Origin of the sequence: Stutzerimonas stutzeri (assembly GCF_000935215.1) — a bacterium.
GTDB lineage: Bacteria > Pseudomonadota > Gammaproteobacteria > Pseudomonadales > Pseudomonadaceae > Stutzerimonas.
In genome coordinates this window covers 1-54,544 of record NZ_JXXD01000315.1, presented here as the reverse complement: position 1 = coordinate 54,544, position 54,544 = coordinate 1, and the positions used below count along the sequence as shown (strand labels likewise).

The window sequence follows — 54,544 nt, the reverse complement described above, 5'->3', positions numbered from 1 at the left end:
CCAGCCTCGGCGTGGGCTCCGATGGCTACATTCGCAAGATGCTCACCCAGGCCCTCGGCGAGGACAAGGCCGGCGGCCTGATCGACCGTATCCTGCTGGGCGGCAACACCAGCGGTCTGGACAGCCTGAAATGGATGGAGCCGCGCGCCGTGGCGGATGTGATCCGCTACGAGCACCCGCAGATTCAGGCCATCGTGGTGGCCTATCTCGACCCTGATCAGGCCGGCGAGGTGCTCTCGCATTTCGACCACAAGGTACGCCTGGACATCGTCCTGCGCGTGTCCTCGCTCAATACCGTCCAGCCGGCCGCGCTGAAGGAACTGAACCTGATCCTGGAGAAGCAGTTCTCCGGGAACACCAACACCAGCCGCGCCAGCCTGGGCGGCGTGAAGCGTGCGGCCGACATCATGAACTATCTGGACAGCTCCGTCGAAGGCCAGCTGATGGATGCGATCCGCGACGTGGACGAGGACCTGTCCAGCCAGATCGAGGACCTGATGTTCGTCTTCGACAACCTGGCCGACGTCGACGACCGTGGCATCCAGGTGCTGCTGCGTGAGGTATCCTCCGACGTGCTGGTGATGGCGCTCAAGGGCGCCGACGACGGCATCAAGGAAAAGGTCTTCAAGAATATGTCCAAGCGCGCCGGCGAGCTGCTGCGTGACGACCTGGAGGCGAAGGGCCCGGTGCGTGTCAGCGATGTCGAGAATGCGCAGAAGGAAATCCTTACCATTGCTCGCCGCATGGCCGAGGCCGGTGAAATCGTCCTGGGTTCCAAGGGCGGCGAAGAGATGATCTAACCAGGTACGAATTCCACCCATGGCCAAGGACAACCCCAGCGACGTCATACGTGCGAAAGACGTCAGCCTGTTCGATCGATGGTCGCTGCCCAGCTTCGACCCGCAGGGCGAAGAAGACGAATTGCCTGCGGCAGAGGTCGTGGAAGAACCCGCCGAAGAGCTGGCGCGAAGCGAGGACGTCCCGGTCGAGGAAGTCAAACCGCTGACTCTCGACGAACTCGAAGCGATCCGCCAGCAGGCATACAACGAAGGTTTCGCCACTGGCGAGAAAGATGGTTTCCATGCCGGCCAGCTCAAGGCGCGGCAGGAGGCCGAGGCCGCGTTGGCGCCGCGGCTGGAAAACCTTGAGCAGCTGATGGGTCAGTTGCTCGAGCCGATTGCCGATCAGGATCGCAATCTCGAGCACGCCATGGCGACCCTGGTCAGTCACATGGCGCGCGAAGTGATCCAGCGTGATCTGCTGATCGATTCCAGCCAGATCCGTCAGGTGCTGCGTGAGGCGCTGAAGTTGCTGCCAATGGGCGCCAGCAATGTGCGAATCCACGTCAATCCGCAGGACTTCGAGCTGATCAAGGCGCTGCGCGAGCGCCACGAGGAAAGCTGGCGAATTCTCGAGGACAGCAGCCTACTGCCTGGTGGCTGTCATATCGAAACCGAGCACAGCCGCATCGATGCGAGCATCGAGACGCGCCTCACCCAGGCCATCAAGCAACTGTTCGAACAGCAGCGCGAGAATGCCACCCGTCCCCCTGCCGCCGATCTGACCATCGATCTGGACATGCCCGATGCGCCTTGAGCGAACCAGTTTCGCCAAGCGTTTCGAAGCCTATGGCGAAGCGATCAAACTGCCCAGCCAGCCCATGCTCGAAGGGCGCCTGTTGCGCATGGTCGGTCTGACGCTGGAGGCTGAAGGGCTGCGCGCAGCCGTTGGCAGTCGCTGCCTGGTGATCAACGACGACAGTTATCACCCCACTGAGGTCGAGGCCGAGGTGATGGGCTTTTCCAGCGGCAAGCTGTATCTGATGCCTGTCGGCAGCCTTGCCGGCATCGCGCCGGGCGCGCGGGTCGTGCCGCTGGTCAATACCGGACGGCTGCCCATGGGCATGTCCATGCTCGGCCGCGTGCTGGATGGCGCAGGGCGTGCACTGGACGGCAAGGGCGGCATGAGAGCGGAGGATTGGGTGCCGATGGACGGCCCCGTTATCAACCCGCTCAAGCGCCACCCCATCAGCGAACCGCTGGATGTCGGCATCCGCAGTATCAATGGCTTGCTGACCGTCGGTCGCGGTCAGCGCCTAGGCCTATTTGCCGGCACCGGTGTCGGCAAGTCGGTGCTGCTGGGCATGATGACCCGCTTCACCGAGGCCGACATCATCGTCGTCGGCCTGATCGGCGAGCGGGGGCGAGAGGTCAAGGAATTCATCGAGAACATCCTCGGCGAGGAAAGCATCAAGCGCTCCGTGGTGGTGGCATCGCCGGCTGACGAAGCGCCGCTGATGCGCCTACGCGCCGCGCAGTACTGCACGCGTATTGCGGAGTACTTCCGCGATCAGGGCAAGAACGTGCTGCTGCTGATGGACTCGCTGACGCGCTATGCCCAGGCCCAGCGCGAGATCGCCCTGGCCATCGGCGAGCCGCCAGCGACCAAGGGCTATCCGCCGTCGGTGTTCGCCAAGCTGCCGAGTCTGGTCGAGCGCGCCGGTAATGCCGAGCAGGGCGGCGGCTCGATCACGGCGTTCTACACCGTGCTCTCCGAAGGTGACGACCAGCAGGACCCGATCGCCGATGCCGCTCGCGGTGTACTCGACGGCCACATCGTGCTGTCGCGCCGTCTGGCCGAAGAAGGCCACTATCCGGCTATCGACATCGAAGCCTCCATCAGCCGGGTCATGCCGCAAGTGGTGAGCGCCGAGCATGTGCGCGCGTCGCAGCGTTTCAAGCAGCTCTGGTCGCGCTACCAGCAGAGCCGCGACCTGATCAGTGTCGGCGCCTATGTGCCAGGTGGCGATCCGGAAACGGATATGGCCATCGCGCGCCAGGCCGAGATGGTCAGTTACCTGCGTCAGGGCCTCGATGAGAGCGAGGACCTGACGCGCAGCGCGGCGCAGCTCGCAGCGGTGTTCAATCCACGGCAGGGCGGCTAACCGATGGCGGCTAGTCGGGCGGCGCGCCTGGCGCCGGTCATCGAGATGGCCGAAAAGGCCGAGCAGGAAGCCGCACGGTTGCTGGGCCAGGGCCAGACTCAGCTGAATCAGGCCGAGGCCAAGCTCGGTGAGCTGGAGCAGTACTTCAGCGACTACCAGCAGCAATGGATGCAGCAGGGCAGTCAGGGCGTCTCAGGGCAGTGGCTGATGAATTACCAGCGCTTCCTGTCGCAGCTGGAGTCGGCCATCGGGCAGCAGCAGCGCAGCGTCAACTGGTACCGCGACAACCTGAAGAAGCTGCGCCAGCAGTGGCACCAGCGCCATGCGCGTGTCGAAGGCCTGAGCAAGCTGGTCGAAAGCTATCAGAAGGAGGCGCGGATCGCGGCGGACAAGCGTGAGCAGAAGTTGCTCGACGAGTACGCCCAGCGGCTTTCCGGGAGAACGCGTGAGCAGTGATCCAGCCACGGTCTCAGGCCGGATTCGTGCTTGCCGTACCGCTGCTTGGATGATAAATCTTGACCGCGTTTCAGCGCGGCGACCGCCAACAGATCGTTTCAGCTGCCATCTGGTTCTTCCGAGGATAAGTCTCAGAACCGGATGGCCGCCTTTCAGCCGGTACACGGCTGTTCATTTCGCTTATCGCGACGGCTGCTCGCAAGCCGCTTTCAAGACGTACCGGATCAGGAGTGCCACATGACCATTACCTCGCAGCCTTCGACGGATGGCCAGGAGTTGACCATATCCATCAGCGGACGCTTCGACTTCAATGCGCATCAGGCCTTCCGTGATGCTTACCAGCGTCAGGACGTGAATCCGCAGCGTTATGTGGTCAATCTGCAAGGCACCACTTACATGGATAGTTCGGCGCTGGGCATGCTGCTCTTGTTGCGCGATCACGCCGGTGGCGACGAGGCGGACATCCGCCTGCTCAACTGCAATGGCGACGTGCGCAAGATCCTGTCGGTATCGAATTTCGAACAATTGTTCGTGATCGCCTGACATGCCCATGCGGCTGTCGATCCTGATCGCCGAGGACAGCCCGGTCGATCGGATGCTGCTTTCCACCATCGTTGCCAAGCAGGGCCACCGGGTGCTGACGGCAGCCGATGGGCAGGAGGCGGTCGAGCTGTTTCAGGAGGAGCGACCGCAGCTGGTGCTGATGGACGCGCTGATGCCGGTAATGGATGGCTTCGAGGCGGCGCGGCGCATCAAGCAACTGGCCGGCGATGAGCTGGTCCCGATCATCTTTCTCACCTCGCTGACCGAGCACGAAGCGCTGGTCAGCTGCCTCGAGGCTGGCGGCGACGACTTCATCGCCAAGCCTTACAACCCGATCATTCTCGAAGCCAAGATTCAGGCCATGCATCGCCTGCGCCGCCTGCAGGCGACCGTGCTCGAGCAGCGCGACCTGATCGCCAGGCGCAATCAGCAGCTGCTCGACGAACATCGGGCCGCCAAGGCGATCTTCGACAAAGTCGCACATGCTGGTTGCCTGAGCGCGCCGACCATCCGCTTCCGCCAGTCGCCGCAGGCGCTGTTCAACGGCGACCTGCTGCTGGCGGCGCAGGCTCCGGCGGGGCAGATGTTTGTCCTGCTCGGCGATTTCACCGGCCACGGCCTGCCCGCCGCGATCGGGGCCATGCCGCTGGCGGAAACCTTTTACGGGATGGCGGCGAAGGGGTATTCGAGCACCGACATCCTTCGCGAGATGAATGCCAAGCTCAAACAGATCCTCCCGGTGGAAATGTTCTGCTGCGCGACGCTGCTCGATATCGATCCCAAGCAGGGCAGTCTGCGGGTGTGGAATGGCGGGTTGCCGGATGGCTACCTGATCGGCGCGGATGGTCGGCGCACGGCGCTGGTGTCCCGTCACCTGCCGCTCGGCGTCGTCTCCCCGGCGGCGCTGGACAACAAGTTCGAGCATTACCCCTTGGCCCCCGGCGACCGGCTGTTGCTGCTGTCCGACGGCGTGGTCGAGAGCCGCAATGCCAATGACGAGCTGTTCGGCGAACAGCGCCTGCTAGCCACTCTGGACGCCAACGACGATCCTGCACGGCTGTTCGGCGAGATCGAGCAGGCGCTGCTGGATTTCCACGGCCAGCAGCACGACGACCTGAGCCTGGTCGAGGTCGTGGTCAGCCCGGAGGTGATCACGATGCCGTCGATTGCCCCGGCCACCGCGCACCGCTCACGGCCGATGGACTGGTCGATTCGGCTCGAGCTGCGTGCCGACAGCCTGCGCAGCGGCAATCCATTGCCTTCGTTGCTGCAGATCCTGCTGCAGGTCAATCAGTTGCGCTCGCGTGTCGGTGAGATCTACACCGTGTTGGGCGAGCTCTATTCCAATGCCCTGGAGCATGGCGTGCTCGGCCTCGATTCGAGCCTCAAGTGTGATGCCGACGGTTTCAAGCATTACTACGACTTACGCCAGCAACGTCTGCAGGCGTTGGTCGACGGCCATGTGCACCTGCAGCTGAACATCAAGACCGCCCCGCAGGGTGGTTGGCTGCGCATCGGCATCAGCGACAGCGGTTCGGGCTTCGATGTGTCACGCGCGTTGCAGGCGCAGTTTGGCAGCGATCGCTTCAGCGGTCGCGGTTTGCATCTGGTGCGCCAGTTGAGCGACCGATTCGACTGGCAGTCGGATGGACGCGGGCTGAGCGTGGAGTTCATCTGGCAGGCTGAGGCATAATCGTCCGCTTTCATTCAGGGGTGTACCGGTGTCCAACACTCATCTCGACAGCGCCGTGCTGACCACGCTGCAGGACGTGATGGAGAGTGAGTATCCGGCGCTGCTGGATACCTTTCTTGCCGACTCCGAGGAGCGCGTTCGGCTGCTCCGCCAGGCCTGTCTCGCCGACCAGTCTGAAACCTTGCGGCGTGCTGCGCACAGCTTCAAAGGCAGCTGCAGCAACATGGGCGCGACGCTGCTGGCCGACCTCTGCCAGGAGCTCGAGAGTGCCGCTCGGGAGGAGAACCTCGCCCAGGCCCCGGCGCTCATCGAATCCATCGAGCGAGAGTTCGCCATCATCGGCATCCTGTTCCGCGCCGAGCGCCAGCGCCACGGCTGAGTGGCCAAATCTCTGACGCGCAAGCGCTTCTGAGAGCTGAGCCGCGGCCCGTCGGGCCATCATTTCTGGCAATGTCAGCGCGTATCCCCGGTGTTTTTCCGGCAAACATGCTGCTGGCCCGGAACTTGCTCTGCTTCCGCTACGATCCATCCGTAGCGGAATGACCTCATGGCTGTTTCCCCCGACCTGTTGCTTAGATCCCCTTCCGTCGACGCACGTCCCAAAGCTGCGGCCAAAGCGCCGGAGATGCCGCGTGAAGGGCGAGACAGCGGCAGTTCCAGCTTCTCCGATGTCTACGCCAAGGAGCGTCAGACGAAACCAACCGAGCGCTCGGTGCGCAACGAGGCCAGCCGCGACAAGCCGGTCGAGGACAAGCGCGAGCAGGAAACGGCGGAGGCGACCACCGACGAGAAGCCGGCGGTTGCCGAAAGCGGCAATACCTTGCCTCCCGAAACGCCGGCTGAGGAAATTCCGGAGGCGGAGCTCGATCCAATGCTGCTGCTTGGTCTTGGCACGCAGTTTGTGGCGGAGTCTGAAGCCCAGCCTGAAACCGAGGTCGATGCTGTCTCACTGCTTCCGGGGCTGCCGACGGCCGCTGCCGGCATCGCCGGCGATGAGGCCGTCGATGCGGACGAAGCAACACTGGCCGGCATGCGTACGCTGACCGAAACCCCGGCAGCTATGCAGAAGACGGCCCAGCAGCAATTGCAGAACCCGCTGACCGATGCGCAGGCGAAGGTCTCGGCTGACGATGGCTTTGCCAGCGCGTTGCTGGCGAGTCAGGACGCGGGTGAGGGCGAAGAGCTCGATGTGGAATTGCTGACCAAGGACCTGCTGGAAAGCGTGGAGGCGCCAAAGGAGAGTCGTGCCAGCGCCAGCGAACTGGCTGCGGGACGCCTCAACCCCTTGAGCCAGGCCATCGCTCAGCAGGTGCAGCAATCGCAGCGTCCGCAACTGGTGCCGGGTCAACCGGTACAGATGCAGCAGTCCGGCTGGAGCGAGGCGGTCGTCGACCGCGTGATGTGGCTGTCCAGCCAGAATCTCAAGTCGGCGGAAATCCAACTCGATCCGGCTGAACTCGGTCGTATGGAAGTGCGTATCGACCTGACCAAGGATCAGGCGCAGGTGACCTTCCTCAGCCCGCATGCGGGGGTGCGCGACGCGCTGGAAGGGCAGATGCAGCGACTACGGGAAATGTTCACCCAGCAGGGCATGAACCTGATGGACGTGAACGTATCCGATCAGTCGCTGGCGCGTGGCTGGCAAGGCGGAGCCGATGGTGGCTCCTCGCGGGGTGGAGCGTCGGGTGAGGGCGATCTGGCAGGCGATGAGCTGGAGCTCGGCGTGACGGAAATCGCCTCCAGTCGTACCGCCGGTGACCGCGGACTCGTCGACTACTACGCCTGAGCCATCCGCTTTGAGGGATAATGCGGCGCCGCCGTTCAGGTGCGCGCCGGTTTTCTGCCGCCCGTCGCTGCAATCGCTTTCGCGCCGCCTATCCAGGCGTTATCTCCATCCTTTTCCTGATACCTTGTGAGCGCTCTGCCTGGAGCCCGAGGCGCTGCGCCGTACCGGCGTGCATTGACGTTGGCACAGCTGTTGCTCCTAACTTCTGAAATCAGAATCGAACGCTGTTGATGACGGATATTTGGCATGGCTAAGAAACAGGCTCCACCGACAGTGCCGCCAACCGGGCCGGAAGCGGAACCGGCAGGCAAGGGAAAGCTGAAACTCATCCTGGTGATAGTGGTCGCCATGTTGGTGGCCGTAGGGCTTTCCATCGGCGGTACGCTTTACTTCATGAACAAGGGCGGCGACCTCGGTGACGAAAAGGCCGAAGAGGCCGCGACCACTGCCTCCGGCAAGCAGCCGGCGATCTATGAAGTCCTGATGCCGGCCTTCGTGGTCAATTTCAGCAACAAGGGGCGCCAGCGTTACATGCAGGTCAGCATTGCATTGATGTCGCGTGATCAGGCTGCGCTGGATGCACTGAAAGTGCATATGCCGTTGTTGCGCAACCGACTGGTCATGCTGTTTTCCAGTCAGGACTTCGAGGCGTTGAAAACGCCCGTGGGCAAGGAAATGCTGCGTCAGCAGGCGACTGCCAGCGTGCAGGAACTGGCGCAGAAGGAAATTGGCAAGCTTGCCGTCGAGCAAGTGCTTTTCACCAACTTCGTATTGCAATAGAAGGCTGCCGCAGATGGCTGTTCAAGACCTGCTCTCGCAAGACGAGATCGATGCGCTCCTGCACGGGGTCGACGACGGTCTGGTGGATACCGAAAGCGATTCCGAGCCGGGATCCATCAAGAGCTATGACCTGACCAGTCAGGACCGCATCGTTCGCGGGCGCATGCCCACCCTGGAAATGATCAACGAGCGTTTCGCCCGTTACACCCGCATCAGCATGTTCAACCTGCTGCGCCGCTCGGCCGATGTATCGGTGGGTGGCGTGCAGGTGATGAAGTTTGGCGAGTACGTGCATTCGCTGTACGTACCCACCAGCCTCAATCTGGTGAAGATGAAGCCGCTGCGTGGCACCGCGCTGTTCATTCTCGACGCCAAGCTGGTGTTCAAGCTGGTGGACAACTTCTTCGGCGGCGACGGTCGCCACGCCAAGATCGAGGGGCGCGAGTTCACCCCGACCGAGTTGCGAGTCGTACGCATGGTGCTTGATCAGGCCTTCACCGATCTCAAGGAAGCCTGGCACGCGGTGCTGGACGTCAACTTCGAGTACGTCAATTCGGAAGTGAATCCGGCCCTGGCCAACATCGTCAGCCCCAGCGAAGTGGTGGTGGTTTCCACCTTCCACATCGAACTGGACAGCGGCGGCGGCGACCTGCACGTGACCATGCCCTATTCGATGATCGAGCCGATCCGCGAGATGTTGGATGCCGGCTTCCAGTCGGACGTCAGTGACCAGGATGAGCGTTGGGTCAAGGCGCTGCGCGAAGACATTCTCGACGTCAACGTTCCGCTCGGCGCGACTGTCGTCAGGCGGCAACTGAAATTGCGCGACATTCTGAACATGCAGCCGGGCGACGTGATCCCGGTGGAAATGCCAGAAGACATGATCATGCGTGCCAATGGCATGCCGTCCTTCAAGGTCAAGCTGGGTGCCCACAAAGGCAACCTGGCATTGCAGGTGCTGGAGCCCGTGGTCCGCCCACGCTGAGCCAGCCCTTTACTCAATTCGAGCCGATCGAGGATTAGCGATGGCAGACGAACACGACAACACCTCCCCCGAGGAACAGGCGCTGGCCGATGAATGGGCTGCAGCGCTGGCCGAAGCCGGCGACGCCAGCCAGGACGACATCGATGCGCTGCTGAATCAGGGCCCGGAAGCAGCCGCCCCGGCCGCTCCGCGCGCACCGCTGGAGGATTTCGCCAGCGCGCCCAAGTCCAATGGCGTGCAGCTGGGGCTGGACGGCCCGAACCTGGATGTGATCCTCGACATCCCGGTTTCCATCTCGATGGAGGTCGGCAGTACCGAAATCAGCATCCGCAACCTGCTGCAGCTCAACCAGGGCTCGGTGGTGGAGCTTGATCGTCTGGCCGGCGAACCGCTGGACGTGTTGGTCAACGGCACCCTCATCGCCCATGGCGAGGTAGTGGTGGTCAACGAGAAGTTTGGCATCCGGCTGACCGATGTGATCAGCCCGACCGAACGTATCAAGAAGCTGCGCTGACATGCGCGCGCTCGCATTCCTGACGGCGTTCGTCGCGCTGCCAGCCTTCGCCGCAGAGCCGGCAGCCAGCATGAGCAGCGCCGGCATGGGCGCGCAGCTGAGCAAGCTGATGCTCGGCCTGTTGCTGGTGATCGGACTGATCTTCCTGCTCGCATGGCTGCTGCGTCGGGTTCAGCAGTTGAACCCGCGCGGCACCCAGGTGATCAAGCTGATCTCCACCCAGGCGCTGGGGCCGCGCGAGCGGCTGGTGCTGGTCCAGGTCGGCGGCGAGCAGATCCTGATCGGCCTCAGTGGCGGCCGCATCACGCCACTGCACGTGATGCAGGAGCCGGTGCACCTGCCGGACGCCGAGCCGGCCAACCCTGAATTCGCCCAGCGTCTGATGGAGCTGCTCGGCAAGGACCACAAGGATAAGCCTTGATGTTGCGCATTCTGCTGGTGGTCACGCTGATGTTGCTCGGCCCGCTCGCCATGGCGCAGGAGCCTTCCGGCATCCTGGCCCAGGGAAACAACCCGCTCTCGATTCCGGCGATCACTCTGACCACCGACGCGGAAGGACAGCAGGAATACTCGGTCAGCCTGCAGATTCTGCTGATCATGACGGCGCTGAGCTTCATTCCGGCGTTCGTCATGCTGATGACCAGCTTCACCCGCATCATCATCGTGTTTTCCATCCTGCGTCAGGCGCTTGGCCTGCAGCAGACACCGTCGAACCAGATCCTCATCGGTCTGACCCTGTTCCTCACGCTATTCATCATGGCGCCGGTGTTCGAGCGGATTAACCAGGAAGCGCTTCAGCCTTATCTCAGCGAGCAGATCCCGGCGCAGGAAGCGATCGCCCGGGCCGAGGTGCCGCTCAAGGGCTTCATGCTGGCGCAGACCCGCGAGAGCGATCTGGAGCTGTTCGTCAGGCTGTCACGACGCACCGATATCGCATCGCCGGAAGCTGCACCGATGACCATCCTGGTGCCGGCATTCGTCACCTCCGAGCTGAAGACGGCGTTCCAGATCGGCTTCATGATCTTCATTCCCTTCCTGATCATCGACATGGTGGTGGCCAGCGTGCTCATGGCGATGGGCATGATGATGCTGTCGCCGCTGATCATCTCGTTGCCGTTCAAGATCATGCTGTTCGTGCTGGTGGACGGCTGGGGTCTGATCATCGGCACGCTGGCCGGTAGCTTCGGCACGCTTTAGGAACCACGCATATGACTCCAGAAGTAGCGGTGGACCTGTTTCGCGAAGGGTTGTGGATGACGGCGATGATCGTCGGCGTGCTGGTGGTGCCAAGCCTGCTGGTCGGCCTGGTGGTGGCGATGTTCCAGGCCGCGACGCAGATCAACGAGCAAACCCTGAGCTTCCTGCCGCGCCTGCTGGTGATGCTGCTGACGCTGATCTGGGCTGGGCCATGGCTGGTGCGCGAGCTGATGGAGTACACCCAGAACCTCGTCCAGAACATTCCGTTGCTGATCGGGTAAGCGCGTGCTTGAGCTGAGCAATGCGCAGATCGGCGGCTGGGTAGGGCAGTTCCTGCTGCCGCTGTTCCGTATCGCCGCCTTGCTGATGAGTATGCCGCTGATTGGTACGCAGCTGGTGCCGATGAGGGTGCGGCTTTACCTGTCGCTGGCCATCGCCCTGGTACTGGTGCCGACGTTGCCGCCCATGCCGGTGGTCGAGTCGCTCAGCCTGGCCTCGTTGCTGCTGATCGCCGAGCAGCTGGTGATCGGTGTGATGCTGGGGTTCGTCCTGCAGCTTTTCTTCCACGTATTCATCGTGTCCGGCCAGTTGCTGGCCATGCAGATGGGCCTGGGTTTCGCGTCGATGGTCGATCCTGCCAACGGCATCTCGGTGCCGGTGCTCGGTCAGTTCTTCAACATGCTGGTGATCCTGTTGTTCCTCTCGGTAAACGGCCATCTGGTGGTGCTGGAGATTCTTGCCGAGAGCTTCGTGACGCTGCCGGTAGGTGGTGGTCTGTCGACCAATCATTACTGGGAGGTGGCGGGCAAGCTGGGTTGGGTCTTGGGCGCCGGGTTGCTGCTGGTGCTGCCTGCGATCACCGCACTGCTGGTGGTGAACCTGGCGTTCGGCCTGATGACGCGGGCCGCGCCGCAATTGAACATCTTCTCCATTGGCTTTCCGTTGACCCTGGTGCTGGGCCTGATCATCGTCTGGATCGGCATGGCGGACATCTTTGCGCAGTACCAGGTTTTTGTCAGCGAGGCGCTGGCCATGCTGCGTGAACTGGCGGGAGCGCGCTGATGAGAGTGGCAGGGTCGGAGGTCGCGCATGGCTGAGAGCGAAAGCGGCGCGGACAAAAGTGAGGAACCCACAGAGAAACGCCTGCGCGAATCTCGCGAAAAAGGGCAGTTGGCCCGTTCCCGCGAGCTCAGCACGGTCGCAGTGACCCTGGGCGGTATCGGCGGGCTGCTGGCGTCTGGCGCAGGTCTGGCGCAGAGCCTGATGGCGATGATGCAGGGTACCTTCGAGCTGAGCCGGGAAACGCTGCTCGACGAAGGCTCCATGGTACGACTGCTGATGGGCAGCGGCATGATTGCGCTGGAGGCGATCATGCCGCTGCTGATCGCCTTGCTGATCGCATCGATCGTCGGCCCGGTATCGCTGGGTGGCTGGTTGTTCTCGGCCAAGGCGATGGCGCCGAAGATGAGCCGGATGAATCCGGCTGCCGGGCTCAAGCGGATGTTCTCCACCAAGGCGCTGGTCGAGCTGCTCAAGGCGCTGGGCAAGTTTCTCGTGGTACTCGGCGTGGCGTTGCTGGTGCTTTCGGCCTATCAGGACGATCTGCTGTCCATCGCCAAGCAGCCGTTGGACCTGGCCATCATGCACAGTGCCGAGGTGGTTGGCTGGTGCGCCCTTTGGATGGCCTGCGGCTTGATCCTGATCGCGGCGGTGGATGTGCCGTTCCAGCTCTGGGACAACAAGCAGAAGCTGATGATGACCAAGCAGGAGGTCAAGGACGAGTACAAGGATTCCGAGGGCAAGCCGGAGGTCAAGTCACGCATCCGCCAGCTGCAGCGTGAGGCGGCGCAGCGGCGCATGATGCAGGCTGTGCCCGAGGCAGACGTGGTGATCACCAACCCGACGCACTTCGCCGTCGCCCTGAAATACGACGGCGACAAGGGCGGTGCGCCCCGGCTGGTGGCCAAGGGCGGCGACTTCGTCGCGCTGAAGATTCGCGAAATCGCCCAGGAGCACAAGGTGACGGTGCTGGAGTCACCGGCGCTGGCGCGGGCCGTGTACTACTCGACCGAACTGGATCAGGAGATTCCCGCCGGCCTTTACCTGGCAGTGGCGCAGGTACTGGCGTACGTCTATCAGCTGCGCCAGTACCGCGCGGGCAAGGGGCGGCGGCCGGACCCCTTGAATGATGTGCCCATCCCGCCGAATCTGCGCCGCGACGACTGAAGCGCATCACGCGGCGATTGCCGGCTCGCCGCATGTCCCTGCGTTATTCGATGACGCCGCAGGCGACCCGCGCACCGCCACCGCCGAGGGGTTGCGGATGGTCGGAATGATTGTCTCCGCCCTGGTGAACCATCAGCGCCAAGCCTTTGATATCGCCCAAGCTCTTCAGGCGCGGCGCCAGCACTGGCTGACTGGCTTTGCCCTCGCTGTCGACGTACAGCGCCGGCAGGTCGCCCATATGGCCGTCACCCCATGGCTCGCCATGCTTGCCGCTGTTCTTCGGGTCCCAGTGACCGCCCGCTGCGCCAGCCGGGGTCTGCTTGCCATCGATCTCGGCCGGCTCGCAACTGCCCTTGGCGTGAACGTGAAAGCCGTGGGCGCCAGGCTGCAGGCCAGATAGCTCGGGGCGGAACACCAGCCCGTATTCGCTGTTTTCGATCTTGACGCTGCCGACCGATTCGCCGACGCCCTGTGCCGTCACGGCGTTCACCTTGACGTTCAATGTATCAGCCTGAACGGCGACCGCAGTGCAGCCGGCCAGCGCGGCGATGATCCACTGTTTCATCTGGAAGCTCCTTTGTACAAACGGCGACGGGCTGTCGCCGGTTGCTAGTGTGACTGCCAGTTGTCGGTGGCGTTCGCTGGCGCGGCGGCTCGCAGGTCTGGCTAGGGACAGACCGTGCGGCGGGCTCTGCGACGGGCCGCAGAAGTTGGACCCCTTCTTGCTATAACCCGGGCAGGACGCTTGTCGCGTCAAGAATTCGTTCTGTATCCCCGGGGGCTACGTTGGATCGCACGCAACTCATCAATATTCGCAATGGCCTGACGGGTGCGGGGCGCGGCAACCTCGGCGTGCCGCTGCTGCTGCTCGTGATGATGGGCATGATGATGCTGTCGGTGCCGCCGTTCCTGCTGGATCTGCTGTTCACCTTCAACATTGCGTTGTCGATCGTCGTGCTGCTGGTCAGCGTCTATGCGTTGCGCCCGCTGGATTTCGCGGTGTTCCCGACGATTCTGCTGGTCGCCACGCTGATGCGTCTGGCGTTGAACGTGGCGTCGACGCGGGTGGTGTTGATCAACGGCCATGAAGGCGGCTCCGCTGCCGGCCATGTGATCGAGGCCTTCGGTAATGTGGTGATCGGCGGCAACTACGTCGTCGGTATCGTGGTGTTCGCGATCCTGATGATCATCAACTTCGTCGTGGTGACCAAGGGTGCCGGCCGCATCTCGGAAGTGAGTGCGCGCTTCACCCTTGATGCCATGCCCGGCAAGCAGATGGCGATCGACGCCGACCTCAACGCCGGCCTGATCGACCAGGAAGAAGCCAAGAAGCGTCGTAGTGAAGTGTCATCGGAAGCTGATTTTTACGGTTCCATGGATGGTGCGTCGAAGTTCGTCCGTGGTGACGCCATCGCCGGTCTGCTGATTCTCTTCATCAACCTGATCGGCGGCGTCGGTATCGGCATGGCGCAGCACGGTATGAGCTTCAGCGATGCCGGCCAGGTCTATGCACTGCTGACCATCGGTGATGGCCTGGTTGCGCAGATTCCTTCGCTGCTGCTGTCTACCGCGGCGGCCATCATGGTCACCCGTGTTACCAGTTCCGAGGACATGGGGCAGCAGGTGCAGCGGCAGATGTTCGCCTCGCCCAAGGCGCTGGCCGTTTCCGCGGCAATCATGATTGCCATGGGTCTGGTTCCCGGCATGCCGCACATGTCCTTCCTCGGCCTTGGCGCCGCGGCTGCAGGTGGTGCGTACTGGATCTGGCATCGGCAGAAGCAGGTCGTGAAGAAGGCCGAGCAGGAAGTACAGAAGCAGCAGGATCTGCTCCCGGCCCAGCGTGCGGCGGAAACCAAGGAGCTGGGCTGGGACGATGTGACGCCGGTGGACATGGTGGGGCTGGAAGTTGGCTACCGGCTGATTCCGCTGGTGGATCGCAACCAGGGGGGGCAACTGCTGGCGCGTATCAAGGGGGTGCGCAAGAAGCTCTCGCAGGACCTGGGTTTCCTGATGCCCTCGGTTCACATCCGCGACAACCTGGATCTGCTGCCCAACGCCTATCGCTTGACGCTGATGGGTGTGAGCCTGGCCGAGGCTGAGGTCTATCCGGATCGCGAGCTGGCGATCAATCCGGGCCAGGTGTTCGGACCGCTGAACGGCATTACCGCCAGAGACCCGGCGTTTGGGCTGGAGGCGGTCTGGATCGAGGCGAGTCAGCGCGATCAGGCGCAGTCGCTGGGTTACACCGTGGTGGATGCCAGTACTGTGGTCGCTACCCACCTCAATCAGGTATTGCACAAGCATGCACATGAGCTGCTTGGCCATGAGGAAGTCCAGCAACTGTTGCAGCTGCTGGCCAAGAGCTCGCCCAAGCTGGCCGAGGAGCTGGTGCCCGGGATGGTTTCGCTGTCAACGCTGCTCAAGGTGCTGCAAGCCTTGCTGCAGGAGCAGGTGCCGGTGCGCGACATCCGTACCATCGCCGAGGCCATCGCCAATGCCGCCGCCAAGAGTCAAGATCCCGCCGCAATGGTGGCCGCGGTGCGCGTCGCACTGTCTCGCGCAATCGTGCAAAACGTTGTGGGACTAGAGCCGGAGCTGCCTGTGATCACCCTGGAGCCTCGGTTGGAACAGATTTTGCTCAATAGCCTGCAGAAGGCTGGGCAAGGCTCCGAAGACGGCATTCTGCTGGAGCCGGGAATGGCCGAGAAGTTGCAAAGGTCCCTGGTAGAAGCAGCACAGCGTCAAGAAATGCTCGGCAAACCGGCGGTGTTGCTGGTAGCCGGCCCGGTACGGGCGATGCTTTCGAGATTCGCGCGTCTGGCGGTGCCGAACATTCATGTTTTGGCCTACCAGGAAATACCGGACAACAAGCAGGTCACCATCGTCTCGACGGTGGGTCAGAATTAACCGAGGGTGCAGGCCATGCAGGTCAAACGTTTCTTCGCCGCCGATATGCGCATCGCCATGAAAATGGTCCGCGACGAGCTGGGCGCCGATGCCGTGATCATCGGCAATCGCCGGGTGGCCGGTGGCGTCGAGCTGACTGCTGTGCTCGATTACCCTATGCAGTCCGCACCGGCGGCCAACAAGCCCAATCCGGCGCTGGAAGCCGAATTACGCAAGACGCAGTCGCGCCTGGCCAATGCACATGCCGAGCTGAGCACTGCCCCGCGGGCGAAAATGCAGGATCGTCAACTGGTTGACGAGAAGCCCGCCGCAGCCGCCAGCAAGGTGCAGTCGGAGGCGGTCGCCGAGCCTTCCCCTGCGGCCGATTTCCGTGCCATCGAAGCGATGTACTCGGAATTGCACGGTCTGCGCGAGCTGATCGAAGTGCAGCTCGGCTCGATCGCCTGGGGCCAGGAGCAGAGCCGTCGTCCGCAGCAGGCCGGCCTCTGGCGCCGCCTGCAGCGTCTTGGCCTGCCGGCCGAGTTGTCGCGTAGCCTGCTGGAAAAGGTCGCCGGTATCAACGAGCCGCGTCAGGCCTGGCGCATGGTGCTGGCGTATCTGGCGCAGGCAATCAAGGTCACCAAGAACGAGCCGCTGGAAGAGGGCGGTGTGATTGCTCTGGTCGGCCCAGCAGGCGTCGGCAAGACCACTACGCTGGCCAAGCTGGCTGCTCGCTACGTGCTGAAACACGGCGCGCAGAGCATTGCGCTGGCCAGCATGGACAATTATCGGATCGGTGCGCAGGAGCAGCTCAAGACACTGGGCCGGATCCTCGACGTGCCGGTGGTGCAGATCGATCCTAGCCAGCCGCTGAGCAAATCGCTGGCCTCGCTGGCGCGTAAGCGGATCATCCTGATCGACACCGCCGGCTTGCCGGCAAGCGATCCGACGCTGCGCATGCAGCTCGAAGCGCTGTCGGACAAGGGCGTCAAATCGAAGAATTACCTGGTGCTGGCGGCAACCAGCCAGAGCCAGGTGCTCAAGGCCGCATGGCACAACTATCGTCGTTGTGGGCTGGCCGGTTGTATCCTGACGAAGCTCGACGAGGCGGGCAGCCTTGGCGATGTGCTCGGTCTCACGATCAGCCAGCATTTGCCGATAGCCTACCTCGCCGATGGTCCCCGGATTCCTGACGACCTGCATCTGCCGCGCAGCCATCAGCTGGTCAGTCGGGCGGTGAGCCTGCAGTCCGGCGAGGAGCCGAGCGAAGAAACCATGGCCGACATGTTCGCCGGGTTGTACAACGGCTCGTCACGGCGGGCTGGATGATGCTGCGACAGCGGTACTCGAATGAATCAGATGCGTGCCATGCGGACGCATCGCCGGCCGCAAGGCCCCAGCAAGATATAGGCATGTGAACATGGGTATGCATCCCGTACAGGTGATTGCGGTGACTGGCGGCAAGGGTGGCGTCGGCAAGACCAACGTGTCGGTCAATCTGGCACTGGCGCTGGCGGACCTCGGCCGGCGTGTGGTGTTGCTTGACGCCGACCTTGGCCTGGCCAACGTCGACGTGCTGCTGGGGCTTACCACCAAGCGCACCCTGGCTGACGTCATCGCCGGCGAATGTGATCTGCGCGACGTGCTGATCCAGGGGCCGGGCGGCATCCGCGTAGTGCCGGCCGCATCCGGCACGCAGAGCATGGTGCAGCTGTCTTCCCTGCAGCACGCCGGGTTGATCCAGGCGTTCAGCGAGCTTGGCGACGAGCTCGACGTGCTGATCATCGACACCGCGGCTGGCATCGGCGATTCCGTGGTGAGCTTCGTGCGCGCAGCTCAGGAAGTGCTGCTGGTGGTCACCGACGAGCCCACGTCCATCACCGACGCCTATGCACTTATCAAGCTGCTGAACCGCGATTACGGCATCAGCCGCTTCCGCGTGTTGGCCAACATGGCTCACGCACCGCAGGAAGGCCGCAATTTGTTCGCCAAGCTGACCAAGGTTACCGAGCGCTTTCTCGACGTGGCGCTGCAGTATGTCGGTGCGGTCCCTTACGACGAAGCGGTGCGCAAGGCCGTGCAGAAGCAGCGCGCAGTCTATGAAGCGTACCCGCGCTCGAAATGTGCACTAGCCTTCAAGGCGATCGCGCAGAAGGTTGATACCTGGCCGCTGCCGGCGACGCCGCGGGGTCATCTTGAGTTCTTCGTAGAGCGCCTCATCAGCCCCGCTTCACCCAGCCACGAATGACAGGTGCCGGATCCGCTATGTATTACAGCAAGGCTCAGGCAAAGGATGCGCAGTACCGCCTGATCGATCAGTACGCCCCGTTGGTCAAGCGAATCGCTTACCACTTGTTGGCGCGTCTGCCTGCAAGCGTGCAAGTGGACGATCTGATTCAGGCTGGAATGATCGGACTGCTGGAAGCAGCTAAGAAATACGACGCCGGCAAGGGTGCCAGCTTTGAAACCTACGCCGGTATCCGCATTCGCGGCACCATGCTGGACGAAGTCCGCAAGGGTGACTGGGCGCCGCGTTCGGTGCATCGCAATTCGCGGATGGTCAGCGAGGCGATCCGGGCGATCGAAGCGAAAACCGGGCGCGACGCTAAAGATCACGAGGTTGCGGCCGAACTTAAGCTAAGTCTCGACGAGTATTACGGCATTCTGGGCGATACGCTGGGGAGTCGCCTGTTCAGCTTCGACGATCTGCTGCAGGAAGGCGATCATGGCGAGCTCGAGGAAGACGCTGCCAGTCTCCACCCGGAGCCGTTCCGTGATCTCGAGGATGAACGTTTTCAGCAGGCGCTGGCCGACGCCATCGCCAACCTGCCCGAGCGTGAAAAGCTGGTGCTGTCGCTGTATTACGACGAAGAATTGAATTTGAAGGAAATCGGTCTGGTGCTGGGGGTCAGCGAGTCGCGTGTGAGCCAGTTGCATAGCCAGTGCGCTGCGCGCTTGCGCGCGCGCCTCGGCGAATGGCGCGCCAATTGACGATTGTTTGCGGTATGACGTGCTCGGTTTGCTGAGGCATTTTGGGACTTACGGAGGTCGACTTGGACAAGAACATGAAAATCCTCATCGTCGATGACTTCTCGACGATGAGACGAATCATCAAGAACCTCCTGCGTGATCTGGGGTTCACCAACACCGCCGAAGCGGATGACGGTACTACCGCGCTGCCGATGCTCAAGAGCGGTAGCTTCGACTTCCTGGTGACCGACTGGAACATGCCGGGAATGAGCGGCATCGATCTGCTGCGCACCGTGCGTGCCGATGAGCGCCTCAAGCACCTGCCGGTGCTGATGGTGACGGCCGAAGCGAAACGCGATCAGATCATCGAAGCCGCCCAGGCTGGGGTTAACGGCTATGTGGTCAAGCCTTTCACTGCCCAGGTGCTCAAGGAGAAGATCGAGAAGATCTTCGAGCGCGTCAACGGCTGAAGCAGCAACGCCGCGAGGGCACTATGACGCAAGCAGACCAAAGCCTGGCAGAGTTCGAAGCGACTCTGAAGGCGCATGCACCCAAGTTGATCGAAAGTCTGCAGCAGGGCCGCTTCGATGAAGCGACGCAGATGTTCAATGAGCTGAATCAGGTGCGCAACCACGGGCTCTATCTGGAGGTTGGCAAGCTCACACGCGAGCTGCACAACGCCATCGTCAAGCTCGAGATGGACACCTGCGCCACTGGCGGCGATCCGTCGCCGATCACGGACGCGACCGATCGCCTGTCCTACGTGGTGGAGATGACCGAGAAGGCTGCCAACCGCACCATGGACCTGGTCGAAGAATCAGCGCCGCTGGTGAACTACGTGAGCTATGAGGCGCAGAGCCTGACAGCCGACTGGCAGCGTTTCATGCGTCGTGAAATGAACGCCGATCAGTTCCGCGACCTGGTCAAGCGCATCGACCAGTACTTGCAGCGCAGCATGAACGACGGCGGCCAGCTGTCGCAGAACCTCAGCGAAATCATGCTGGCGCAGGACTTCCAGGACCTGACGGGCCAGGTGATCAAGCGAGTGACCCGCCTCATCAGTGACCTCGAAAGCAACCTGCTCAATCTTGTCCTGATGGCGGGGCAGGTCGATCGCGTGGCAGGCATCCAGCATGACCGCGAGGCGATGCGCGCCGAGCAGGAAAAGAAAAAACAAGAAAAAGAGCCTTCCAAGGGTGAAGGTCCGCAGATGCATGCCGATATGCGTGAAGACGTCGTTTCCGGCCAGGACGATGTCGATGATCTGCTTTCAAGCCTGGGCTTTTAGGGGAAGTGAATATGAGCTTCGACGCCGATGAAGAAATCCTCCAGGACTTCCTGGTAGAGGCCGGCGAGATTCTCGAACTATTGTCCGAGCAACTCGTGGAGCTGGAAAGCAGCCCCGATGACATGGCGTTGCTCAATGCGATTTTTCGCGGGTTCCATACGGTCAAGGGCGGTGCCGGGTTCCTCCAGCTGCATGAGCTGGTGGAGTGCTGCCATATCGCCGAAAACGTCTTCGACATCCTGCGTAAGGGTGAGCGTCGAGTCGATTCCGAACTGATGGATGTCGTTCTGCAGGCGCTCGACGCCGTGAACGCGATGTTCAGCCAGGTCCGCGAGCGCGTCGAGCCGACGCCAGCCTCGCGTGAGTTGCTTGCGGCGCTGGCACGTCTGGCGGAGCCAGCCTCGGCTGATGAGCCAGCGCCGGCAGTCGAACCGCAGGTCGTGGCCGAATCCCGGTCCGAGGGCGCCGATAGCGAATTCGAACAGATGCTCGATGCCATTCAGCCGGCCGCCAGCGAGCCGGCTGCGGCCGAAGTAGCGACTGGCCCTGCCACCGACGAGATTACCGACGACGAATTCGAGTCGCTGCTCGACCAGCTGCATGGCAAGGGACAATTCTCTGCCGCTGCGGGTGCCTCGATGCCTGCCGAGAGCGAGTTCGTTGCTGCGCCGACCAGTGACGAAATCACCGATGACGAATTTGAAGCCTTGCTGGACCAGCTGCATGGCAAGGGCAAGTTCGAAGCGGCCCCGTCTGAACCCGCTGCGCCAGCAAGCGCCGAACCGGCAAAGGGCGGTGGAACAGCTGGTGCGGCTGATGAGATCACCGACGACGAGTTCGAAGCACTGCTCGATCAACTGCATGGCAAGGGCAAGTTCGAGCCTGCGGTCGTCGAGACTCCGGCTGAACCTGCTGCGGCTGTGCCGATCAAACCGGCGCCCAAGCCTGCCCCTGCTGCTGCTCCGGCCAAGGCCGCTCCGGCAGCTGCGGTGAGCAAGCCGGCCGCGGCTGCTCCGGCGGAAAAGCCTCCGGCCGAGGCCGAGACCACCGTGCGCGTCGATACCGCACGCCTGGACGAGATCATGAACATGGTCGGCGAGCTGGTGCTGGTGCGTAACCGTCTGGTACGCCTGGGCTCCAACAGCGGCGACGAGGCGATGGCCAAGGCCGTCTCCAACCTCGACGTGGTGACGGCCGATCTGCAGAGTGCGGTGATGAAGACCCGCATGCAGCCGATCAAGAAGGTTTTCGGTCGCTTCCCGCGCCTGGTCCGCGACCTGGCTCGCAGCCTGAAGAAAGAGATCAACCTTGAGCTCGTCGGTGAAGAAACCGATCTCGACAAGAACCTGGTCGAAGCCCTGGCCGATCCGCTGGTGCACCTGGTGCGCAACGCGGTCGACCACGGTATCGAGATGCCCGAGGAGCGCGAAGCCGCCGGCAAGCCACGTACCGGACGGGTAGTGCTTTCCGCCGAGCAGGAAGGCGACCATATCCTGTTGATCATCAGTGATGACGGCAAGGGTATGGATGCCAACGTCCTGCGCGCCAAGGCCGTCGAGAAAGGCATGCTGGAGAAGGATGCCGCCGATCGCCTGAGCGACCTGGAGTGCTATAACCTGATCTTCGCGCCGGGCTTCTCGACCAAGACCGAGATTTCCGACGTGTCCGGCCGCGGTGTCGGCATGGACGTGGTCAAGACCAAGATTTCCCAGCTCAATGGCACAGTGAACGTGTTCTCCACCAAGGGCCAGGGCTCGCGGGTGGTGATCAAGGTGCCGCTGACCCTGGCGATCATGCCGACCCTGATGGTCATGCTCGGCAACCAGGCCTTCGCCTTCCCGCTGGTCAACGTCAACGAGATCTTCCACCTCGACCTGTCGCGGACCAACGTCGTCGATGGCCAGGAAGTGGTGATCGTCCGCGACAAGGCGCTGCCGCTGTTCTACCTCAAGCGCTGGCTGGTCAACGATGCGGCTCAGGAAGAGCAGCGTGAAGGCCATGTAGTAATTCTCAGCGTCGGCAATCAGAGCATCGGCTTCGTCGTCGATCAGCTCGTGGGCCAGGAAGAAGTGGTCATCAAGCCGCTTGGCAAGATGCTGCAGGGTACGCCTGGCATGTCCGGCGCGACGATCACCGGCGATGGCCGCATCGCGCTGATTCTCGATGTTCCCAGCATGCTCAAGCGCTACGCACGCAGGATTTGATTCAGTCAGGCAGCGCTTACCTCGGATGGGAGCGCTGCCGCTAGGAGTGATGTATGGCAGTCAAGGTCCTGGTCGTCGACGATTCCGGCTTCTTTCGTCGGCGCGTCTCGGAAATCCTTTCCTCTGATTCGAATATCCAGGTCGTCGGCACCGCCACCAACGGACGCGAGGCGATCGACCAGGTGCTGGCGTTGAAGCCGGATGTCATCACCATGGACTACGAGATGCCGATGATGGACGGCATCACGGCGGTGCGGCAGATCATGCAGCGCTGCCCCACACCGGTGTTGATGTTTTCCTCGCTGACGCACGAAGGCGCTCGGGTCACCCTCGATGCACTGGATGCCGGCGCCGTCGACTATCTGCCGAAGAACTTCGAAGACATTTCGCGTAACCCGGATAAGGTCAAGCAGCTGCTGTGCGAGAAGGTACATACCGTTTCGCGCAGCAACCGGCGCTACAGCACGTTCTGTACCTCGAGCGTAAGTACGCCGCCGGTATCCGCGCGTGGCACTGCCTCGACATTGGCTACTGCAGCCCCCCGGACCGGCGCTACAACGCCAGCGCCCGCGGCGCCGGCAGCTCGTTCGCCGGCGCCCAAGCGCAAGGCGTACAAGCTGGTGGCCATCGGTACGTCTACTGGCGGTCCGGTGGCGCTGCAGCGTGTGCTCACTCAGCTCCCGGCGAATTTCCCCGCGCCGATCGTGCTCATCCAGCACATGCCGGCCGCGTTCACCAAAGCCTTCGCCGATCGTCTGGACAAGCTTTGCCGCATTCGTGTCAAGGAGGCCGAGGACGGCGACGTGCTGCGCCCAGGGCTTGCTCTGCTGGCACCGGGTGGCAAGCAGATGATGATCGATGGCCGCGGTGCGGTCCGCATCCTGCCGGGCGATGATCGCCTCAACTACAAGCCCTGCGTCGACGTTACCTTCGGTTCGGCCGCCAAGTCGTTTCACGACAAGGTGCTGGCGGTGGTGCTGACCGGCATGGGTGCCGATGGTCGCGAAGGCGCACGGTTGCTCAAGCAGAGCGGCAGCCAGGTGTGGGCGCAGGATGAAGCCAGCTGCGTGATCTATGGCATGCCGATGGCGGTGGTCAAAGCCAACCTGAGTGATGCGGTCTACGGGCTCGACGATATCGGTCGCAATCTGGCCGAGGCGTGCATCTGATGGAGGCCCGCCTCTAATGGACGTGCTCAGCCTGATCGGGCTGCTGTTGGCGTTCGTCGCCATCGTTGGGGGCAATTTTCTCGAGGGCGGCCATATCTCGGCGCTGCTCAATGGGCCGGCCGCGTTGATCGTGCTTGGCGGTACCCTGGGTGCCGTCCTGCTGCAGACGCCCATCGCCGTGTTCATGCGGGCGATGAGTATCGGTCGCTGGATATTCTTTCCGCCGCGGATCGATCTCGCGCGCGGCATCCTCATGGTCACTACCTGGAGCAATACTGCGCGCAAGGAGGGGTTGCTCGGCCTTGAGCCGGTCGCCGAGACGGAACCCGACCCATACGCGCGCAAGGGCCTGCAGTTGCTGGTCGATGGCGCCGAGCCGGAAGTGATCCGCAGCATCCTCGAGGTCGATCTGTATACCCAGGAGGGGCGTGACCTGCGCGCGGCCAAGGTCTACGAGAGCATGGGTGGCTACTCGCCGACCATCGGCATCATCGGCGCGGTAATGGGGTTGATCCACGTGATGGGCAATCTGGCCGATCCCAGCCAGCTGGGCAGCGGCATCGCCGTTGCGTTCGTGGCGACCATCTATGGCGTCGCTTTCGCCAACCTGCTGGTGCTGCCGGTCGGCAACAAGCTGAAGAGCGTCGTCCAGCGGCAGACCGCCTATCGCGAGATGCTGCTGGAGGGCGTGCTGTCCATCGCCGAGGGCGAAAATCCGCGTTCCATCGAGATGAAGCTGCAAGGCTTCATGGACTGACCGCCATGGCCAGACGCAGACCACCGGAAGAGCACGAGAATCACGAGCGATGGCTGGTGTCCTACGCCGACTTCATCACGCTGTTATTTGCCTTCTTCGTGGTGATGTACTCGATCTCCTCGATCAACGAGGGCAAGTACAAGATCCTCTCCGATTCGCTGGTCGGCGTGTTCAATCAGGTCGATCGTTCGGTCAAGCCCATCCCCATCGGTGAGGAGCGACCTCGGACCACCGAGGCGGATGTGTCCCAGGTCGAGGATCTGTCGGGCCCGGCTTCGTCGGCGGGGAAGCCGACCCTCGATCCGCTGGAGCGAATTGCGCAGAGCATGCGCGAGACGTTCGGCGAGCTGATCGCCAACGAGCAACTGACGATCCGTGGCAATGAGCTGTGGATCGAGATCGAACTCAACTCCAGCCTGCTGTTCCCCAGCGGCGATGCGCTTCCCAACGACCAGGCATTTCTGCTGATCGACAAGGTCGCCGGAATTCTGGCCCCTTTCGACAACCCGATCCATGTCGAAGGGTTTACCGACAATCTGCCAATCAGCACCAGCCAGTTCCCTACCAACTGGGAGCTGTCCGCAGCCCGCGCTGGCAGCGTTGTGAGGATGCTTGCAGCGCAGGGGGTGGACCCTTCGCGGATGGCAGCGGTGGGCTATGGCGAATTTCAGCCCGTGGCGGACAACGCGACGGCCGAAGGCCGGGCGCGCAACCGGCGGGTGATTCTGGTGGTGTCGCGCAATCTCGATGTGCGCCGGAGTGTCACCGGAATGGGCAGCAGCAATGTACGGCCTGACGATGCGTTGCGCCGGGCTGGCACACAATCTGCACCGGCTGTGTCCATGTAAGCGCTTCAGGGCGCAGTCGTCAAAACACCGTCGCTTTGCCGTTTCAGGCAATGCCGTTCCGGTCAGCTTCGCCGGGTGGAAGATCAATGAGAGTCTGGGCTGTAGCCAATCAAAAGGGTGGGGTGGGCAAGACCACTACGTCGATCGCACTGGCGGGCTTGCTGGCCGATTCCGGCAAGCGCGTCGTCGTGCTGGATCTGGATCCGCATGGGTCGATGACCAGCTATTTCGGGCATGATCCCGATAACCTGGACCATAGCGTCTTCGATCTCTTCCAGCACCAGGGTACCGTGCCGGATGGCCTGCCGTGGCAGCTGCTGCTGGCCACCAGTCACGAGCGTATCTCGCTGATGCCTTCCAGTACCGTGCTGGCGACACTCGAGCGCCAGTCGCCCGGGCAGAACGGCCTCGGGCTGGTCATTGCCAAGAGCCTGTCGCAGCTTTGGCAGGACTTCGATTACGCCATCATCGACAGCCCGCCGCTGCTCGGCGTGCTGATGGTCAACGCGCTGGCTGCCAGTCAGCAGCTGGTGATTCCGGTGCAGACGGAGTTTCTGGCGATGAAGGGTCTCGAGCGAATGGTCAGCACGCTGTCGATGATCAACCGTTCGCGCAAGCAAGCGCTGCCTTACACCATCGTGCCGACCTTGTTCGACCGCCGCACCCAGGCCTCGATGAATACGCTCAAGGTACTGCGAGCCGGTTATGCCGATCATCTCTGGCCAGCGTTCATCCCGGTCGATACGCGGCTGCGCGATGCCAGCCGCGCCGGCCTGACGCCTTCGCAGTTCGATCCGACCAGTCGTGCGGTTCTTGCCTATCGTGCCTTGCTCAAGCATCTGCTGGCGTCGCAAGTGTCTCCGCAGGTGGCGTGAAGTGCCATGCCGCTCGGCGCCTGCCAGCTCAAGTTTGTCGCGCCAGTGGCCGATAGCCTGTTCAGATTCTCATAACGAGTTCGTTCCATGAGCCGCACCGTCCTAACCGAAACCCGATCCCAGCAGGCGCTGCAGTCCTATCTCGATGGGCTGTTGCAGGACGCTGCCATCGAACTGGCCGACTCGGTCAGTCAGGACGAATTCCAGGCGGCCGTGCTCGAGGAGCAACTGCGTGATACACGGCAGAGCCAACCGCCGCGTCTGGAAATAGTCCAGCCGGCGCCGCCGCCCGTGGTGGAAGCGCCTCTGGCGATGCCGTCGGTGCTGACTCTTGAGCCGGTCGTGGAGCTCGAGGTTGCGCCGCAGCTGCCCAGCGAGCCAGTCGAAGCCGTGCCTGACGCTCATCCGGGTTGGGGTGAGGAGCCTTTCGAGTGTCTGCTGTTCGATGTGGCAGGGTTGACCCTGGCGGTGCCGCTGGTGTGCCTGGGCTCCATCTATCCGCTGGCCGGGCAGGAGCTGACGCCGCTGTTCGGTCAGCCCGACTGGTTTCTTGGCATACTGCCGAGCCAGTCAGGCAATCTGAAGGTGCTGGACACCGCGCGCTGGGTGATGCCTGATCGGTACCGTGACGACTTCCGCGAGGGGTTGCAGTACGTGATCTCGGTTCAGGGCTACGAATGGGGGCTGGCGGTCCATCAGGTCAGTCGCTCGATTCGCCTCGACCCCAGTGAGGTCAAGTGGCGTACGCAGCGCAGTCAGCGTCCATGGCTGGCCGGTACGGTAATCGAGCATATGTGCGCGCTGGTCGACGTGACTGCGCTGGCCGAGCTGATCGCCAGTGGCGCTGTGAAACAGATGCAGGGCGCGACGAAGCCGCGGACGCATTGAAAGCAAACAATTGACGGTCGCGCCTGTTGCGCGGCCCGGCGATAGAATCGACCGCCATTGCGGTAACTGAAGAAGGTGGGGCTATGAAGATGACGTCTGCGCAGGGTTCCGAAGATCCTGTACTGCAATGGGTGACCTTCCGTCTGGACAACGAGACGTACGGTATCAACGTGATGCAGGTCCAGGAGGTGTTGCGTTATACCGAGATTGCGCCGGTACCGGGTGCTCCGAGCTATGTGCTCGGCATCATCAACCTGCGCGGCAATGTGGTGACGGTGATCGACACGCGTCAGCGTTTCGGCCTGGAAACCGCGTCGGTATCGGACAATACTCGAATCGTGATCATCGAGGCGGATCGTCAGGTCATCGGCATCATGGTCGATAGCGTTGCCGAGGTGGTCTATCTTCGCCAATCCGAGATCGAAACTGCGCCCAACGTCGGTAATGATGAGTCAGCCAAATTCATCCAGGGCGTTTGCAACAAGAACGGCGAGCTGCTGATTCTGGTCGAACTCGACAAGATGATGAGCGAAGAAGAATGGGCCGAGCTTGAGAGCATCTGATACATGCTGATCGCGTCGCTGGTCGCATCGTTGGTTGCGCTGGCCTTCTGCTGTCTTGGGCTGCTGGGCTTCTGCCTGTGGCTGCTCAGGCGGCAGCGGTTTCTGGCCGAACAACAGCAGCAACGCGATGCGAACAGGGATAAGCGCATCAAGGAGCTGAGCAGCCGCCTGGATGCCTATCTGGAAGGCAGCTTGCGCATGGGTGATGAGTTGCGTGAGCTGAGTCGCACGCTGGCGCCGTTGCCGGACAAGCTCACCCAGCTGGAACAGCGCGACCCCAACAACTTCTCCTTCTCCCAGGCGGCCAAACTGGTCGGCATGGGCGCAAGCGTCGACGACCTGACGCAGTCCTGTGGCCTGTCGCAATCCGAGGCGGAGCTGATGAGCAAACTGCATCAGGCTCGCAAGAAACCCTGATTGCGGTTTTTCCGTCGACTGGTCGTCCCTTCCGGGTCTTGCGCCGGAACCTCCCACACCCTGCACATTCCAATCCGTATCAGCTTGGCATTGCTGAGCTTGTCCAGGTCCCATGCTTGGGGCGAGGAGGGCAATGATGCGGCTTACTCTCATTCTGTTGCTGTTCATGGTTTCGCTTGGCGCTCAGGCCGTCGAGGCGCCAGACGATGTGGACGGCGCAATGACCGTAAACGTCTTTCAAGCCAAGCGCCTTCATGAACTGGGCGCCGTCTTCATCGATGTGCGTGCCGACCGCGAATGGTTATGGGGCCACGTGGAAGGCGCCGTGCACTTCGATCTGGCCAGTGATTTCGTCAGCCTGGCCGGGCCGGAGTGGCCGCGTGAGCTTCCGCTGGTGATTTACTGCGACAGCGAAATCTGCCCGCGTAGCGCGGAAGCCGCAAGAATGGCCGTGGCCTGGGGCTACCAGCGGGTGTTCTATTTCCGTGCCGGCTATTTCGCCTGGCAGCTGCATGATCTCCCTCAGGTCACTGGTGAAGATCGTGCAGCCGTCGTACTCAACGCGCAGGCCCACTGAGTTGCGGCAGGGGTGGCGCTGGTTCGCCTGCGCTCCGTTCGTGGAACCCTGGTGGGCATTTGCCCTTGAGATACCAGGCAAAGGCGATGATCTCCGCGATGGTGCGGTATAACGCTTCCGGGATCTCGTCGCCCAGCTCCAGTTTCGCCAACAATCTCACCAGATCGGCGTTCTCGTAGATCGGCACCTCATGTTCCCGAGCGATGGCGAGGATCGTCTCGGCCAGCTCGTCATCACCCTTGGCGCTCAGACTTGGCGCGTTGACACCGTCATAAGCTGAGCGCGATTGCCTGGCGTGGCTGCTTGTCGGTCATGCCTTTTCGTCCACGAAGCGTTGCTCCAGATTGGTGCTCGGACCCTGCGGTGGCATTCCTTGCCTGCAGCTCAGTTCTCCGACACTCAGCCCGGCTGCCTGTAGGCGCTCACGCAGATGGGTAAGTTCGGTCGCCACCAACTGGGCCGTGGCACTGCGCTCGGCCCACAGCTGGCTGGTGAGGGTGCCGCGCGTCAACTGTGCTTGAACTTGCAGTGGCCCGAGTGGTGCGACATCGAATGCGAGTTCGATCTTCCAGAGCGGCTCGCCACGCTCCTTTTCCTGCTTTCTCGGCTCTTCTTCGCGCTGCAGCTTGATTTGCAGCGGCACGATATCGCGCTGGTCGCGCATTGGCAGCTCCAGCTGCCAGGTGGTGAGGAGGGCGCCGTCCGGGCCGATTTGTGTCTGCGCGAGACTGGACAGTTGATGGGTCTGCAGCCTGGATACCGCGGCGGCTGCGAGCTTGAGCAGCATTTCGAGGTCGGCTTCTTCTTCCAGACCAGGCGGCAGCCGGGTTGGTAGCGGGAACCCCTGCGCGAGCTGACGGACATTGCTTTGCGCCAGGGAGCCCAGCGCTTGCCGCGCAAATGCAGGCAACGCCTGGCCCATGGCGGCACTGGCCTGGGCGCTGGCCAGCGGCGTGCTACCTGGAAGATTGGGCATTTGCGCCAGTAGGCGCAGCAGCCCAGCCTTGAGGTCGCCCTGCAGTCCTTCGGTTTGCCCGGCCAGCAAGCGTGCCTCAAGGAACACGCCGCTCCTGGCCAGCGCTGCGGCGAGTGCCTTGGCATCGCCCAGTTGCTGCATTTCGGGTATCAGCCCCAGCAGTTTTTCGGCGGCGCCGCGCAGCCCCCCGGGGAGCGCCCCGATACCACCCTGTAGAGCCTTGAACAGGCCTTCCAGCGAGGCCTGGCGGTTGTGTTGGGCGCCCAGTTGCTCGCCGAGATGCAGCTGATCGAGGCGCCCGCTCAGCGGAAGGAATGCGAGGGATTGGTCGCCCTTAACCTGCGCTGTCAGCAGGCTGCCGAGTGCCAGCGGGTTGGCTGATTCGATATTCAGCTTCTGTCCAGCGACGGAGCTGTTGAGCAGGCTGATGACCGCCTTGAAGATCTTCTGCCCGTCCTCCGGCTGCTGTTGACTGGTCGCCACGACACGGCCCTGGATGACGCTGCCGACCGGCAGTTGTTGAAGGTCGATCATCGAGGCGGGCTGGCGCCCGGCGATCTGTGGGGCGGCCAGCAACCGGGTGTCGGACAGGGCGGTGATGACGTATGCGGTGCCGGGTGGCGGCGCCTTGTTGCTGCTGACCTCGACGGTCGCCTGGCGCCCGCTGCCCATGGTCAGCCGCAGCACCAGCCGAAATGCCTGCGCCGCTTCCCTGATGCTGACTACCTCCGCTTCGGCGTTTTCGCCAGCCGCCAGAAGGCCTTGCATCGGTTGCAGCAGTTTCAAAGCGAGGTCATTCGCCGCTGCCGCCTGGCGCGGCGCGCTGCTTGGGGGCAGGGCAGTGGTACTCTTGATCTCGGTCATCTTTCCTCAAATGCTCTTACAACCTTTCGCGTTCGCGGCCCTCGGCACCAAAGGTTGCCATGTATAATTCCGCCCGCCTGGCCCTGCTTCCTGAGTATAGCGGCCAGGCCTTTTTCATCTTGAGGTGTCGCCAGCCGTGTCAACTCCCTTTCTCGAAGCCGTAGCCCTCGCTTGCGAACGGGATTGGCGGCTGCTTTTCGACAAGCTGGATCTGCGTCTCGAGAGTGGGGAAATGCTGCAGATTTCCGGGCCCAATGGCAGCGGCAAAACCAGTCTGCTGCGCCTGCTATGCGGCCTGATGCAACCAACCGCAGGCGAGGTGCTGCTCAAGGGCCGGTCGCTCAGCGCTCAGCGTGGTGAACTGGCACGCAACCTGTTGTGGATCGGCCATGCTGCTGGCATCAAGGGCTTGCTGACAGCTGAGGAGAATCTCACCTGGCTCTGTGCGTTGCACCAGCCGGCCAGCCGCGAGGCGATATGGCATGCACTTGCCGAAGTGGGACTGCGCGGGTTCGAAGACGTGCCCTGTCATACCCTTTCTGCTGGCCAGCAGCGCCGCGTGGGGTTGGCGCGTCTGTATCTCTCGCCACCGCCGCTGTGGATTCTCGATGAGCCATTTACCGCGCTCGACAAACATGGCGTGGCTCAGCTTGAGAGGCATCTCGCAGCGCATTGCGAGCAGGGCGGACTGGTCGTACTGACCACTCACCACAGCCTGACGGAAAAGCCTACCGGCTACTGTGAGCTCGATCTGGGACAGCGAGCCGCATGAGCAGCGTATTCACTCTTCTGCTGGCGCGCGAGACGCGTCTGCTGTTCCGTCGCCCGGCTGAGCTGGCCAACCCGCTGGTGTTCTTCGCCATCGTTATCGCGTTGTTCCCGCTTGCGGTAGGGCCGGAGACTCAGCTTCTGCAAACCATCTCTCCCGGCTTGGTCTGGGTGGCAGCACTATTGGCCGTTCTGCTGTCACTGGATGGTCTTTTTCGCAGTGATTTCGAAGATGGCTCGCTCGAGCAGTGGGTCGTTTCGCCGCACCCGCTCGCGCTCCTGGTTCTCGCCAAGGTGCTGGCGCACTGGGCTTTTTCCGGGTTGGCGCTGGTGCTACTGGCGCCGCTGTTGGGCTTGATGTTGGGTCTGCCGCTTGGGACCATTCCGGTGCTGCTGGTTTCACTGTTGCTGGGGACGCCGATTCTGAGTCTGCTCGGTGCGGTGGGCGCGGCGTTGACGGTAGGATTAAAGCGGGGTGGCTTGCTGCTGGCGTTGCTCATCCTGCCGCTCTACATCCCGGTACTGATTCTCGGCAGCGGCGCCCTGCAAGCGTCGTTGCAAGGTCTGCCGGCAGTCGGTCACCTGCTTTGGCTGGCCAGTCTGACTGCGTTGGCCGTGACCCTTACACCCTTTGCGATAGCTGCCGGGCTGAAGATCAGCGTTGGCGAATAGCGACACACCCAGATGGCCGGCGCTCACACCCGGTCGATGTAACGAATCTCGGGGCCTGCATTTGCAAGGTCCCGCTGGACGACGAGTCATCCGATGAACTGGACATGGTTTCACAAGCTGGGCTCACCCAAATGGTTCTACGAGATCAGCGGCCGCTGGCTGCCCTGGCTTGCCTGGGCAGCCGTGCTGCTGGTCAGCGTCGGTGTGGTCTGGGGTCTGGCGTTCGCGCCTGAGGATTACCAGCAGGGCAACAGCTTCCGGATCATCTATATCCACGTGCCGGCTGCGTTTCTCGCTCAGTCGATCTACGTGATGCTCGCAGTGGCGGGGGTGGTCGGGCTGGTCTGGAAGATGAAGCTGGCCGATGTGGCTCTGCAGCAGGCCGCCCCCATCGGCGCCTGGATGACCTTTATCGCCCTGTTGACCGGCGCGGTCTGGGGCAAGCCGACCTGGGGTGCCTGGTGGGTATGGGACGCACGGCTGACCTCAATGCTCATCCTGCTGTTTCTGTACTTCGGCATCATTGCGCTCGGACAGGCGATCAGCAATCGTGACAGCGCGGCCAAGGCGTGCGCTGTGCTGGCCATCGTCGGAGTGGTGAACATCCCGATCATCAAGTATTCGGTGGAGTGGTGGAACACGCTGCACCAGCCGGCAACGTTCACCGTCACCGAAAAACCGGCGATGCCAATTGAAATGTGGCTGCCGCTCCTGGTGATGGTGATCGGCTTCTACTGCTTCTTCACAGTGGTGCTGCTGATGCGCATGCGCCTGGAAGTGCTGCGTCGCGAATCGCGCGCCAGCTGGGTGAAGAATGAGGTCAAGGCTCTGGTAGGAAACAACTCGTGAACTTTTCATCCTTCGCGGATTTCATCGCCATGGGCAATCATGGCGTGTACGTCTGGACGTCCTATGGCATCAGCCTGGCTGTCCTGATTCTCAACGTCGCGCTGCCAGCCTTGGCACGCCGGCGTTACCTGCAAGATGAGGCGCGTCGTTTGCGCCGGGAGGAGTCGAAGTGAATCCGGTGCGCAAGAAGCGTCTTTTCATCGTCCTGGCGATCCTCGCCGGTGTCGGTATCGCCGTGGCGCTGGCGTTGTCCGCTCTGCAGCAGAACATCAACCTGTTCTACACGCCGACCCAGATCGCAGCGGGGGAGGCTCCTGAGGGCACCCGGATTCGAGCAGGCGGCCTGGTCGAAGAGGGTTCGGTGAAGCGTACCAACGACTCACTCAGCGTCGCCTTCCGTGTCACTGATGGCGCCAAGGCGATCACTATCACTTACCAGGGAATTCTCCCGGACCTGTTCCGCGAAGGGCAGGGTATCGTCGCGCTGGGTCGGGTCAATTCCGAGGGTGTTCTGGTTGCCGACGAAGTGCTGGCCAAGCATGACGAAAACTACATGCCGCCCGAAGTAACTCAGGCGCTGGAGAAGAGCGGCATGATGAAGCACTACGAGGGCGGTAAGCAGGAGTACGCGAAATGATTCCCGAGCTCGGCCATCTGGCGATGATTCTGGCGCTGTGCCTGGCAGTGGTCCAGGCCACGCTGCCGCTGATCGGTGCTTGGCGCGGTGACCGACAGTGGATGGGCCTGGCCCAACCAGCCGCCTGGGGTCAGTTCGCCTTTCTCGGTTTCTCCTTCGCCTGCCTGACCTACGCCTTCATGGTCGACGATTTCTCCGTTGCCTACGTCGCCCACAACTCCAACAGTGCCTTGCCCTGGTACTACAAGTTCAGCGCAGTCTGGGGCGCTCACGAAGGCTCCTTGCTGCTGTGGGCCTTCATCCTGGCCGGCTGGACCTTTGCCGTGGCGATCTTCTCCCGCCAGCTACCGGAAGACATGCTGGCGCGCGTGCTCGGCGTCATGGGTTTGATCAGCATCGGTTTCCTGCTCTTTCTTATCGTCACCTCGAACCCCTTCGAGCGGCTGCTGCCGCAGGTTCCAATGGATGGACGTGACCTCAATCCACTGCTGCAGGATTTCGGTTTGATCGTCCACCCGCCCATGCTTTACATGGGGTACGTGGGTTTCTCGGTGGCGTTCGCCTTTGCGATCGCCGCGTTGCTCGGTGGTCGCCTTGACGCGGCCTGGGCACGCTGGTCGCGTCCTTGGACGCTCGTCGCCTGGGCCTTCCTCGGCCTGGGCATTGCCCTTGGCTCCTGGTGGGCCTATTACGAGCTCGGCTGGGGCGGCTGGTGGTTCTGGGATCCGGTGGAAAACGCCTCCTTCATGCCCTGGCTGGTCGGTACGGCGCTGATTCACTCGTTGGCAGTGACCGAGAAGCGCGGCGTGTTCAAGAGCTGGACCGTGTTGCTGGCAATCGCGGCGTTCTCGCTGAGCCTGCTTGGGACCTTCCTGGTCCGTTCCGGCGTGCTGACGTCGGTGCACGCGTTTGCTACCGATCCCGAGCGTGGCGTGTTCATTCTGATCTTTCTGCTGATGGTGGTAGGCGGCTCGCTGACGCTGTTTGCCATGCGCGCGCCTGTGGTCAAAAGCCAGGTCGGGTTCGGCCTGTGGTCGCGCGAGACTCTGCTGCTAGTCAATAACCTGCTGTTGGTCGTCGCCACGGCGATGATTCTCCTCGGCACGCTCTATCCGCTGCTGCTGGACGCATTGTCCGGTGCCAAGCTTTCCGTCGGCCCACCGTACTTCAATGCGATGTTCGTTCCGCTGATTGGCGCGCTGATGCTGACGTTGGGTGTCGGAATCCTGGTGCGCTGGAAGGACACTCCGCTGAAGTGGTTGCTCGGCATGCTCACGCCAGTGCTGATCACCAGCGTAGTGCTTGGTGGTCTGGGCTCGTTGCTGTTCGGTGACTTCAACTGGGCGGTGCTTGCAGTGTCCTTGCTGGCGGCCTGGGTGGTGATCGCTGGCGTCCGTGATCTGCTGGACAAGACGCGCCACAAGGGTTTGTTCAAGGGCATGCGCAGCCTCGCGCCAAGCTACTGGGGCATGCATCTGGCGCACCTCGGGCTGGCGGTCTGTGCCATTGGCGTGGTACTCACCAGCCACCAAAGTGCGGAGCGCGATCTGCGCCTGGCTCCTGGGGAGTCGCTGTCGCTTGGCGGCTATGAGTTCGTCTTCGAAGGCGCGGTGCATCACGAAGGACCGAACTTCACGTCGGACAAGGCGACCATTCGCGTGCTCGACGGCGACAAGCAGATCGCCACGCTGCACCCGGAAAAGCGCCTGTACACCGTGCAGCAGATGCCGATGACCGAGGCGGGTATCGATGCGGGCTTCACCCGCGACCTTTATGTCGCGCTGGGTGAGCCGCTGGGTGATGGGGCGTGGGCCGTGCGTGTTCACATCAAGCCCTTCGTTCGCTGGATCTGGCTCGGAGCGCTGATGATGGGGCTCGGCGGTGTGCTGGCGGCGAGTGATCGTCGTTATCGAGTCAAGGTGAAGACCCGCGTGCGCGAAGCGCTGGGCATGGCCGCACAAGGAGCCTGATGTGAAACGATTGCTGATGTTGCTGCCGCTGGTGATTTTCCTGGTGGTTGCAGTGTTCCTTTATCGCGGCCTGTTCCTCGATCCTTCCGAGCTGCCTTCGGCGCTGATCGGCAAGCCACTACCGGCGTTCTCGCTGCCGTCGGTGGAAGACGAGCAGCGCGTCATCACCGCCGAGGACCTCAAGGGCAAGCCGGCGCTGGTCAACGTGTGGGCGACCTGGTGTGTCGCCTGCAAGGTCGAGCACCCAGTGCTGAACCGTCTTGCAGCTCAGGGTGTGGTGATTCATGGAGTCAACTACAAGGACGACAACGCCGCGGCGTTGAAGTGGCTCAACGAGTTCCACGATCCTTATCAGCTGAACATCCGCGACGAACGCGGCAGTCTTGGGCTGGATTTGGGAGTCTATGGCGCTCCTGAAACCTTCCTCATCGACAAGCAGGGCATCATCCGCCACAAGTTCGTCGGCGTGATCGACGATCGGGTCTGGCGAGAACAGCTGGCAGCGCTCTATCAGGAGCTGGTGGACGAATGAAACGACTGATCCGCGGTGCGCTGCTTGGTCTGTTCCTGGTCACGACCGCCCAGGCAGCAATCGATACCTATGAATTCAGGGACGAAGCCGAGCGTGAGCGCTACCGCACCCTAACCGAAGAGCTGCGCTGCCCGAAGTGCCAGAACCAGAACATCGCCGATTCCAACGCGCCGATCGCCATGGACCTGCGCCAGGAAATCTTCCGCATGCTGGAAGAGGGCCAAAGCAATGACCAGATCGTCGACTATCTCGTCGATCGCTACGGCGATTTCGTTCGTTACAAGCCGCCGGTAAACGCGAAAACCATGCTGCTCTGGTATGGGCCGGTTGGTTTGCTGGTCCTCGGCTTCGGCGTGCTGACCGTGATTCTGGTGCGTCGTCGCCGGGTCGAAAAGGCACCTGCATCAACCCTTTCCGAGACCGAGCGCGAACGTCTCGCCCAGCTTCTGGATAAAAAAGACTCATGATCGATTTCTGGATAGCCGCCGGCGCCTTGCTGCTGGTGGCATTGGCCTTTTTGTTGTTACCCATCCTGCGTGGCCGTCGAGCCCAGGCCGAAGAAGATCGTACGGCGCTGAACGTTGCCTTGTATGAAGAGCGCCTTGCCGAGTTGACCTCTCAGCACTCTGCCGGAACCTTGACCGCCGAGCAGTTGGAGGCTGGGCGAGCAGATGCTGCACGCGAGCTGTTGGAGGACACCGAGAATAGCGACAAGCCGCGAATCGCCAAGCTTGGTCGCAGCGTTCCGCTGATTGCGGCGGTTCTGGTGCCCCTGATGGGCTACGGGCTTTATATGTATTGGGGCGCCAGCGACAAAGTTCAGATGGCTCGACAGTTTTCGGAGCAGCCTCGCACAGTCGAGGAAATGACCGCTCATCTGGAGCAGGCCGTACAGGAGCAGCCGGATTCTGCCGAAGCCTGGTACTTCCTGGGTCGTACTTATATGAACCAGGAGCGTCCAGCCGACGCAGCCAAGGCTTTCGGGCGCGTGGTGGAAATTGCGGGCCGTCAGCCCGAGCTGCTCGGTCAGCTGGCGCAGGCGCTCTATTTCGCCGGTGACCGTCAGTGGTCCGATAAGCTTCAAGCCCTTACTGACGAAGCGCTGCAGGGCGATCCGCAGGAGGTGACCAGTCTCGGCCTGCTTGGCATCGCGGCATTCGAGGAAGCGCGTTATCCGGATGCCGTGCGCTTCTGGGAGCAACTGGTTGCGGCGCTTCCCGAAGAAGATCCTTCGCGCGAAGCGATCCGTGGCGGCATCGAGCGGGCGCGGCAGCAGATCGAGGGGGGCAGCTCCACCACCGAACAGGCCTCAGCGGCAAGCGAGAAGGCTGATAACGCAGGGGCCACGCTTCAGATTCAGGTTGCGCTGGACCCGAAGGTGGCGGAATCGGTTTCGCCGCAGGATACGGTTTTCGTATTCGCTCGCGCGGTAGCGGGGCCACCCGTTCCGCTGGCAGCAAAACGCCTGACGATTGCCGATCTGCCTGCAACCGTCACGCTTGGCGATGCCGATGCGATGGTGCCTTCGATGAAGATCTCCAGCGTCGAGCAGGTCACGGTAATGGCGCGGGTCTCCCGTTCCGGCGACGCAACAAAAGGTGAGTGGATGGGTCAAAGCGAAGCGCTTGATACTGCGAGCGATAACGCCATTGATCTGGTGATCGACCGCGCCGAGGCTCCCTGAACACCCATGAGGTAGAGATGCACACGAATTCGTCAGCACACCCGCTTAGGCTTGCGCGGTTCGGCCCGCGGGTCGTACTGCTCGGATTGACATTGGCGCTCGGCGCTTGCGCAGGTAATCCCTACGGTTCCGCGCCTCAGGGGCCTGCTCCAAGTCCGGTGCCGCGTGCGCCCGAGCCCAGTGGGCCGGTTATCTCACCCCCTCCTATCAAGGCGCCACCGGCACCCAGGGCTCCAACTACCCAGAAGAGCCATCCGCGTTATGCGCCACCACCGCACGTGGCTGCGCACTGGGACAATCGTCTTGGGGTCTATGTCGTGGAGGGGCGTGATCTCTTTTACCGGGAGCGCCTGTATTACCGGTGGGATGGCGACTGGTACTGTGCTGGGCGCCCCGATGGCCCGTGGGAGCCGGTCGCGCCGCCCAGTGTTCCGCCGGGTCTTCGTGACCGCTATTGATGTTACTCCTCGGCAGCAGGCGCTAACTTTTTGCGCTTCAGCCTAAAGGCGGCTTGCCTATTGCCGATAAAGGTTCAGCACCGTTGCACTGCAACGTTCCCAGCTGGCTCGGCCTATGCCGTCCATCGGGCTCATGCCCCGGAGTCGATAATGAATGCTTCCGTCAAGCGCCTCGAAGAAACTGGTTCCGCTCTACGCGATGCGCTGACGCAGCAGGACTGGGCCGCAATCAGTATGCTGGATCGCGAGTGCCGTAATGCCGTCGACGAGGCGATGCAGGCACATGAGCGCGACAGCGGCGTGGTTCGTCAGCGGTTGCAGGAGCTTCTTGATATGTATGGTGAGCTGGTAATGACCTGCCAGATTGAACAGGCACGGGTCGCAAGCGAGCTGCGTCAGCTGAATCAGTCTCAACAGGGTACCAAGGTCTACCAGCTATTCGCCTAAGCGTGGCCTCAGGCCCGACAGCTTCAAATTCTTCCCAGGATCACTGGGGCTGAATTCTTCCTCAATATTTATCATTACAAAGTATGTGGCATTATGCCGCTACCCTTTTGTTGGCGAGCGGCTAATTGGCGCTTATTGCCTGGTAAATACCTATCTTCGCGGTCATCGTGCACCGAAGTCTTCAAATCGATCTTGAGGCGTCTCTCAAGGTACTGATTTTTGGCTCGTTCTTTGGTCGCTAATTCACGCCATAAATTTGACTCAGTTCATTTTTTCATTAATCTACGTTCCATCTGCCATCAGTGTGATCGCCGTTCTTCCATGGATGCGAGCGCAGGCTTTCTTTCAGCTTCTTTAGAGCCCTATAAACAAGATGTGGCGTGAAACCAAGATTTTGTTGATAGACGATGATCACGACCGCCGGCGCGACCTGGCCGTCATCCTGAACTTTCTCAGCGAGGATCATCTGGCTTGTTCAAGCAGTGAATGGCAGGAGGCGGTCGCCGGCCTCGAATCCAGCCGTGTTGTCAACGGTGTCATGCTGGGCGACGTGTCCTCCAAGGGCGGCGCTGTCGAACTGATCAAGCAGATGGGCAAATGGGATGAAAATGTCCCGCTGATGCTGATCGGTGAGCCCGCTCCGGCGGACTGGCCGGACGATCTGCGACGCCGAGTGCTGACCAGCCTGGAAATGCCACCCAGCTATAACAAGCTGCTCGACTCCCTGCACCGTGCGCAGGTCTATCGCGAGATGTACGACCAGGCAAAGTCCCGTGGTCGCCAGCGCGAGCCCAATCTTTTCCGCAGCCTGGTCGGCACCAGCCGAGCGGTGCAGCACGTCCGGCAGATGATGGAACAGGTCGCCGACACCGAAGCCAGTGTGCTGATTCTTGGTGAGTCCGGCACCGGCAAGGAAGTGGTTGCGCGAAATCTGCACTATCACTCGAAGCGGCGTCAGGGGCCTTTTGTACCTGTCAATTGCGGAGCGATTCCGGCGGAGTTGCTGGAAAGCGAACTGTTTGGTCACGAGAAGGGCGCCTTTACCGGTGCGATTACTGCTCGCGCGGGTCGTTTCGAGCTTGCCGAGGGCGGCACACTGTTTCTCGATGAGATAGGCGACATGCCGTTGCCGATGCAGGTCAAGCTGCTGCGGGTTCTGCAGGAGCGCACCTTCGAGCGTGTTGGCAGCAACCGTACGCAGAATGCCGATGTGCGCATCATCGCGGCGACGCATAAGGACCTTGAGAAAATGATCGAGGAGGGGACCTTCCGCGAGGACCTCTACTATCGTCTGAATGTCTTCCCCATCGAGATGGCGCCGCTACGGGAGCGTGTCGAGGATATTCCGTTGCTGATGAACGAGCTGATCTCGCGCATGGAGCATGAAAAGCGCGGCTCTATACGTTTCAACTCGGCTGCAATCATGTCGCTATGCCGGCACGACTGGCCGGGTAATGTCCGCGAGCTGGCCAACCTGGTAGAGCGCATGGCGATCATGCACCCCTATGGCGTTATCGGGGTAATGGAGCTGCCGAAGAAGTTTCGCCACGTCGACGACGATGATGAGCAGTACGCGACCAGCCTGCATGATGAGATGGAGGAGCGTGCGGCAATCAGTGCGCCAATGGTAGTACCAGAAGCTCAGGCGATGCTGCCGATCGAGGGTCTGGATCTCAAGGAATACCTCGGCAATCTTGAGCAGGGACTTATTCATCAGGCTCTCGAAGATGCTGGTGGCGTGGTGGCTCGGGCTGCCGAGCGGTTGAGGATTCGTCGAACCACGCTTGTCGAGAAAATGCGCAAGTACGGCATGAATCGTCGCGACGACGATATGGGCGACTAGCACGCTGCTAGGCGATTCTAAAAAGACGTTCAAAAAGCCACCTGGATCAGGTGGCTTTTTCGTTTGGCATGGTCGTGCCGATGGCGGCCGCCGGGACGTGCTGAGTGCCGGGCACGAAGATTGCTGGTCCCCGTCAACCGACTTTCTTTTGACAGGCGCAAGCGACCCGTGAATTCCGTCACCAAGCCATCCGAAAGTTCATTCGATGCCCCAGACGTGCTGGCGCTGACTCGATCGCTGGAGCTCTTTCGTCAGGTATCCGGACAGCTTGGTGAATCCGAGGAGCTATTGCAGGTACGCGTCGCCGAGCTCAAGGGGCAACTTGCCGAGGCCGGCGAGCTTCGACGACAGGAGCTGGAGGAGAAAGAGCGTCTCGCGCAACGATTGCAGAGCGTTCTCGACCTGCTGCCAGGTGGCGTCATCGTGATCGATGGGCAGGGTGTGGTGCGCGATGCGAACCCGGTTGCTCTTGAGCTGTTGAGCGAGCCACTCGTGGGGCACCCCTGGCGCGAGGTGATTGGCCGCTGTTTTGCGCCGCGGCGGGACGACGGGCACGAGATATCGCTACGCAATGGTCGCCGCCTATCGATCGCTACGCGCTCGCTTGCCGGGGAACCTGGTCAGCTGGTGCTGCTCACCGACCTTACCGAGACCCGCCGACTCCAGGATCAGCTGGCGCGCCATGAACGGCTGTCGTCGCTAGGGCGCATGGTGGCTTCGCTTGCCCACCAGATTCGCACTCCGCTGTCCACCGCGTTGCTATATGCCAGTCACCTCGAGCAGGGTGGCCTGAGCGAACAGCAACAGCAGCGCTTCGCCGGTAGCCTCAAGGCTCGTCTGCACGAACTGGAGCATCAGGTCCGTGACATGCTGATCTTCGCCCGCGGTGATCTGCCGCTGAACGACCGACTGAGTCCGGCTGCGCTGTTGTCGGCGCTGCGTTCGGCCGGCGAGCCACGTCTGCAGGGCGCCAGTGTGTGCTGGCAGTGTGACGTGCAGGGGGTGGAGGTGTTGTGCAATCGCGATACGTTGGTCGGAGCATTGCTCAATCTCATCGAAAATGCGTTACAGGCCAGCGTCGGGGCGCCGCGTCTGAAGGTCCACCTGTATCGCCGCGACGAAACGGTGCGGGTGTGCATAAGCGACTGCGGTAAAGGCATCGACGCCGAAACACTGGGCCGGTTGGGCGAGCCGTTTTTCACCACCCGGACCACGGGAACCGGCCTGGGTCTGGCAGTGGCCAAGGCCGTTGCCCGAGCCCATCAAGGTGACCTGCAGTTGCGCTCGCGGCCAGGCCGCGGAACCTGTGCGCTGATGAGCCTGCCGCTGATTCCCGCCACTCACAAACCGGAGTGACCTGTATGGCCGCCACGATACTTCTCGTCGAAGACGATCACGCCCTGCGCGAAGCCCTAGGCATCACGCTGCAGCTTGGGGGCTACGATTACCGTGCCGTCGATTGCGCCGAAGCGGCCTTGTGTGCGCTGCAGGAAGAGTCATTCGGCCTGGTCATCAGTGACGTGAACATGCCCGGCATGGACGGCCACGAACTGCTCTCGCTGGTCCGGCAACGCTACCCGCAGGTGCCCGTGCTGCTGATGACCGCCTTTGGCGCGGTAACGAGGGCGGTGGATGCGATGCGCCAGGGCGCTGTCGATTATCTGGTCAAGCCGTTCGAGCCAGGCACATTGCTTGAGCTCTTGGGGCGTCATGTGAACGGCATCGCCGCTACCGAGGCAGAAGGGCCGGTGGCGCTCGAGCCGTCCAGCCAGCAGCTGCTGGCTCTTGCCCGGCGGGTGGCGCAAAGTGACTCCACTGTACTGATCTCCGGTGAGTCAGGCACTGGCAAGGAGGTGCTGGCGCGCTATATCCACCAGCAGTCACCGAGGCACGGCAAGCCATTTATCGCCATCAATTGCGCTGCCATTCCGGACAACATGCTCGAGGCAACCCTGTTCGGGCATGAGAAGGGCGCTTTCACCGGCGCAATTGCCAGTCAGCCTGGCAAGTTCGAGCAGGCCGACGGCGGTACTTTACTGCTCGACGAGATATCCGAGATGCCGTTGGGGTTGCAGGCGAAACTGCTACGTGTGCTGCAGGAGCGAGAGGTCGAGCGGGTCGGTGGGCGGAAGCCTATCGCTCTGGATATTCGTGTGCTCGCCACCACCAACCGTGATCTCGCTGGCGAGGTAGCGGCGGGTCGCTTCCGTGAGGACCTCTATTACCGTCTTTCGGTCTTCCCACTGGCGTGGTCGCCGCTGAGGCAGCGCCCGGCCGATATTCTGCCGCTGGCCGAACGCCTGTTGGTCAGCCACGCCAGGAAGATGCGCCAGGCGCCTGCGCGGCTTTCGGCCGAGGCGCAGCGCTGCCTGGTGGCGCACGCGTGGCCGGGCAACGTGCGCGAACTGGACAACGCGATACAGCGAGCGTTGATTCTTCAGCAGAGCGGCGTGATCCAGCCGCAGGATCTGTGCCTGGCGGGTGTGGGCGGTGTCACCAGCTTGCCTGTCGCCAGCAGCGCGGCACAACCGTGCGAGGGCGCTGCAGGGGAGGCGGGGGCCTGTTCGGGACTGGGGGATGATCTGCGCCGCCGCGAGTTCCAGTTGATCATCGATACCCTGCGTGCCGAACGTGGACGGCGCAAGGAGACGGCTGATCGCCTGGGCATCAGTGCGCGCACCCTGCGTTACAAGCTGGCGCAGATGCGCGACGCCGGGATGGATGTCGAGGCATCGCTCTACGCGGGCTGAGCGCTCAACCTCGCTCTGATAAGCTGCCGCCATCCTCATGATGGAGATTTCCAGGTGCACAAAGACTTCTGGCAGGAGCGCTGGGCTCGCAACGAGATTGGTTTCCACCTTGACGATGTTCATCCCGGCATGCGTCGCCACTGGCCGCGACTGGCGTTGCCTGATGGTGCGACGGTGCTGGTGCCGTTGTGCGGCAAGAGTCTGGATCTGGCCTGGCTGGCCGGGCAAGGGTTCAATGTCGTGGGGGTGGAGCTGAGTGAGAAGGCTGTAGACGCATTTTTTTCCGAGCAGCAGCTCGAAGCTGAAATTTCCCAGCGAGGGCCGTTCAAGGTCTATCGCTCCGATACCCTGGAGATCCGTTGCGGCGACTTCTTCGCGCTCAGTACGGCCGATGTCCTCGGGTGCCAGGCGGTCTATGATCGCGCCGCCTTGATCGCATTGCCGCACGCGATGCGTCAGCGGTACGCGGCACTGATGTCGAGCATCCTCCCGGCCGGCTGTCAGCAGCTTCTGGTTACGCTGGATTATGACCAGGCAGAGATGGAAGGCCCGCCCTTCGCGGTGGGTACGAGTGAGGTGCGCGACCTGTACGCCGCTGAGTGGAGCGTGGAACTGCTGGAAGCCAAGGAAGTGCTGGAGCGTAATCCGCGGATGCGCGAGCGCGGCCTGACGCGGCTCGAGGAGCACTTCCATTGGCTGCAACGGCGGGTCTGAACCGCCGCTTGTAATGCTGCAGCGATCAGCCGTCGGCCTGTAAGCGGCGGATGAACGTGTCGGCTTCGTCGATGGCGCGCTGCATGTCAGCCATCAGCTGGTCGACGTTGCCCTGCAGCGTGCGGTATTCCCCGTGCAAGGCGCTTATCGCGCGAGCATTGAGGTTGTGCTTGAGAAACAGCACCTGATCGCGCAGAACGCTGAGCACCGGGTCGATGCGTTTCTCCGCCGCTTTCATCCGCTGGATCAGCGTTCGGTATTCGGCGCGGGTGCGGTTGAGTTCTTTGGCGCTGGCGGCTTTCAGGCTGGCGTTGCTGTATTGTTTGAGTTCGCTTTCCCATTCCCTGAACAGCGCGTCGGCCACGTCTTCGACCGCTTCGATGCGTGCGCGGACGTCACGCGCACTCGCTACGCTGGCTTCGTACTCTTCGTTGAGTGCGTCGTAACGCTTCTCCAGATCGCCACCCTTGACCTCGACGACGCTGCGATAGCGCTCCAAAGCATCCTTGAACTGCTGTTTGGCTTCCTGCTGCGCGTCACGCGACTCCTCCACACGATCGACCAGGATATCGCGCTTATGGATACCGGCCTTCTCCATCGCTGAATAGTAGGCACTCTGACAGCCGCCGAGCGCGAGCAGCGCGAAGCAGGCGAATATGAAACGACGCATGGCGATTCCTTGTATGCGGGTTGAGTCTGCATAGACAAAAGAAAAGGGCGACTTGCGTCGCCCCTGTTGCGTTCAGTGCAATTAGCCGCGCTGGCGCAGGGCTTCGATGCGGTCTTCCAGCGGCGGGTGGGTCATGAACAGCCCGGCAAGGCCATGCTTCAGCGAACCGTTGATGCCGAATGCCTTGAGCGTGTCGGGCATGTGAACCGGCATGCCCTGTTCGGCACGCAGGCGCTGCAGGGCGCCAATCATGGCACTGGTGCCGGCCAGTTGGGCACCGGCCTCGTCGGCACGGTACTCGCGTTTGCGCGAGAACCACATGACGATAATGCTGGCGAGCAGACCCAGTACCAGTTCGGCAAAGATCGTCGCGACGAAGTAGCCGATGCCGTGGCCGTCCTCGTTTTTCAGGATCGCCTTGTCGACGAAGTTGCCGAAGATACGTGCGAAAAACATGACGAAGGTGTTTACCACACCCTGGATCAGCGCCAGTGTCACCATGTCGCCATTGGCCACGTGGCCGATCTCGTGGGCAAGCACCGCTTTCACCTCATCCGGCGAGAAGCGCTCGAGCAGCCCCTGGCTGACCGCCACCAGTGCGTCGTTGCGGTTCCAGCCGGTGGCAAAGGCGTTGGCCTCGTAGGCCGGGAAAATGCCGACTTCGGGCATCTTGATGCCGGCGTCGCGCGACAGTTGCTCGACTGTCTGCAGCAGCCACTGCTCGTGACGGGTGCGCGGCTGGCTGATGATCTCCGTACGCGTACTCATCTTCGCCATCCATTTGGAGATGAACAGCGAAATGAGCGAGCCCGCGAAGCCGAAAACCGCACAGAAGACCAGCAGGCTGCCGTAGTTCTGGCCGGTATAGCGATCGACCCCGAGCAGCTTCAGGGTGATGCTGGCGATGACCAGTACCGCAAGGTTGGTGGCCAGGAACAAGAAAATGCGCATCATGTTGCGGCAGACTCCAGGGTAGGAATTGAAGAACGATAGGCTATATAAGGTGCGCCCTTGAGCTATTCAACCGGGCGACTATTTCAAGCTATGTCGCTTGCCCATGGAGGCTGGGATGCAGTGGCGCGCCGGACTGGCTTTCGAACATCAATCGGGCTAGCTGAGCGATGCGCTCGCTGTTCGCGCGCTTCAATGCCTCGCGAAGCTGATGGGCGAGGCTGGCCTGAATGCGCAGCACGCTGGGAGGGAGGCTGAGGTCGTCGGCGATCTGTCCAGGCACCGCTCGTGACAGGCGCACGAAGCCTTTTTCGGTAAGCACCGCCTGGTCCAGCGCCTGGAAATGAATGGTGCTCTCGTAACGCAGATAGCCCTCCTCGGCGAGCCAGAGCAGGGCACCCAGGCAGCTCTGGTGGCGTTTGGAGGGAAGGCCGAACTCATCCGGCTCTTCCCGGCCGATCAGATCTTCTACATACAGCGAGACCTTGCATGGGAAGGCCTGATAGAGCATCAGCAGGCCGCCCGCCGCATCCTTGTAGAAATCGTCGATCTGCAAATCCATCGCTTACTGGTGGTAGGTCTTGAGGAAGTTGCCGATGCGGCCAATGGCCTGCTCCAGATCGTCGACGCGGGGCAGGGTGACCACGCGGAAATGATCCGGCCATGGCCAGTTGAATGCAGTGCCTTGAACGATCAGCAGCTTCTCGGAAAGCAGCAGATCAAGCACGAACTTCTCGTCGTTGTGGATCGGGCAGATCTTCGGGTCAATGCGCGGGAACGCATACAGCGCGCCCATGGGTTTGACGCAGCTGATGCCCGGGATGTCGTTGAGCAACTCCCAGGTACGGTTACGCTGCTCGAGCAGGCGGCCCGGCGGTAATACCAAGTCATTGATGCTCTGGTAGCCGCCCAGTGCAGTCTGAATCGCATGCTGCGACGGTACGTTGGCGCACAGGCGCATGTTGGCGAGGATATCCAAGCCTTCGATGTAGCTCTGCGCCTTGTGCTTAGGCCCGGAAATCGCCACCCAGCCCGAACGGAAGCCGGCAACCCGGTAGGATTTGGACAGCCCGTTGAAGGTCAGGCAGAGCACGTCCGGCGCCAGCGAGGCGGTGGAGATGTGTACGGCGTCGTCGTAGAGGATCTTGTCGTAGATTTCGTCGGAGAACAGAACGAGCTTGTGCTGGCGCGCCAGCTCGACCATGCCTTCGAGCACTTCCTTGGGGTAGACCGCGCCGGTGGGGTTGTTCGGGTTGATCAGCACCAACGCCTTGGTGTTAGACGTGATCTTGGCCTTGATATCGGCCAGGTCCGGCCACCAGTTGGCCTGCTCGTCGCAAAGGTAGTGCACCGGCTTGCCGCCGGCCAGGCTCACCGCAGCGGTCCACAGCGGGTAATCCGGGGCAGGGATCAGCACTTCATCGCCATTGTTCAGCAATGCCTGCATGGACATGACGATCAGCTCGGACACACCGTTGCCGAGGTAGATGTCTTCGATGCCGACGCCTTCAACCTGCTTCTGCTGGTAGTACTGCATGATCGCCTTGCGGGCGCTGAACAGGCCTTTGGAGTCGCTGTAGCCCTGGGCCGTGGGCAGGTTGCGGATCACGTCTTGGAGGATTTCCTCCGGTGCTTCGAAACCGAACGGCGCCGGGTTGCCGATGTTCAGCTTGAGGATGCGATGGCCTTCCTCTTCCAGGCGTTTGGCGTGCTTGAGCACGGGCCCGCGGATGTCGTAACAGACATTGGCAAGCTTGTTCGATTTGCTGACCTGCATGATCCTGAGTGTCCCGAAGTGAAAACGCGCCAGTTCCGGAAATGGCTGGCCGCGCTTGGCATGAACCCGGGCGCCTTGGCAGTCGGAAACCCCGCTGCCAGACTAGGCGTCGAAGAGGGACGCATGATACGTGCGCCCCGACCACCGGAAAAGGTACAGATCGGCCTTTTTTGAGCTGAGGAGTGTATCGATGGACAAGCTGGAAAAACCGCTCGACGTCTGGCGCGAGGAACTCTCCGATGAGCAGTTCCAGATCTGCCGGCTGGGCGCCACCGAGCGTCCCTTCACGGGTAAGTACAACGACACGAAGACACCTGGCATCTACCATTGCGCCTGCTGCGACACGCCACTGTTCGATGCGGATGCTAAGTTCGATTCCGGCTGTGGCTGGCCCAGCTATTTCCAGCCGGTCAGTGATACCGCTATCGCCAGCCTGGATGATTTCAGTCACGGTATGCACCGGATCGAGGTCAGGTGCGCACGCTGCGATGCACACCTCGGTCATGTTTTTCCCGATGGCCCGCAGCCGACCGGGTTGCGCTACTGCATCAATTCCGCCTCTCTCAACCTGAAACCGCGCGAAGCCTGAGCATCGTCGGTTGCAAGGAGCCTCGCATGCACGACCCATTGCTGGACATTCCCTGCGTCACCATCGAGGGCGAGCAGAAGAGGCTCGCGGATTTCGATGCCAAGGTGCTGCTGGTGGTCAATACGGCCAGCCAGTGTGGTTTTACCCCGCAATACAAGGGGTTGGAAGCGTTGTGGCAGCGTTACGGCGAGCGCGGATTGATCGTGCTCGGATTTCCCTGTAACCAGTTCGGCAAGCAGGAGCCAGACGGCGAGCAGGAAATCGCAGCATTCTGCGAACGCCGCTTCGGCGTTTCCTTTCCCCTGTTTGCCAAAGTCGAGGTGAACGGTGGGGATGCTCATCCGCTCTTCATTGAATTGAAAAAGCGCGCACCTGGGCTGCTGGGTAGCAAGGCGATCAAGTGGAATTTCACCAAGTTTCTCATCTCTGACCAGGGTAGGGCGGTGAGGCGTTTTTCCTCTCGCACCACGCCGGAGGCAATGGCCACGGAAATCGAGACATTGCTTTGACTGCTGCTTAAGTGAGGTTGCGTTTCGCCTGCCTGATTGCCTGTTGTCGGGTCCGGTTCAGCCGGGCCTTTTCGTCTCTGGAGTCATCATGGATGTCGAGTTGAAAGCCTTCCTGCAGCGTGCCGAGGGACTGCTGGCGCGTATCGAGCCGCTGCTACCTGCCCAGCCAGCGGTCATCGATTGGGATCGTACCTTTGCGGCGCGCTGGCAGCGTGATGCTCGCAGCGGCTTTCTGGCACCGCTGGAAGTCAGCTTGGATCTGAGTCTGGCTGATCTGATCGGCATTGATCGCCAGCGCGATCTGCTGTCCGCCAACACGCGCCAGTTCGTCGATGGATTGCCGGCCAACCACGTGCTGTTGTGGGGCGCCCGTGGCACCGGCAAGTCGTCGTTGATTCGCGCGTTGCTGGCCGAATACGCCGCGGATGGGCTGCGTCTGATCGAAATCGAGCGTGACCATCTGGCGGACCTGCCACGCGTTGTCGAACTGTTGGCCGGGTTACGACAGGCATTCGTCCTGTTCTGTGACGACCTCTCGTTCGAGGCGGGAGAGGGCGACTATCGCGTGCTCAAGAGTGTGCTGGATGGATCGCTGGAGCGTGCGCCGGAGAACGTGCTGTTGTACGCCACGTCCAATCGCCGGCACCTGGTCCCGGAACGTCAGAGTGACAACGAGAACTGGCAGATGGTCGACGGCGAACTGCACCCGAACGAAGCGGTGGAAGACAAGATCGCGTTGTCCGACCGCTTCGGTTTGTGGCTGTCGTTCTACCCCTTTACCCAGCAGCACTACCTCAGTGTGGTACGCCACTGGATCGATTCGTTGGCGCGGCGGGCCAGCCTCGATTGGGAGTGGAGCGAAGCCCTGGAGAAGGATGCGATTCGTTGGGCAACCGGGCGCGGCAACCGCAACGGTCGCTGCGCCTACCAGTACGCTCGGCAGTGGGTGGGAAAGCGTCTGCTCGAAGCGCGAGGCTGAACGTATCTGCTGAGATAACGCGTCAAGGCGGCCTGCTGCGTGACCTCACCGTGGGCGTGATCGGAACTCAGGCGGTAGCGGCCTTGCCCATTTCCTTGAGCTTGGCGTTCATGCGCTGCTCGTCCGGCAGGATGCCCGCGACCGATGGCAATGCCAGCATGCGTGCATGATGTGCTGCGAGGTCGGGCCAGCGCTGCGCGTCGAGCTGTTCGCCACCGTGCGCCATGTTGATCAGTTGGCAGGCGACTGCGATGTCTGCCATCGACAGTTGGTTGCCGGCAAAGAATTCCTGCTGACCGAGTTGCTGCTCTAGGTAATCGAAGTGCGGAGGCAATTTCTGCTGCAGCGCGGCCTGCACTGCCTCTTCATTGCAGGCTTGACCGGCGGTCGGCTTGAGAATTCGGTTGCGGAAAACAGTAAAGGTGGTCAGTGGCGCCAGCTCGTAGTCCGCGTACTTTTCCAGCCAGCGGACCCGCCCGCGTTCCTGCGCGTTACCAGCGTAAAGGGCCGGCGTATCGGGATAGGCCTCCTCGAGGTACTGGCAGATCACGCTGGAGTCGGCGAGTGTGCAGTCGCCGTCCTTGAGCGCCGGGATGCGTCCCAACGGATTGATGGCCAGGTACCATTGCGGAGGCGTGAAGGGCATGACCGTCTCTAGCTGATACTCGAGCCCCTTTTGCCTGAGGCACAGGCGCACCTTGCGCACGAACGGGGAGAGGGGAACGCCATACACGGTCAAGGTCATGGGATTTCTCCGTAGCAGATCAGGGCTGATGAGCGATCAATAGACGTTGTTTTTCTTCCAGAGATCTTCGTCATCGAACGCCTTCATGCCTTCGGCGAGCTCGTTGGGCTCGTCTGTCTTGGGCACCTCGTTCTTCAACACCAAAGCGTCGGCATGTGCGAGGAGGGCTTCCAGCTGTTTGAGCTGGCTCTGATAAGGCGCCGGTGCAGGCTGGCGGCGAATATGCTGAATGCCTCGTTCGAAGGCCAGGCGTGCGCGTTGCGGCTGGTTCTGTTGCAGCGCAAGTTTGCCCAAGCCGGTGAAGAATTCGATGTGCAGGATAGCCAGCATGCGTTGGATGTCCTGCACCCAGCGTTTGGCTTCGGCCTGATCGATCAGGCCGTCCTTGGTGGCGCGAACGATCTGGGCGTGGAGGTCCTCGAGCATGAAGCGGCTTTCCTTGGCCTGTGCTTCCGTCACGATCTGCCGCGGAGCATTGCGCATCTCGATCGCTTCGCCCTTGGCCAGCTCGGCCTGCAGCGCCTGCATTCGCGCGCTCAGTTTGTCATTGCCCTTGTCCACCGGCCGCAGGCGTTCGCTCAGCGCAAGTTCGAGGCGGGTCAGCAATAGCTTCAGCGCGGGTGTCATCATCTGTCCCGGGAGTCCGTCGGACAGCTCCGCGCAGCGGCGGCAGCGGTCAGTGAGGTCAGCCCGTTTACGGGCCTTTTCCAGATTGCCTTTTTCGACGATCTGAATGGTGTAGACGATGCCGACCAGCAGGAACACACCGACCAGGATCAACGCAGTGATCATTAATGGAGACACTTGACTGCACCTCTCGAGCCGCTGGTTTTTCGCTTGAGTGTAGTGGCTTGATGATGTGGCCGATAGCTCTGCGTGCTGCCCGGATATGGCCTTCAAATTTTTTTTAAAACTATGCTTGACGACTCCCGAGGGCCTCCATAGAATGCGCGCCACTTGCAGCGTGAAGCACCAAACAGAGCGCTGCAAGCCGGAATGAAGCTTGTGGTTTCCGGGCAACGTCCCCTTCGTCTAGTGGCCTAGGACACCGCCCTTTCACGGCGGTAACAGGGGTTCGAGTCCCCTAGGGGACGCCATATTTGTTGTAGACAACGCGGGAATAGCTCAGTTGGTAGAGCACGACCTTGCCAAGGTCGGGGTCGCGAGTTCGAGTCTCGTTTCCCGCTCCAAATTCTCTTCGGCGACCTTTTCAAGGTGATCGAAGAAAGAAAAAAGCGACCTCAGGGTCGCTTTTTTCGTTTCAGTCGATCCCTTTCAGATCTCAGCTCTTGCTGATCTTTATGCCCAGCGCCTGCGTGGCTTGCCATGCGCTGGCGCCGTCCGCTACCTCAGGCCAGCCTACTGCATCGCGCGGCGGGCTGCCGGAGGAGGCTCAAGGTGGTGGGCGTCCCCTCAGGTGTATTTGGTGAAGATGCTGCGCACCCGTTCCAGGGTCTCGCCTGTATCTTGCGTCTGGTCGTGCAGCGCCTCTTCGATCAGGCAGGTCAGCATCAGCCGGTAGGCTTTGTCCAGCGCGCTACGAGCAGCGGAAAACTGTTGAGCGATGGCTTCGCAATCTTCGCCTCGCTTGATCATTGCCTGGATGCCGCGCACCTGCCCCTCGACTCTCGCTAAACGTTTCAGCATGGCCTGCTGCTGGGCCTGCATCTCTGCGGATTTCACGGGGAGGGTCTGGTCATTCATGCGGCTACCTCGACATGACTGGATGGAGAGCCTGCGAAGATTCCGATTAGGGTCGCGGCTCATATACGGGTAGGGGCATGCTAGCGATGCCGCCGCTGGCGGCCAACTTCTTTCGGTCAGGGCTTGCCAAACAATATATAAAAAAATATATTGTCATCATCTTAAATGTTTGATCGCTGACCTATGACTGCCGATCTGGATATCGAGCAACTGCGCGCCAATGCGGCGTCCGCGGGGGCTTTGCTGAAGGCTTTGGCCAACCCTGACCGCCTTTTGCTGCTTTGCCAGCTGTCGCTGGGCGAGCGCAACGTTTCCGAGCTGGAACAGCTGCTGGGCATTCAGCAGCCGACGCTGTCGCAGCAGCTCGCCGTATTGCGCCGGGAGGGGCTTGTTGCAACGCGCCGCGAAGGTAAGCAGGTCTACTACCGGATCAGCAGCGCTGAAGCATTGGCGGTGATCACGACGCTTTATCAGCTGTTCTGTGAAGGGGGCAAGCAATGACCATCGACTGGATCAACTTCACACCTTGGGCGGCGTTGGCTGGTGGTGTCCTCATCGGTGCCGCGGCCAGCTTGTTCGTCCTGCTCAATGGCCGAATCGCCGGGATCAGCGGGCTGCTTGCCAGCCTGTTGGAAACGGGGGGCGAGGGGCGAAGCGAAAAACTGTTGTTTCTGCTCGGCATCCTGCTCGCGCCGCTCCTGTGGATGCTGTTTGCCACCCTGCCAGCGATGGAGTTTCAGTCCGGCTGGATCGGTTTGCTGGTGGCCGGGATGTTGGTCGGCGTCGGTACTCGCTACGGCTCCGGTTGCACCAGTGGGCATGGGGTCTGCGGGATCTCGCGACTGTCACCGCGCTCCATCGTGGCGACCGTGGCATTCATGGTCGCCGGCTTCGCCACGGTCTATGTACTACGTCATCTGTTGGGAGGCTGAGCATGCGCAAGTTGACTTCATTTGCTGCTGGTCTGCTATTCGGGCTGGGGCTGCTGCTTTCCGGAATGGCCAACCCGGCCAAGGTCATCGGTTTCCTTGATCTGGCGGGCGCCTGGGATCCCTCGTTGGCGCTGGTGATGGTCGGTGCCATCGCTACGGCGCTGGTGCCTTTCACCTGGGCGAGGAAACACGAGCGCTCTTTGCTCGATGCGCCGATGCAGCTGCCAACCAAGCGCGAGCTGGATGGCAGGCTGATCGGTGGCAGTCTGCTGTTCGGTGTGGGCTGGGGAATCGCTGGCATCTGTCCGGGCCCGGCCATCGCCATGCTGCTCGGCGGGCACTGGCAGGTCGTGCTTTTCGTTCTCGCCATGCTTGGCGGAATGCTGTTGTTCTCCGCGCTGGAACGCCGGCGCGCTTGCTGACCGGGAGGTCTTTATGAAAGTCAACGTTGGAACCATTGATCGGGCACTGCGCATCGTTGTCGGCTTGGTGCTTATCGGTCTGAGCCTGGGCGGCGTGATCGGTGCCTGGGGCTGGATCGGTCTGTTGCCGCTGGCGACTGGCATCTTCCGTTTCTGCCCAGCCTATACGCTGCTCGGTATCAAGACTTGCAAGGCGTGCGATTCCAAGTCCTGAGAGTCTGCGAAGCTCCACAGCAAAAAGGCCGACATCGATGTCGGCCTTTTTTTGTTTCACGATGACTCCAGCTCGGCATTTCGCTGGACTACGCCCAAGCCCGCTACAGCAGGTTTATCAAGGACTTAGGTGCGTCCATCATATGCCGGTGCTTTCCGAAACTTGACCCGGCTTCCGGTCGCGTGGCTCCCATGTGGCTCTTGGAAACCGAGGTTTCCGAGGAGTCATCATGGCAAGAATCAAGCTCACCAAGACCGCCGTGGAATCGGCGCAACCCCAGGCGCAGGCCGTCGAACTGCGGGATACCGTGGTGCCTGGCTTCCTATGCAAGATTACCCCAGCAGGCCGCCGGGTGTTCATGCTTCAGTACCGCACGAACGCTGGCGAGCGCCGCAAGCCTGCCTTGGGCCAGTTTGGCGAGCTGACCGTCGAACAGGCCCGCTTCATGGCGCAGGAGTGGCTGGCCGAGGTGCGCCGGGGCGGCGACCCGAGCGCAGCCAAGAACGCCGCCCGCAAGGCGCCCACCATGAAGGAGTATTGCACCACCTTCATGGAGGACTACTCCAAGCAGCGCAACAAGGCCAGCACGCAGCGCGGCTACCAGGGCGTTATTGACCGCTGCATCGTCCCCATCATGGGGCGTATGAAGGTACAGGACGTTAGGCGCCCCGACGTGGCTGCGCTGATGAAGAAACTGGCCCACAAGCCGGCCGAGGCCAACCGCACTTTCGGCGTGCTGCGCAAGATGTTCAACATGGCCGAGGTGTGGGGACTGCGTCCTGACGGCATGAACCCGTGCCGCCACGTCCCGATGTACCCGCCGGGCAAGGAAACCCGCCTCATCGTGGATGATGAACTGGTGCGCATCTTCCGCCACCTTGAGCATCTGGAGGCGGAAGGACTGGAGAACTACGTCATTCCGTTGGCGATCCGGTTGCAATTCGAGTTTGCCGCCCGCCGTTCCGAAATCTGCCCGCTCGAATGGGACTGGGTTGATCTGGAGAAGCGCCGCGTCGTCTGGCCCGACAGCAAGACCGGCGGTATCTCCAAGCCCATGAGCGAGGAAGCCTATCGGCTGCTTTCGACGGTGCCGCGCCTGGAAGGCTGCCCCTATGTCCTGCCGTCCCCCAACGACCCGGCCAAACACATGACCCACGGCGAACACTATGGCGGCTGGAAGCGCGTGCTTAAGGCCGCTGGTGTGCCGCACGTCGGCACGCACGGCATCCGCCACCGCGCAACGACCGACATTGCCAATTCGGGCGTACCGACCAAGGTGGGCATGAAGCTGACGGGCCACAAGACCGTGGCGATGTTCATGC

The 54,544-nt window shown here is 61.8% G+C and carries 63 protein-coding genes, 2 tRNA genes and 1 pseudogene (1 of these 66 cut by a window edge); 56 read left to right on the top strand and 10 right to left on the bottom strand.

The annotated features are described in order from the left end of the window. From fliG to flhB, 16 genes are all read left to right on the top strand, one after another. Positions 1-800 carry the 3' portion of a flagellar motor switch protein FliG gene (gene fliG, locus LO50_RS22655; RefSeq protein ID WP_003299597.1) on the top strand. 217 nt of this gene lie to the left of the window's left edge, so 800 of the gene's 1,017 nt are visible here — the last part of the coding sequence; its start codon lies off the left edge, out of view; its stop codon occupies positions 798-800. Between the two features lie 19 nt (positions 801-819). Next, positions 820-1,596 carry a flagellar assembly protein FliH gene (fliH, locus tag LO50_RS22650; protein WP_044316430.1) on the top strand — a complete coding sequence of 259 codons (777 nt, stop codon included), beginning with the start codon at positions 820-822 and terminating at the stop codon, positions 1,594-1,596. Then, entirely contained in the window at positions 1,586-2,944 is a 1,359-nt protein-coding gene (gene fliI, locus LO50_RS22645) for a flagellar protein export ATPase FliI (RefSeq protein WP_014820865.1), read from the top strand. Before fliH ends, fliI begins: the two co-directional genes overlap by 11 nt. A 3-nt stretch (positions 2,945-2,947) precedes the next feature. Further along, positions 2,948-3,400, top strand: coding sequence for a flagellar export protein FliJ (gene fliJ, locus LO50_RS22640; protein WP_014820864.1), 453 nt, complete (start codon positions 2,948-2,950; stop codon positions 3,398-3,400). A gap of 237 nt (positions 3,401-3,637) precedes the next feature. Further along, on the top strand, positions 3,638-3,943 hold the full coding sequence (locus tag LO50_RS22635) for an STAS domain-containing protein (RefSeq protein WP_003299593.1): 306 nt from the start codon (positions 3,638-3,640) through the stop codon (positions 3,941-3,943). Between the two features lies 1 nt (position 3,944). After that, entirely contained in the window at positions 3,945-5,636 is a 1,692-nt protein-coding gene (locus LO50_RS22630; protein ID WP_173425609.1) for an ATP-binding SpoIIE family protein phosphatase, read from the top strand. A 28-nt stretch (positions 5,637-5,664) separates the two neighbouring features. After that, positions 5,665-6,015, top strand: a complete 351-nt coding sequence (locus LO50_RS22625; RefSeq protein WP_044316429.1) for an Hpt domain-containing protein — start codon at positions 5,665-5,667, stop codon at positions 6,013-6,015. Positions 6,016-6,183: 168 nt separating this feature from the next. Continuing rightward, positions 6,184-7,422: a flagellar hook-length control protein FliK gene (locus tag LO50_RS22620; protein WP_044316428.1), complete on the top strand. Its 1,239-nt coding sequence runs from the start codon at positions 6,184-6,186 to the stop codon at positions 7,420-7,422. A 246-nt stretch (positions 7,423-7,668) separates the two neighbouring features. Continuing rightward, positions 7,669-8,202, top strand: coding sequence for a flagellar basal body-associated protein FliL (fliL, locus tag LO50_RS22615; protein ID WP_014820860.1), 534 nt, complete (start codon positions 7,669-7,671; stop codon positions 8,200-8,202). Between the two features lie 13 nt (positions 8,203-8,215). Further along, positions 8,216-9,187: a flagellar motor switch protein FliM gene (gene fliM / locus LO50_RS22610; RefSeq protein WP_014820859.1), complete on the top strand. Its 972-nt coding sequence runs from the start codon at positions 8,216-8,218 to the stop codon at positions 9,185-9,187. A gap of 40 nt (positions 9,188-9,227) precedes the next feature. Next, entirely contained in the window at positions 9,228-9,701 is a 474-nt protein-coding gene (fliN, locus tag LO50_RS22605; protein ID WP_003299587.1) for a flagellar motor switch protein FliN, read from the top strand. A 1-nt stretch (position 9,702) separates the two neighbouring features. Next, on the top strand, positions 9,703-10,122 hold the full coding sequence (gene fliO, locus LO50_RS22600; protein ID WP_014820858.1) for a flagellar biosynthetic protein FliO: 420 nt from the start codon (positions 9,703-9,705) through the stop codon (positions 10,120-10,122). Further along, positions 10,122-10,898, top strand: a complete 777-nt coding sequence (fliP, locus tag LO50_RS22595) for a flagellar type III secretion system pore protein FliP (RefSeq protein WP_014820857.1) — start codon at positions 10,122-10,124, stop codon at positions 10,896-10,898. The genes fliO and fliP overlap by 1 nt, the downstream gene beginning before the upstream one ends. 11 nt (positions 10,899-10,909) lie before the next feature. After that, on the top strand, positions 10,910-11,179 hold the full coding sequence (gene fliQ / locus LO50_RS22590; protein ID WP_003296594.1) for a flagellar biosynthesis protein FliQ: 270 nt from the start codon (positions 10,910-10,912) through the stop codon (positions 11,177-11,179). A gap of 4 nt (positions 11,180-11,183) precedes the next feature. Continuing rightward, a complete protein-coding gene (fliR, locus tag LO50_RS22585) occupies positions 11,184-11,960 on the top strand; it encodes a flagellar biosynthetic protein FliR (RefSeq protein WP_014820856.1) in 777 nt (258 codons plus the stop codon). Between the two features lie 27 nt (positions 11,961-11,987). After that, positions 11,988-13,124, top strand: coding sequence for a flagellar biosynthesis protein FlhB (gene flhB, locus LO50_RS22580; RefSeq protein WP_014820855.1), 1,137 nt, complete (start codon positions 11,988-11,990; stop codon positions 13,122-13,124). Between the two features lie 43 nt (positions 13,125-13,167). On the opposite strand, the gene sodC is transcribed toward flhB, so the two are convergent. Next, positions 13,168-13,689 (bottom strand): superoxide dismutase family protein, encoded by a 522-nt coding sequence (sodC, locus tag LO50_RS22575; protein WP_014820854.1) that lies wholly within the window; start codon positions 13,687-13,689, stop codon positions 13,168-13,170. Between the two features lie 221 nt (positions 13,690-13,910). On the opposite strand from sodC, the gene flhA reads away from it, so the two are divergent. From flhA to LO50_RS22500, 15 genes are all read left to right on the top strand, one after another. Beyond that, positions 13,911-16,031, top strand: coding sequence for a flagellar biosynthesis protein FlhA (flhA, locus tag LO50_RS22570; RefSeq protein ID WP_044316427.1), 2,121 nt, complete (start codon positions 13,911-13,913; stop codon positions 16,029-16,031). A 15-nt stretch (positions 16,032-16,046) separates the two neighbouring features. Then, positions 16,047-17,339, top strand: a complete 1,293-nt coding sequence (gene flhF, locus LO50_RS22565) for a flagellar biosynthesis GTPase FlhF (RefSeq protein ID WP_044316426.1) — start codon at positions 16,047-16,049, stop codon at positions 17,337-17,339. Positions 17,340-17,430: 91 nt separating this feature from the next. After that, positions 17,431-18,258 (top strand): flagellar synthesis regulator FleN, encoded by an 828-nt coding sequence (gene fleN / locus LO50_RS22560; protein ID WP_014820851.1) that lies wholly within the window; start codon positions 17,431-17,433, stop codon positions 18,256-18,258. Positions 18,259-18,275: 17 nt separating this feature from the next. After that, positions 18,276-19,001, top strand: a complete 726-nt coding sequence (gene fliA / locus LO50_RS22555; protein WP_044316425.1) for an RNA polymerase sigma factor FliA — start codon at positions 18,276-18,278, stop codon at positions 18,999-19,001. Between the two features lie 74 nt (positions 19,002-19,075). Continuing rightward, positions 19,076-19,450 (top strand): chemotaxis response regulator CheY, encoded by a 375-nt coding sequence (locus tag LO50_RS22550; RefSeq protein ID WP_011913679.1) that lies wholly within the window; start codon positions 19,076-19,078, stop codon positions 19,448-19,450. A gap of 23 nt (positions 19,451-19,473) precedes the next feature. Continuing rightward, entirely contained in the window at positions 19,474-20,268 is a 795-nt protein-coding gene (locus LO50_RS22545) for a protein phosphatase CheZ (RefSeq protein WP_042926985.1), read from the top strand. Positions 20,269-20,279: 11 nt separating this feature from the next. Further along, a complete protein-coding gene (locus tag LO50_RS22540) occupies positions 20,280-22,472 on the top strand; it encodes a chemotaxis protein CheA (protein WP_044316424.1) in 2,193 nt (730 codons plus the stop codon). Positions 22,473-22,525: 53 nt separating this feature from the next. Further along, on the top strand, positions 22,526-23,641 hold the full coding sequence (locus LO50_RS22535) for a protein-glutamate methylesterase/protein-glutamine glutaminase (protein ID WP_044316423.1): 1,116 nt from the start codon (positions 22,526-22,528) through the stop codon (positions 23,639-23,641). A 16-nt stretch (positions 23,642-23,657) separates the two neighbouring features. Beyond that, entirely contained in the window at positions 23,658-24,398 is a 741-nt protein-coding gene (locus LO50_RS22530) for a flagellar motor protein (RefSeq protein ID WP_014820846.1), read from the top strand. A 5-nt stretch (positions 24,399-24,403) separates the two neighbouring features. After that, entirely contained in the window at positions 24,404-25,246 is an 843-nt protein-coding gene (motD, locus tag LO50_RS22525) for a flagellar motor protein MotD (protein WP_023446676.1), read from the top strand. 86 nt (positions 25,247-25,332) lie between these two features. Beyond that, entirely contained in the window at positions 25,333-26,121 is a 789-nt protein-coding gene (locus LO50_RS22520; protein WP_014820844.1) for a ParA family protein, read from the top strand. Positions 26,122-26,208: 87 nt separating this feature from the next. Next, positions 26,209-27,009, top strand: a complete 801-nt coding sequence (locus LO50_RS22515; protein WP_044316422.1) for a CheW domain-containing protein — start codon at positions 26,209-26,211, stop codon at positions 27,007-27,009. 83 nt (positions 27,010-27,092) lie between these two features. After that, positions 27,093-27,572, top strand: coding sequence for a chemotaxis protein CheW (locus LO50_RS22510; protein WP_014820842.1), 480 nt, complete (start codon positions 27,093-27,095; stop codon positions 27,570-27,572). A 3-nt stretch (positions 27,573-27,575) separates the two neighbouring features. Then, a complete protein-coding gene (locus tag LO50_RS22505) occupies positions 27,576-27,989 on the top strand; it encodes a DUF2802 domain-containing protein (protein WP_041014448.1) in 414 nt (137 codons plus the stop codon). A 136-nt stretch (positions 27,990-28,125) separates the two neighbouring features. Beyond that, on the top strand, positions 28,126-28,566 hold the full coding sequence (locus tag LO50_RS22500) for a rhodanese-like domain-containing protein (RefSeq protein WP_014820840.1): 441 nt from the start codon (positions 28,126-28,128) through the stop codon (positions 28,564-28,566). Here LO50_RS22500 and LO50_RS22495 read toward each other — a convergent pair. Together LO50_RS22495 and fliK are read right to left on the bottom strand one after the other, a co-directional pair. After that, positions 28,547-28,880: pseudogene (locus LO50_RS22495) on the bottom strand (EscU/YscU/HrcU family type III secretion system export apparatus switch protein). The gene LO50_RS22500 and the pseudogene LO50_RS22495 overlap by 20 nt on opposite strands. Next, complete coding sequence (fliK, locus tag LO50_RS22490; RefSeq protein ID WP_044316421.1) at positions 28,877-30,406, bottom strand: flagellar hook-length control protein FliK; 1,530 nt, start codon at positions 30,404-30,406, stop codon at positions 28,877-28,879. Before fliK ends, LO50_RS22495 begins: the two are co-directional and overlap by 4 nt. A 136-nt stretch (positions 30,407-30,542) precedes the next feature. On the opposite strand from fliK, the gene ccmA reads away from it, so the two are divergent. The 15 genes from ccmA to LO50_RS22415 all read left to right on the top strand — a co-directional run bounded on the left by ccmA (position 30,543) and on the right by LO50_RS22415 (position 43,730). Next, a complete protein-coding gene (gene ccmA / locus LO50_RS22485; protein ID WP_014820837.1) occupies positions 30,543-31,178 on the top strand; it encodes a cytochrome c biogenesis heme-transporting ATPase CcmA in 636 nt (211 codons plus the stop codon). Next, positions 31,175-31,846, top strand: a complete 672-nt coding sequence (ccmB, locus tag LO50_RS22480) for a heme exporter protein CcmB (RefSeq protein ID WP_014820836.1) — start codon at positions 31,175-31,177, stop codon at positions 31,844-31,846. The genes ccmA and ccmB overlap by 4 nt, the downstream gene beginning before the upstream one ends. 93 nt (positions 31,847-31,939) lie before the next feature. Further along, entirely contained in the window at positions 31,940-32,695 is a 756-nt protein-coding gene (locus LO50_RS22475) for a heme ABC transporter permease (RefSeq protein ID WP_042926974.1), read from the top strand. Beyond that, the gene (gene ccmD, locus LO50_RS22470; RefSeq protein ID WP_014820835.1) at positions 32,692-32,868 is read left to right on the top strand and encodes a heme exporter protein CcmD; all 177 of its coding nucleotides are present in this window, start codon (positions 32,692-32,694) and stop codon (positions 32,866-32,868) included. Before LO50_RS22475 ends, ccmD begins: the two co-directional genes overlap by 4 nt. Next, positions 32,865-33,332 carry a cytochrome c maturation protein CcmE gene (ccmE, locus tag LO50_RS22465; RefSeq protein WP_014820834.1) on the top strand — a complete coding sequence of 156 codons (468 nt, stop codon included), beginning with the start codon at positions 32,865-32,867 and terminating at the stop codon, positions 33,330-33,332. Before ccmD ends, ccmE begins: the two co-directional genes overlap by 4 nt. Continuing rightward, positions 33,329-35,302: a heme lyase CcmF/NrfE family subunit gene (locus LO50_RS22460; protein WP_023446668.1), complete on the top strand. Its 1,974-nt coding sequence runs from the start codon at positions 33,329-33,331 to the stop codon at positions 35,300-35,302. The genes ccmE and LO50_RS22460 overlap by 4 nt, the downstream gene beginning before the upstream one ends. Before the next feature lies 1 nt (position 35,303). Beyond that, positions 35,304-35,834 carry a DsbE family thiol:disulfide interchange protein gene (locus LO50_RS22455; protein WP_014820832.1) on the top strand — a complete coding sequence of 177 codons (531 nt, stop codon included), beginning with the start codon at positions 35,304-35,306 and terminating at the stop codon, positions 35,832-35,834. Next, entirely contained in the window at positions 35,831-36,301 is a 471-nt protein-coding gene (locus LO50_RS22450) for a cytochrome c-type biogenesis protein (protein ID WP_042926970.1), read from the top strand. The genes LO50_RS22455 and LO50_RS22450 overlap by 4 nt, the downstream gene beginning before the upstream one ends. Beyond that, positions 36,298-37,518 (top strand): c-type cytochrome biogenesis protein CcmI, encoded by a 1,221-nt coding sequence (ccmI, locus tag LO50_RS22445; RefSeq protein WP_044316420.1) that lies wholly within the window; start codon positions 36,298-36,300, stop codon positions 37,516-37,518. Before LO50_RS22450 ends, ccmI begins: the two co-directional genes overlap by 4 nt. Before the next feature lie 17 nt (positions 37,519-37,535). Continuing rightward, on the top strand, positions 37,536-37,976 hold the full coding sequence (locus LO50_RS25510; RefSeq protein ID WP_041207339.1) for a hypothetical protein: 441 nt from the start codon (positions 37,536-37,538) through the stop codon (positions 37,974-37,976). A 150-nt stretch (positions 37,977-38,126) separates the two neighbouring features. Beyond that, the gene (gene fliT / locus LO50_RS22435; protein WP_044316419.1) at positions 38,127-38,423 is read left to right on the top strand and encodes a flagellar protein FliT; all 297 of its coding nucleotides are present in this window, start codon (positions 38,127-38,129) and stop codon (positions 38,421-38,423) included. Between the two features lie 373 nt (positions 38,424-38,796). Beyond that, positions 38,797-40,266, top strand: coding sequence for a sigma-54 dependent transcriptional regulator (locus LO50_RS22430; RefSeq protein WP_042926965.1), 1,470 nt, complete (start codon positions 38,797-38,799; stop codon positions 40,264-40,266). Between the two features lie 168 nt (positions 40,267-40,434). Continuing rightward, on the top strand, positions 40,435-41,622 hold the full coding sequence (locus tag LO50_RS22425) for a sensor histidine kinase (protein ID WP_044316418.1): 1,188 nt from the start codon (positions 40,435-40,437) through the stop codon (positions 41,620-41,622). Between the two features lie 5 nt (positions 41,623-41,627). Beyond that, entirely contained in the window at positions 41,628-43,016 is a 1,389-nt protein-coding gene (locus tag LO50_RS22420) for a sigma-54-dependent transcriptional regulator (protein ID WP_044316417.1), read from the top strand. Positions 43,017-43,070: 54 nt separating this feature from the next. Then, positions 43,071-43,730 (top strand): thiopurine S-methyltransferase, encoded by a 660-nt coding sequence (locus LO50_RS22415; protein ID WP_044316416.1) that lies wholly within the window; start codon positions 43,071-43,073, stop codon positions 43,728-43,730. A gap of 25 nt (positions 43,731-43,755) precedes the next feature. On the opposite strand, the gene LO50_RS22410 is transcribed toward LO50_RS22415, so the two are convergent. The 4 genes from LO50_RS22410 to LO50_RS22395 all read right to left on the bottom strand — a co-directional run bounded on the left by LO50_RS22410 (position 43,756) and on the right by LO50_RS22395 (position 47,128). Next, a complete protein-coding gene (locus LO50_RS22410; RefSeq protein ID WP_041014433.1) occupies positions 43,756-44,400 on the bottom strand; it encodes a DUF2959 domain-containing protein in 645 nt (214 codons plus the stop codon). 81 nt (positions 44,401-44,481) lie between these two features. Next, complete coding sequence (htpX, locus tag LO50_RS22405) at positions 44,482-45,354, bottom strand: protease HtpX (protein WP_003299548.1); 873 nt, start codon at positions 45,352-45,354, stop codon at positions 44,482-44,484. A gap of 88 nt (positions 45,355-45,442) precedes the next feature. Beyond that, positions 45,443-45,913, bottom strand: coding sequence for a hypothetical protein (locus LO50_RS22400; RefSeq protein ID WP_044316415.1), 471 nt, complete (start codon positions 45,911-45,913; stop codon positions 45,443-45,445). 3 nt (positions 45,914-45,916) lie between these two features. Beyond that, positions 45,917-47,128, bottom strand: a complete 1,212-nt coding sequence (locus LO50_RS22395; RefSeq protein ID WP_041014431.1) for a pyridoxal phosphate-dependent aminotransferase — start codon at positions 47,126-47,128, stop codon at positions 45,917-45,919. A gap of 190 nt (positions 47,129-47,318) precedes the next feature. Here LO50_RS22395 and msrB point away from each other — a divergent pair, with 190 nt between their 5' ends. The 3 genes from msrB (at position 47,319) to LO50_RS22380 (ending at position 49,205) form a co-directional block, all read left to right on the top strand. Beyond that, positions 47,319-47,717, top strand: a complete 399-nt coding sequence (gene msrB, locus LO50_RS22390; RefSeq protein WP_003299543.1) for a peptide-methionine (R)-S-oxide reductase MsrB — start codon at positions 47,319-47,321, stop codon at positions 47,715-47,717. A gap of 26 nt (positions 47,718-47,743) precedes the next feature. Further along, complete coding sequence (locus LO50_RS22385; protein ID WP_044316414.1) at positions 47,744-48,226, top strand: glutathione peroxidase; 483 nt, start codon at positions 47,744-47,746, stop codon at positions 48,224-48,226. Positions 48,227-48,314: 88 nt separating this feature from the next. Next, positions 48,315-49,205 carry an ATP-binding protein gene (locus LO50_RS22380; RefSeq protein ID WP_044316413.1) on the top strand — a complete coding sequence of 297 codons (891 nt, stop codon included), beginning with the start codon at positions 48,315-48,317 and terminating at the stop codon, positions 49,203-49,205. Between the two features lie 67 nt (positions 49,206-49,272). Here the strand turns inward: LO50_RS22380 and LO50_RS22375 are convergent, their stop codons facing one another. Next, the gene (locus LO50_RS22375; protein WP_044316412.1) at positions 49,273-49,950 is read right to left on the bottom strand and encodes a glutathione S-transferase family protein; all 678 of its coding nucleotides are present in this window, start codon (positions 49,948-49,950) and stop codon (positions 49,273-49,275) included. Positions 49,951-49,986: 36 nt separating this feature from the next. Then, the gene (locus tag LO50_RS22370; protein ID WP_044316411.1) at positions 49,987-50,742 is read right to left on the bottom strand and encodes a hypothetical protein; all 756 of its coding nucleotides are present in this window, start codon (positions 50,740-50,742) and stop codon (positions 49,987-49,989) included. A gap of 229 nt (positions 50,743-50,971) precedes the next feature. On the opposite strand from LO50_RS22370, the gene LO50_RS22365 reads away from it, so the two are divergent. Continuing rightward, positions 50,972-51,047, top strand: a tRNA-Glu gene (locus tag LO50_RS22365). A gap of 17 nt (positions 51,048-51,064) precedes the next feature. Beyond that, positions 51,065-51,140: transfer RNA gene (locus LO50_RS22360), tRNA-Gly, on the top strand. Positions 51,141-51,363: 223 nt separating this feature from the next. On the opposite strand, the gene LO50_RS22355 is transcribed toward LO50_RS22360, so the two are convergent. Further along, entirely contained in the window at positions 51,364-51,654 is a 291-nt protein-coding gene (locus tag LO50_RS22355) for a metal-sensing transcriptional repressor (RefSeq protein ID WP_023445002.1), read from the bottom strand. A 183-nt stretch (positions 51,655-51,837) separates the two neighbouring features. Between LO50_RS22355 and LO50_RS22350 the strand changes: the two genes are divergently transcribed. The 5 genes from LO50_RS22350 to LO50_RS22330 form a co-directional block, all read left to right on the top strand. Next, positions 51,838-52,155, top strand: coding sequence for an ArsR/SmtB family transcription factor (locus tag LO50_RS22350; protein WP_003299535.1), 318 nt, complete (start codon positions 51,838-51,840; stop codon positions 52,153-52,155). Beyond that, positions 52,152-52,586 (top strand): YeeE/YedE family protein, encoded by a 435-nt coding sequence (locus LO50_RS22345; protein ID WP_042926953.1) that lies wholly within the window; start codon positions 52,152-52,154, stop codon positions 52,584-52,586. Before LO50_RS22350 ends, LO50_RS22345 begins: the two co-directional genes overlap by 4 nt. 2 nt (positions 52,587-52,588) lie before the next feature. Then, the gene (locus LO50_RS22340) at positions 52,589-53,008 is read left to right on the top strand and encodes a YeeE/YedE family protein (RefSeq protein ID WP_014820815.1); all 420 of its coding nucleotides are present in this window, start codon (positions 52,589-52,591) and stop codon (positions 53,006-53,008) included. 13 nt (positions 53,009-53,021) lie between these two features. Next, positions 53,022-53,222 (top strand): YgaP family membrane protein, encoded by a 201-nt coding sequence (locus LO50_RS22335; RefSeq protein WP_003299529.1) that lies wholly within the window; start codon positions 53,022-53,024, stop codon positions 53,220-53,222. Positions 53,223-53,451: 229 nt separating this feature from the next. Next, a partial coding sequence (locus LO50_RS22330) for a tyrosine-type recombinase/integrase (protein ID WP_044316410.1) occupies positions 53,452-54,544 on the top strand: 1,093 nt, incomplete at its 3' end.

Excerpts from the sequence above, each read along its gene's own strand:
- fliH (WP_044316430.1), top strand. The coding sequence starts at position 820 with ATGGCCAAGGACAACCCCAGCGACGTCATACGTGCGAAAGACGTCAGC.
- fliI (WP_014820865.1), top strand. The coding sequence starts at position 1,586 with ATGCGCCTTGAGCGAACCAGTTTCGCCAAGCGTTTCGAAGCCTATGGC.
- fliJ (WP_014820864.1), top strand. The coding sequence starts at position 2,948 with ATGGCGGCTAGTCGGGCGGCGCGCCTGGCGCCGGTCATCGAGATGGCC.
- LO50_RS22635 (WP_003299593.1), top strand. The coding sequence starts at position 3,638 with ATGACCATTACCTCGCAGCCTTCGACGGATGGCCAGGAGTTGACCATA.
- LO50_RS22630 (WP_173425609.1), top strand. The coding sequence starts at position 3,945 with ATGCCCATGCGGCTGTCGATCCTGATCGCCGAGGACAGCCCGGTCGAT.
- LO50_RS22620 (WP_044316428.1), top strand. The coding sequence starts at position 6,184 with ATGGCTGTTTCCCCCGACCTGTTGCTTAGATCCCCTTCCGTCGACGCA.
- fliL (WP_014820860.1), top strand. The coding sequence starts at position 7,669 with ATGGCTAAGAAACAGGCTCCACCGACAGTGCCGCCAACCGGGCCGGAA.
- fliM (WP_014820859.1), top strand. The coding sequence starts at position 8,216 with ATGGCTGTTCAAGACCTGCTCTCGCAAGACGAGATCGATGCGCTCCTG.
- fliN (WP_003299587.1), top strand. The coding sequence starts at position 9,228 with ATGGCAGACGAACACGACAACACCTCCCCCGAGGAACAGGCGCTGGCC.
- fliO (WP_014820858.1), top strand. The coding sequence starts at position 9,703 with ATGCGCGCGCTCGCATTCCTGACGGCGTTCGTCGCGCTGCCAGCCTTC.
- fliP (WP_014820857.1), top strand. The coding sequence starts at position 10,122 with ATGTTGCGCATTCTGCTGGTGGTCACGCTGATGTTGCTCGGCCCGCTC.
- fliQ (WP_003296594.1), top strand. The coding sequence starts at position 10,910 with ATGACTCCAGAAGTAGCGGTGGACCTGTTTCGCGAAGGGTTGTGGATG.
- flhB (WP_014820855.1), top strand. The coding sequence starts at position 11,988 with ATGGCTGAGAGCGAAAGCGGCGCGGACAAAAGTGAGGAACCCACAGAG.
- sodC (WP_014820854.1), bottom strand. The coding sequence starts at position 13,689 with ATGAAACAGTGGATCATCGCCGCGCTGGCCGGCTGCACTGCGGTCGCC.
- flhF (WP_044316426.1), top strand. The coding sequence starts at position 16,047 with ATGCAGGTCAAACGTTTCTTCGCCGCCGATATGCGCATCGCCATGAAA.
- fleN (WP_014820851.1), top strand. The coding sequence starts at position 17,431 with ATGGGTATGCATCCCGTACAGGTGATTGCGGTGACTGGCGGCAAGGGT.
- fliA (WP_044316425.1), top strand. The coding sequence starts at position 18,276 with ATGTATTACAGCAAGGCTCAGGCAAAGGATGCGCAGTACCGCCTGATC.
- LO50_RS22550 (WP_011913679.1), top strand. The coding sequence starts at position 19,076 with ATGAAAATCCTCATCGTCGATGACTTCTCGACGATGAGACGAATCATC.
- LO50_RS22545 (WP_042926985.1), top strand. The coding sequence starts at position 19,474 with ATGACGCAAGCAGACCAAAGCCTGGCAGAGTTCGAAGCGACTCTGAAG.
- LO50_RS22540 (WP_044316424.1), top strand. The coding sequence starts at position 20,280 with ATGAGCTTCGACGCCGATGAAGAAATCCTCCAGGACTTCCTGGTAGAG.
- LO50_RS22535 (WP_044316423.1), top strand. The coding sequence starts at position 22,526 with ATGGCAGTCAAGGTCCTGGTCGTCGACGATTCCGGCTTCTTTCGTCGG.
- LO50_RS22530 (WP_014820846.1), top strand. The coding sequence starts at position 23,658 with ATGGACGTGCTCAGCCTGATCGGGCTGCTGTTGGCGTTCGTCGCCATC.
- motD (WP_023446676.1), top strand. The coding sequence starts at position 24,404 with ATGGCCAGACGCAGACCACCGGAAGAGCACGAGAATCACGAGCGATGG.
- LO50_RS22520 (WP_014820844.1), top strand. The coding sequence starts at position 25,333 with ATGAGAGTCTGGGCTGTAGCCAATCAAAAGGGTGGGGTGGGCAAGACC.
- LO50_RS22515 (WP_044316422.1), top strand. The coding sequence starts at position 26,209 with ATGAGCCGCACCGTCCTAACCGAAACCCGATCCCAGCAGGCGCTGCAG.
- LO50_RS22510 (WP_014820842.1), top strand. The coding sequence starts at position 27,093 with ATGAAGATGACGTCTGCGCAGGGTTCCGAAGATCCTGTACTGCAATGG.
- LO50_RS22505 (WP_041014448.1), top strand. The coding sequence starts at position 27,576 with ATGCTGATCGCGTCGCTGGTCGCATCGTTGGTTGCGCTGGCCTTCTGC.
- LO50_RS22500 (WP_014820840.1), top strand. The coding sequence starts at position 28,126 with ATGCGGCTTACTCTCATTCTGTTGCTGTTCATGGTTTCGCTTGGCGCT.
- fliK (WP_044316421.1), bottom strand. The coding sequence starts at position 30,406 with ATGACCGAGATCAAGAGTACCACTGCCCTGCCCCCAAGCAGCGCGCCG.
- ccmB (WP_014820836.1), top strand. The coding sequence starts at position 31,175 with ATGAGCAGCGTATTCACTCTTCTGCTGGCGCGCGAGACGCGTCTGCTG.
- LO50_RS22475 (WP_042926974.1), top strand. The coding sequence starts at position 31,940 with ATGAACTGGACATGGTTTCACAAGCTGGGCTCACCCAAATGGTTCTAC.
- LO50_RS22460 (WP_023446668.1), top strand. The coding sequence starts at position 33,329 with ATGATTCCCGAGCTCGGCCATCTGGCGATGATTCTGGCGCTGTGCCTG.
- LO50_RS22450 (WP_042926970.1), top strand. The coding sequence starts at position 35,831 with ATGAAACGACTGATCCGCGGTGCGCTGCTTGGTCTGTTCCTGGTCACG.
- ccmI (WP_044316420.1), top strand. The coding sequence starts at position 36,298 with ATGATCGATTTCTGGATAGCCGCCGGCGCCTTGCTGCTGGTGGCATTG.
- LO50_RS25510 (WP_041207339.1), top strand. The coding sequence starts at position 37,536 with ATGCACACGAATTCGTCAGCACACCCGCTTAGGCTTGCGCGGTTCGGC.
- fliT (WP_044316419.1), top strand. The coding sequence starts at position 38,127 with ATGAATGCTTCCGTCAAGCGCCTCGAAGAAACTGGTTCCGCTCTACGC.
- LO50_RS22430 (WP_042926965.1), top strand. The coding sequence starts at position 38,797 with ATGTGGCGTGAAACCAAGATTTTGTTGATAGACGATGATCACGACCGC.
- LO50_RS22420 (WP_044316417.1), top strand. The coding sequence starts at position 41,628 with ATGGCCGCCACGATACTTCTCGTCGAAGACGATCACGCCCTGCGCGAA.
- LO50_RS22410 (WP_041014433.1), bottom strand. The coding sequence starts at position 44,400 with ATGCGTCGTTTCATATTCGCCTGCTTCGCGCTGCTCGCGCTCGGCGGC.
- htpX (WP_003299548.1), bottom strand. The coding sequence starts at position 45,354 with ATGATGCGCATTTTCTTGTTCCTGGCCACCAACCTTGCGGTACTGGTC.
- LO50_RS22400 (WP_044316415.1), bottom strand. The coding sequence starts at position 45,913 with ATGGATTTGCAGATCGACGATTTCTACAAGGATGCGGCGGGCGGCCTG.
- LO50_RS22395 (WP_041014431.1), bottom strand. The coding sequence starts at position 47,128 with ATGCAGGTCAGCAAATCGAACAAGCTTGCCAATGTCTGTTACGACATC.
- msrB (WP_003299543.1), top strand. The coding sequence starts at position 47,319 with ATGGACAAGCTGGAAAAACCGCTCGACGTCTGGCGCGAGGAACTCTCC.
- LO50_RS22385 (WP_044316414.1), top strand. The coding sequence starts at position 47,744 with ATGCACGACCCATTGCTGGACATTCCCTGCGTCACCATCGAGGGCGAG.
- LO50_RS22380 (WP_044316413.1), top strand. The coding sequence starts at position 48,315 with ATGGATGTCGAGTTGAAAGCCTTCCTGCAGCGTGCCGAGGGACTGCTG.
- LO50_RS22375 (WP_044316412.1), bottom strand. The coding sequence starts at position 49,950 with ATGACCTTGACCGTGTATGGCGTTCCCCTCTCCCCGTTCGTGCGCAAG.
- LO50_RS22370 (WP_044316411.1), bottom strand. The coding sequence starts at position 50,742 with ATGATCACTGCGTTGATCCTGGTCGGTGTGTTCCTGCTGGTCGGCATC.
- LO50_RS22355 (WP_023445002.1), bottom strand. The coding sequence starts at position 51,654 with ATGAATGACCAGACCCTCCCCGTGAAATCCGCAGAGATGCAGGCCCAG.
- LO50_RS22350 (WP_003299535.1), top strand. The coding sequence starts at position 51,838 with ATGACTGCCGATCTGGATATCGAGCAACTGCGCGCCAATGCGGCGTCC.
- LO50_RS22345 (WP_042926953.1), top strand. The coding sequence starts at position 52,152 with ATGACCATCGACTGGATCAACTTCACACCTTGGGCGGCGTTGGCTGGT.
- LO50_RS22340 (WP_014820815.1), top strand. The coding sequence starts at position 52,589 with ATGCGCAAGTTGACTTCATTTGCTGCTGGTCTGCTATTCGGGCTGGGG.
- LO50_RS22335 (WP_003299529.1), top strand. The coding sequence starts at position 53,022 with ATGAAAGTCAACGTTGGAACCATTGATCGGGCACTGCGCATCGTTGTC.